The organism is Chitinophagales bacterium (assembly GCA_019638515.1).
Lineage (GTDB): Bacteria > Bacteroidota > Bacteroidia > Chitinophagales > LD1 > UBA7692.
Map to the genome: position 1 here is coordinate 1 of JAHBTS010000003.1, position 57671 is coordinate 57671.

The 57671-nt window shown below is 41.0% G+C and carries 42 protein-coding genes (1 of these 42 running past the window's edge); 18 read left to right on the forward strand and 24 right to left on the reverse strand.

Features of this window, described 5'->3' with window-relative positions; all coding sequences use genetic code 11:
- The 3 genes from KF872_06710 to purL all read right to left on the reverse strand — a co-directional run.
- Positions 1–7384, reverse strand: a 7384-nt coding sequence (locus KF872_06710) for a putative Ig domain-containing protein (GenBank protein MBX2903231.1), incomplete at its 3' end; no start/stop codon positions are given.
- A 14-nt stretch (positions 7385–7398) separates the two neighbouring features.
- Positions 7399–8544, reverse strand: a complete 1146-nt coding sequence (locus KF872_06715; GenBank protein MBX2903232.1) for a hypothetical protein — start codon at positions 8542–8544, stop codon at positions 7399–7401.
- A gap of 516 nt (positions 8545–9060) precedes the next feature.
- Positions 9061–11292, reverse strand: a complete 2232-nt coding sequence (gene purL / locus KF872_06720) for a phosphoribosylformylglycinamidine synthase subunit PurL (protein MBX2903233.1) — start codon at positions 11290–11292, stop codon at positions 9061–9063.
- Between the two features lie 238 nt (positions 11293–11530).
- On the opposite strand from purL, the gene KF872_06725 reads away from it, so the two are divergent.
- On the forward strand, positions 11531–13417 hold the full coding sequence (locus KF872_06725) for an ABC-F family ATP-binding cassette domain-containing protein (GenBank protein ID MBX2903234.1): 1887 nt from the start codon (positions 11531–11533) through the stop codon (positions 13415–13417).
- Here the strand turns inward: KF872_06725 and KF872_06730 are convergent.
- Genes KF872_06730 through KF872_06745 form a run of 4 tightly spaced genes read right to left on the reverse strand, consistent with a single transcriptional unit; the run spans position 13414 to position 17360 of the window.
- Positions 13414–14331: a hypothetical protein gene (locus tag KF872_06730; GenBank protein ID MBX2903235.1), complete on the reverse strand. Its 918-nt coding sequence runs from the start codon at positions 14329–14331 to the stop codon at positions 13414–13416. The two genes, KF872_06725 and KF872_06730, sit on opposite strands and share 4 nt — an antisense overlap.
- Complete coding sequence (locus KF872_06735) at positions 14328–15263, reverse strand: hypothetical protein (protein ID MBX2903236.1); 936 nt, start codon at positions 15261–15263, stop codon at positions 14328–14330. Before KF872_06735 ends, KF872_06730 begins: the two co-directional genes overlap by 4 nt.
- A gap of 4 nt (positions 15264–15267) precedes the next feature.
- On the reverse strand, positions 15268–17013 hold the full coding sequence (locus tag KF872_06740; protein MBX2903237.1) for a family 16 glycosylhydrolase: 1746 nt from the start codon (positions 17011–17013) through the stop codon (positions 15268–15270).
- Entirely contained in the window at positions 17013–17360 is a 348-nt protein-coding gene (locus KF872_06745) for a DUF4296 domain-containing protein (protein ID MBX2903238.1), read from the reverse strand. The genes KF872_06740 and KF872_06745 overlap by 1 nt, the downstream gene beginning before the upstream one ends.
- A gap of 13 nt (positions 17361–17373) precedes the next feature.
- Here KF872_06745 and KF872_06750 point away from each other — a divergent pair, with 13 nt between their 5' ends.
- A complete protein-coding gene (locus KF872_06750; GenBank protein MBX2903239.1) occupies positions 17374–18045 on the forward strand; it encodes a YggS family pyridoxal phosphate-dependent enzyme in 672 nt (223 codons plus the stop codon).
- Here KF872_06750 and KF872_06755 read toward each other — a convergent pair.
- Positions 18036–18980, reverse strand: a complete 945-nt coding sequence (locus KF872_06755; GenBank protein MBX2903240.1) for a hydrogen peroxide-inducible genes activator — start codon at positions 18978–18980, stop codon at positions 18036–18038. The genes KF872_06750 and KF872_06755 overlap by 10 nt on opposite strands.
- A gap of 86 nt (positions 18981–19066) precedes the next feature.
- Between KF872_06755 and KF872_06760 the strand changes: the two genes are divergently transcribed.
- Positions 19067–20146: a c-type cytochrome gene (locus tag KF872_06760; protein ID MBX2903241.1), complete on the forward strand. Its 1080-nt coding sequence runs from the start codon at positions 19067–19069 to the stop codon at positions 20144–20146.
- Positions 20147–20200: 54 nt separating this feature from the next.
- On the opposite strand, the gene KF872_06765 is transcribed toward KF872_06760, so the two are convergent.
- Complete coding sequence (locus KF872_06765; protein ID MBX2903242.1) at positions 20201–20608, reverse strand: 6-carboxytetrahydropterin synthase; 408 nt, start codon at positions 20606–20608, stop codon at positions 20201–20203.
- Positions 20609–20782: 174 nt separating this feature from the next.
- Between KF872_06765 and KF872_06770 the strand changes: the two genes are divergently transcribed.
- The 4 genes from KF872_06770 (at position 20783) to serA (ending at position 28167) form a co-directional block, all read left to right on the forward strand.
- Positions 20783–22582, forward strand: coding sequence for a CHASE3 domain-containing protein (locus KF872_06770; protein MBX2903243.1), 1800 nt, complete (start codon positions 20783–20785; stop codon positions 22580–22582).
- A 57-nt stretch (positions 22583–22639) separates the two neighbouring features.
- Positions 22640–25096, forward strand: a complete 2457-nt coding sequence (locus KF872_06775; protein ID MBX2903244.1) for a heavy metal translocating P-type ATPase metal-binding domain-containing protein — start codon at positions 22640–22642, stop codon at positions 25094–25096.
- Positions 25097–25489: 393 nt separating this feature from the next.
- Complete coding sequence (locus KF872_06780) at positions 25490–26893, forward strand: FAD-binding protein (protein MBX2903245.1); 1404 nt, start codon at positions 25490–25492, stop codon at positions 26891–26893.
- Between the two features lie 41 nt (positions 26894–26934).
- Positions 26935–28167, forward strand: coding sequence for a phosphoglycerate dehydrogenase (gene serA, locus KF872_06785; protein MBX2903246.1), 1233 nt, complete (start codon positions 26935–26937; stop codon positions 28165–28167).
- A gap of 2 nt (positions 28168–28169) precedes the next feature.
- Here serA and KF872_06790 read toward each other — a convergent pair whose 3' ends face one another.
- The 4 genes from KF872_06790 to KF872_06805 all read right to left on the reverse strand — a co-directional run bounded on the left by KF872_06790 (position 28170) and on the right by KF872_06805 (position 33674).
- Entirely contained in the window at positions 28170–29201 is a 1032-nt protein-coding gene (locus tag KF872_06790) for a PorP/SprF family type IX secretion system membrane protein (GenBank protein ID MBX2903247.1), read from the reverse strand.
- Between the two features lie 73 nt (positions 29202–29274).
- Entirely contained in the window at positions 29275–30576 is a 1302-nt protein-coding gene (locus KF872_06795) for a gliding motility-associated C-terminal domain-containing protein (protein ID MBX2903248.1), read from the reverse strand.
- A 193-nt stretch (positions 30577–30769) separates the two neighbouring features.
- Positions 30770–32701, reverse strand: coding sequence for a phytanoyl-CoA dioxygenase family protein (locus tag KF872_06800; protein MBX2903249.1), 1932 nt, complete (start codon positions 32699–32701; stop codon positions 30770–30772).
- A 52-nt stretch (positions 32702–32753) separates the two neighbouring features.
- Complete coding sequence (locus KF872_06805) at positions 32754–33674, reverse strand: phytanoyl-CoA dioxygenase family protein (GenBank protein ID MBX2903250.1); 921 nt, start codon at positions 33672–33674, stop codon at positions 32754–32756.
- A 156-nt stretch (positions 33675–33830) separates the two neighbouring features.
- Between KF872_06805 and KF872_06810 the strand changes: the two genes are divergently transcribed.
- The 4 genes from KF872_06810 (at position 33831) to KF872_06825 (ending at position 39458) form a co-directional block, all read left to right on the forward strand.
- A complete protein-coding gene (locus KF872_06810) occupies positions 33831–35153 on the forward strand; it encodes a glycosyltransferase (GenBank protein ID MBX2903251.1) in 1323 nt (440 codons plus the stop codon).
- Between the two features lie 164 nt (positions 35154–35317).
- Positions 35318–37171, forward strand: a complete 1854-nt coding sequence (asnB, locus tag KF872_06815) for an asparagine synthase (glutamine-hydrolyzing) (protein ID MBX2903252.1) — start codon at positions 35318–35320, stop codon at positions 37169–37171.
- The gene (locus KF872_06820) at positions 37158–38399 is read left to right on the forward strand and encodes a glycosyltransferase (GenBank protein ID MBX2903253.1); all 1242 of its coding nucleotides are present in this window, start codon (positions 37158–37160) and stop codon (positions 38397–38399) included. Before asnB ends, KF872_06820 begins: the two co-directional genes overlap by 14 nt.
- A gap of 39 nt (positions 38400–38438) precedes the next feature.
- Positions 38439–39458: an SPASM domain-containing protein gene (locus KF872_06825; protein ID MBX2903254.1), complete on the forward strand. Its 1020-nt coding sequence runs from the start codon at positions 38439–38441 to the stop codon at positions 39456–39458.
- Between the two features lie 6 nt (positions 39459–39464).
- Here KF872_06825 and KF872_06830 read toward each other — a convergent pair whose 3' ends face one another.
- Positions 39465–40559 carry a VWA domain-containing protein gene (locus KF872_06830; protein MBX2903255.1) on the reverse strand — a complete coding sequence of 365 codons (1095 nt, stop codon included), beginning with the start codon at positions 40557–40559 and terminating at the stop codon, positions 39465–39467.
- Between the two features lie 156 nt (positions 40560–40715).
- Between KF872_06830 and KF872_06835 the strand changes: the two genes are divergently transcribed.
- Positions 40716–41837, forward strand: a complete 1122-nt coding sequence (locus tag KF872_06835) for a DUF3078 domain-containing protein (GenBank protein ID MBX2903256.1) — start codon at positions 40716–40718, stop codon at positions 41835–41837.
- Between the two features lie 9 nt (positions 41838–41846).
- Positions 41847–42299: a GatB/YqeY domain-containing protein gene (locus tag KF872_06840; protein ID MBX2903257.1), complete on the forward strand. Its 453-nt coding sequence runs from the start codon at positions 41847–41849 to the stop codon at positions 42297–42299.
- 56 nt (positions 42300–42355) lie between these two features.
- Here KF872_06840 and smpB read toward each other — a convergent pair whose 3' ends face one another.
- The 4 genes from smpB to KF872_06860 are packed head-to-tail and all read right to left on the reverse strand — an operon-like array spanning position 42356 to position 45302.
- Complete coding sequence (smpB, locus tag KF872_06845; GenBank protein ID MBX2903258.1) at positions 42356–42814, reverse strand: SsrA-binding protein SmpB; 459 nt, start codon at positions 42812–42814, stop codon at positions 42356–42358.
- On the reverse strand, positions 42811–43212 hold the full coding sequence (locus KF872_06850; GenBank protein MBX2903259.1) for a hypothetical protein: 402 nt from the start codon (positions 43210–43212) through the stop codon (positions 42811–42813). Before KF872_06850 ends, smpB begins: the two co-directional genes overlap by 4 nt.
- 33 nt (positions 43213–43245) lie before the next feature.
- Complete coding sequence (gene recR / locus KF872_06855) at positions 43246–43866, reverse strand: recombination mediator RecR (GenBank protein MBX2903260.1); 621 nt, start codon at positions 43864–43866, stop codon at positions 43246–43248.
- Between the two features lie 41 nt (positions 43867–43907).
- Positions 43908–45302 (reverse strand): hypothetical protein, encoded by a 1395-nt coding sequence (locus KF872_06860; GenBank protein ID MBX2903261.1) that lies wholly within the window; start codon positions 45300–45302, stop codon positions 43908–43910.
- A gap of 50 nt (positions 45303–45352) precedes the next feature.
- Here KF872_06860 and KF872_06865 point away from each other — a divergent pair, with 50 nt between their 5' ends.
- Positions 45353–46849 carry a glycosyltransferase family 39 protein gene (locus tag KF872_06865; GenBank protein ID MBX2903262.1) on the forward strand — a complete coding sequence of 499 codons (1497 nt, stop codon included), beginning with the start codon at positions 45353–45355 and terminating at the stop codon, positions 46847–46849.
- Here the strand turns inward: KF872_06865 and KF872_06870 are convergent.
- Complete coding sequence (locus tag KF872_06870; GenBank protein MBX2903263.1) at positions 46846–47790, reverse strand: glycosyltransferase family 2 protein; 945 nt, start codon at positions 47788–47790, stop codon at positions 46846–46848. The genes KF872_06865 and KF872_06870 overlap by 4 nt on opposite strands.
- Positions 47791–47848: 58 nt before the next feature.
- The gene (locus KF872_06875) at positions 47849–48319 is read right to left on the reverse strand and encodes a nucleoside deaminase (protein ID MBX2903264.1); all 471 of its coding nucleotides are present in this window, start codon (positions 48317–48319) and stop codon (positions 47849–47851) included.
- A 121-nt stretch (positions 48320–48440) separates the two neighbouring features.
- On the opposite strand from KF872_06875, the gene galT reads away from it, so the two are divergent.
- On the forward strand, positions 48441–49409 hold the full coding sequence (gene galT / locus KF872_06880) for a galactose-1-phosphate uridylyltransferase (GenBank protein ID MBX2903265.1): 969 nt from the start codon (positions 48441–48443) through the stop codon (positions 49407–49409).
- Between the two features lie 16 nt (positions 49410–49425).
- Here the strand turns inward: galT and KF872_06885 are convergent, their stop codons facing one another.
- Both KF872_06885 and KF872_06890 read right to left on the reverse strand, forming a co-directional pair.
- Positions 49426–50640 carry a phosphoglycerate kinase gene (locus KF872_06885; protein MBX2903266.1) on the reverse strand — a complete coding sequence of 405 codons (1215 nt, stop codon included), beginning with the start codon at positions 50638–50640 and terminating at the stop codon, positions 49426–49428.
- Between the two features lie 85 nt (positions 50641–50725).
- Positions 50726–51868 (reverse strand): sulfotransferase, encoded by a 1143-nt coding sequence (locus KF872_06890; protein ID MBX2903267.1) that lies wholly within the window; start codon positions 51866–51868, stop codon positions 50726–50728.
- Between the two features lie 129 nt (positions 51869–51997).
- On the opposite strand from KF872_06890, the gene KF872_06895 reads away from it, so the two are divergent.
- The 3 genes from KF872_06895 (at position 51998) to mnmE (ending at position 56739) form a co-directional block, all read left to right on the forward strand.
- The gene (locus KF872_06895) at positions 51998–54580 is read left to right on the forward strand and encodes an AAA family ATPase (GenBank protein MBX2903268.1); all 2583 of its coding nucleotides are present in this window, start codon (positions 51998–52000) and stop codon (positions 54578–54580) included.
- Between the two features lie 143 nt (positions 54581–54723).
- Positions 54724–55359: a carboxypeptidase-like regulatory domain-containing protein gene (locus tag KF872_06900; protein ID MBX2903269.1), complete on the forward strand. Its 636-nt coding sequence runs from the start codon at positions 54724–54726 to the stop codon at positions 55357–55359.
- A gap of 6 nt (positions 55360–55365) precedes the next feature.
- Entirely contained in the window at positions 55366–56739 is a 1374-nt protein-coding gene (gene mnmE, locus KF872_06905) for a tRNA uridine-5-carboxymethylaminomethyl(34) synthesis GTPase MnmE (GenBank protein ID MBX2903270.1), read from the forward strand.
- Here mnmE and KF872_06910 read toward each other — a convergent pair whose 3' ends face one another.
- Together KF872_06910 and menB are read right to left on the reverse strand one after the other, a co-directional pair.
- Positions 56740–57249, reverse strand: coding sequence for a phosphoribosyltransferase (locus KF872_06910; GenBank protein MBX2903271.1), 510 nt, complete (start codon positions 57247–57249; stop codon positions 56740–56742).
- A 10-nt stretch (positions 57250–57259) separates the two neighbouring features.
- Positions 57260–57671 carry the 3' portion of a 1,4-dihydroxy-2-naphthoyl-CoA synthase gene (menB, locus tag KF872_06915; protein ID MBX2903272.1) on the reverse strand. The gene runs 407 nt beyond the window's last position, so 412 of the gene's 819 nt are visible here — the last part of the coding sequence; its start codon lies beyond the right edge, outside the window; it ends in the stop codon at positions 57260–57262.

Consider the following 57671-nt stretch of genomic DNA (forward strand, 5'->3'; position numbering starts at 1 on the left):
AATCAAATCCATTTTGCTGAATCGCCAGTGGGTTGGTTAGGTTGCCTACATTAAACACCTTAAAGTATCCACTCGTAAAGTCGTTGTTCATATAGTCGCCATCTTCGTTGGAACCTGAATACTTGGTTAAGTATAAAGCATTCATACTGGTGATATCATCATCTTCGGTGCAATGGTTGCCGTTTACATTATTTGCAGCTGCTGTAGCAACTAAATCGTCAAAGTCTGCCTGGCTAAAGTATAAGCGTAGCGATACATCGGTTGGATTGGCATTACCATCGTGGAATTTTGTACTTGGATCCGGATAAGAGCCAGATTTCACTACAAAGTGCCTGCGCATAGCTGCAAGTAACGTACCGGAGCATGAAGTTCCTAAATTTGGAACTTGTGGTGCTACTGCTTCTCTATAAGACTCTACAGTAACCATTCCCAAATCCACACCATTATCTTTTACAGAAGCTATTACTTCGCTTGCCGAACCTTGCTTTCTAAAGTGTACCCACTCGTTGAAACCTTTCAAAATACATTGGCTTTGGGCATTACCAGGTGTAAGTACATTTGGAAGTGTGGTTGGCAAACCTGTATTCTTACCAAGAGTAGATGTAGCTTTACAACCGTTGGCATCGGTAACTTCAAATGTATGGATTCCTGCACCCATCGGTGTTCTGTATATTTTCAATACTTCGCCTCCAGATGTATATACTACGGCAGACCCTCCACTTATATCGTTCACCGTATAAGTTGGCATTCCACCAGATGCACTGGTGTAAATATAATCCCACTCCCCTCCGCCTACTGTTCCTGCACAATCTTCCATAGTGCTGGTAAGCGATGGAGTTGGCAATATAGTAAGCTCAACTTCATCAGATGCTGCCGCACAGCCCGAACCACTTCTGTTATACGTAACTTTAAATTTATACAACTTATCTAAAGTATTATCAGGGTTGGTTAACGGTGCTGTATGCAACGAATCGTTTACAGCTCCGCTTATATTGCTATAGGTTGATGTGCCGTAATCGAATATGGCCCATTGGTAAGTAATTGTTCCACTGCCGCCTCCGGTTGTGCTTGTATTCAACACAAACACATCGTTGTTACAACCTACCGAGTCGCTTCCTTCAGGAAGTATTGTAATAGCTGGTGCTGAATTTATAGTAACCGCTACGCTTGATGAAGTTACACCTGCACCGCAAGATGCACTCACTACCACATCATAACTGCCACCATCCGTTGCAAGAGGGGCGGTAAGCACTAAAGTGGCAGTTCCCTGACCCGAAACAACACTATTGTTAGAAACCGGAACTCCATTTTTTCTCCATACAAAAGTTAAACCGGAGCCTGTAGCCGAAACAGAGATTGTTTGCGAACCTGTTCCTTCACAAGTAGCAGCCGGAGCTGTTGGCTGTGTATCAATAGTAGCCGCTACACAACAAGAAGTTGTAGAAGCAGTAAGTTGAAGCGGTGCAGAGTAGCAAGAGCCGCTATATGACCATACATACAAAGTGTAGGTATTGCCGCAAGTAAGCCCCGTTTGTGTAAAGGTGGTACTTACTCCATTATCGATAGCAGTGGCATAATTATTAGTAGTATTATACTTATAGCCGCTTACACCCGATACTGCAGACCAATTCCACACAATTTGATTTTGACCTGGTGTATGCGTTCCGGCTGTGGGTGCTGCAGGATTAGCATTTACGGTAATAGTACCAGTTGCCGTGTTCGTTCCACCCGTGCAACCGCCCGTCATCGTTACCGTGTAGTTAAATGTACCGCTTACAGTTGGAGTACCACTAATGGTTACGGTATTAGCCAACCAACTGCCCGTTACACCTGTCGGCAATCCGCTAAACGTAGCTCCCGTTGCTCCCGTAGTGGCTAAACTAATACTTGTGATTGGTGTATTGATACATGTAGTCCGGTTTTCACCTGCCGCTATTGTGTTGTATGGGTTCACCGTTATGGTGCCAGTGGCCGTGTTCGTGCCTCCAGTGCAGCCACCCGTCATCGTTACCGTGTAGTTAAACGTACCGCTTGCCGTAGGTGTACCGCTTATGGTGGCAACATTAGCTGACCAACTGCCCGTTACACCTGCCGGCAATCCGCTAAACGTAGCTCCCGTTGCTCCCATAGTGGCTAAACTAATACTTGTGATTGCCGTATTGATACAAGTAGTTCTGTTTACACCTGCTGCTATTGTGTTGTATGGGTCTACGGTAATAGTTCCCGTTGCCGTATTTGTTCCGCCCGTGCAGCCACCCGTCATCGTTACCGTGTAGTTAAATGTACCGCTTACGGTAGGAGTACCACTAATGGTTACGGTATTAGCTGACCAACTGCCCGTTACACCTGCCGGTAATCCGCTGAATGTTGCTCCCGTTGCTCCCGTAGTAGCTAAACTAATATTTGTGATTGGTGTATTGATACATGTAGTCCGGTTTACACCTGCTGCTATTGTGTTGTATGGGTTTACGGTAATAGTTCCCGTTGCCGATACACTGCCGCAACCACCCGTTAATGGTATATTGTAATTAAACACTCCGCTTGCTGTTGGTGTGCCGCTAATAGTAATCGTATTACTGCTAAACGAAGCCGTTACACCCGCAGGCAAGCCTGTTGCAGTGCCCGTTCCCGTTGCACCTGTTGTGGTATGCGTAATAGCAGTAATGGCAGTATTTACACATGTTGTTGGTGATGAAGAGGCTGCGCCAACTGTATTATTAGGAGAAATTGTTATACTCATAGTTCTTGCAGTACCGCTACCGCAGGTGCCATTGGCTTTTACACTCAAAGTTCCACTGGTTGCTGAAGCTGAAAAATCTATGGTAACAGAATTTCCTGTTCCGTTTATTGTAGCGCCTGTTCCACTATACGACCATGTATAAGAACTAGCGCCACTTACTGCGGGAACTGTATAAACCACACCGTTCTGCCCACGGCACACAGATGCCGAAGACACTGTAAAATTACCCGGCTGCTGTGGTACATCATTTACAGTTATAGTAATGCTTTTGCAAGCAGACGTGCCATTGCAACCTTTGGTAAATACATAATAAGTATAAGTGCCTGCTGTATTATAGGTAATGGTTCGGCTGGCTGCTTGGCAAGCTGCATCATCAAAAATATGTGCCAATAATGGATATGGAATCCCTTCTTTACAGGTAAGAAACAAAAATGGAGTTGTCCAGTTATAGCTGCTGCCTTCCGACAAAACACCATTCACAGTTAAAGTAGTAGTAGTTCCCACACAAAACGTAGTACCTGCAGAAGACGTAATGCTATTCACCACATCACCTGCGCTAGTGGTAAACGACCACACTGGCATATTAGATGCAATAGCAGTTCCAAAACCATTTCTCGGTACTATCTTCCAATAATAGGTTGTACTTGCCGATAAGGTTGGTTTAAAATAAGAACTGTTTTGGTTGGTAGAAACCCGAACCGAAGCATCGGCATTTGTTACCAATGTTAGATTGGTGCTTACATACACATCATAACCCGTAGGGCTTCCATCTACTGCATTCCACGAAAGAACCGTATTAGTACATTGCCCTGTGGCACCATTGGCAGGCGCATTGTAGGCAATACATTGCGGTACTGCCGAAGCCGCCACCGGAACATTTCTGGTAAACAAAATCTTTGTATTGGTTTGCGGAATGGTTGTTAAGTTATTCTTTACACCACTGCTAAACGTTGCCGTATTAGCCGTTTGCTGTGTAAACAATTTAGTTACATCTAAAGTTCCCGATAGAGAAGCAGAGTTCATTCCGGAAGTGTATCTATTACTGTTTTCGTCTGAACCATTCGTCATGGTTCCATATTGAAATTCTATGTTTCCGTTGGCTTCGTAAAGTTTTACTTGGAAATTGTAGTTGCCATAATAACAAGGTGAACCACAATTAGAAGAAACCGGCCTCGATAAACCTCTCCATTGAACAGTCAATACTCTATTAGGTGCTGTGCCACTCACCAAATAATGCACCGATGAATTAAGACTGTACCCATTGGTAATTAAATTATCGTAGAAAGGCGCAATAGTTTGCAAAGTACCAAACGAACCCGCTTTTGTAAATGTGTTGTAGTTGTCGCCAGAATAAGCATCGCCACTTCCACACGATGGTAATGGATTTCCTGTAGCATCAGATGAGGTATTGAACGTAATAAAACCATTGGTAGAAATACGAAACTGCGTATGGTTATTTCCATCGTAAGGGAAAGAAAATCCTATATTGATATTGTTACTCAGGTTATTATCCGAAGTGCCGTTGCGCCAATTGGTAACAGCCGTGCCACTACCTGCAATGTCGGCATACGCAACACCTGTATTTCTGCTCGCTGTATAGGCATCTAACCCTTTTTTATTAGCTGCAATAGCTATACGATTGTTGCTTTCGCACAGCGAAACACTGTTATACTTTGCTACATAATAATTTGTAGTGGTAGTAATTGACGGGCTAAATGGATTGGCGGTACTTACTACAGTTCCACCTGTTGCCGCATTATACCAACGGAAACTCTCATTAGCACCCAATGAACCTCCATTTAAAGAAACTGTACCATTGCTGCAATTATAGGTAGCCGTAGGCGTTGGGTCGGTAGGCACCGGAATGGCAGCATTTACCACCACACTTGCCGAAGCCGCAGAAGTGCAACCATAAGAGTTAGTTACTACAAACGTATAGGAGCCACCTGTTAGCCCGCTCAGCGTGCCCGAAGTGCCCGATCCGGATAAAGAACCGCTTGGTGTTCCTGTAACTGTCCAAGAGCCGCTGGCAGGTAAGTTGTTTAATTGCACACTACCCGTACCTACCAAGCAAGTTGGTTGCGTAACAGTGCCAATGGTTGGCGCTGAAGGAATTGGATTTACCGTAGCCGTTACCTGTGTGCGTGGGCTACTGGTACAAGTGCCAACCGTAGCCGCTACCCAATAGTTGGTAGTGCTTGTAATGCTCGGTGTAGTATAGCTTGCTCCGCTATGCAGAGAAGTGCCACCCGAAGCAGCTGCATACCAATTTATAGTTCCCGAACTGGCAGTTGCCGATAGTGCCACTGTGCCCGTTCCGCAACGCGAACCGGGTGTAACTGCTGTAATAGAAGGTGTTGCCACCACAGTAATATTTACCGTTGCCGTAGTAGAACCACAACCATTGGTTGCTGTAACCGTATAGGCTGTTGCTGCCTTAGCCGCAGTAGGCGTGCCGCTAATGGTGCCATTAGAAGTATTGAGCGACAAGCCCGCAGGCAATGCCGGACTAATACCAAATGTAGAAGCCGTGCCCGTAAATGTGGCTGTATTATTAGTTATTGCCACTCCTGTACAATAGGAAGCAGTAGGCACTGCATAGCTGAGCGCAGTTGGTTTTTGATTAACCGTTATAGAAAGCGCCTTTGTAGTGCTGCCGCAAGCATTATTTACGGTAACGGTATAGTTAGCTGTTGCCGTAGCCGTTGTGGGTGTACCGCTGATAGTTCCGTTAGAAGTATTAAGCAACAAGCCCGCAGGCAATGCCGGGCTAACCGAATAAGAAGTAGCCGGTGCCCCGGTAAACGAAGGCGTATTAGCAGCTATTGCCGTTCCGGTGCAATACACAGGAGCATTATTAGTATAAGTAAGATTAGAAGGCGCTGCCAACGTGGTAAACGAAACTTGATTGCCATAAACCGTACCGCTGGAGGTGGTTACATAGGTGCGCACATAATACAGCGTGCCGTTGGCAAGCCCGCTAAGGCTCGAAGTAAAAGCACCCGTAGTGCCCGAAGCCGTTACCTTGCTGTTGGCAATAGTAGGGTTGGCAGTAGTGGCATACACCACTCCGCGTTCCGAAATAGTGCAAGGATCAGTAGCTGCCGCAGTAACGTTGCCGCCTGTGCTTGCCGTAGTGCAGCCTATACCGCTTGCCGCAGTAGTAGTAGCAGTGGGTTGGTTGCAGCAATCGGTTCTTATATTCCAAATGGTGTACACTGTAGATTGTGCACACCCGCCCGAAGTGGTACTGGTAGCTCTTATTTTTACCGAGCCTGTGGCTCCCGAAGTGTTGATGGCAGCGCCCGGTGTATAAGCCGTATAAGTTGCCCCATCGTTGATGCTCACCTCGTACGTATTGGAACTTCCGCTACCGTTGTTAAAAGTTACTTTCCCTGTATTTTGACCCGGGCAGATGCCTAAAACAGTTACGTTAACCAACATATTATCACTCACATTGCAGGGCGATCCGGTAGTAGTCATGGTTAAGGTTGCAGTTCCCGTCCACAATGGATCGTTCGGTATCCAAGTAGGATTGGTTACTGTATTAGAAGGCGAGAACGAACCCGCTACCGAGCTGCTCCAACTCACTCCTATAGCATTCGTATAACTGCCGCTGAGCGATGCCGCTACTCCTCTGCCTACCGTTACATCACTACCCGCATTGGCGGTGGGTGGATTAACTATGGCTATACTTACCGAAGCAGAAGTGCTGCCACAAGCATTAGTAACAGTAACTGTATAATTAGTTGCCGCCTGCGCATTGCTTGGCGTACCTGTAATACTTCCATTGCTTGTATTGAAACTTAAACCCGTGGGCAATGCCGGGCTTATACTATAGCTCGTTGCCGATGAACCGCTAAACGAAGGATTATTGGCTGTAATAGCTTGCCCTTTGCAATAAGTGGCAGGGCTTGCACTATAGGTAAGATTGGTTGGAGCGGTGCAAGGAATGGTATATGTTACTCGTAAAACAGGCCTTCGTGTTATATCCGTTGTCCCATTTCCTGCACCATCAGCACCATAAATATAAAAGCCAAAATTACCACTACCTCTCGAAAATCCTAAATTAACTGCCTGTGTTTTATTTGAGTTTAAGAATGTAACTCCGGTAGCATTAATACCTCTAACCTTTGCACCGGCAGGGTCTAAATTTCCATTACTAGATTCGTGCGCTGATGTCTGTCCGATTGCATTCCAAACTGCCGTTGCAGTCATAGAACCAGGATCTCCCGTAAAGAATTTTAAATAATTTTTATCGGCAGAACCACTACTTGTTTGTACATAGAAATGTACCTCCGCAGCAGTAATGGTAGCATTAGATGGGACATAACTTTGAATGTTAAAGCGCGCCCATCCTCGAAATGCTTGGCTTACCCCATGTCTTAAATATCCATAGTTTTTTGTCGTAATATTCTCTATACGTCCGGAATTAGGATTAACTGCTCCCGTACATGGAATATCTACAGTTACTTGTGCCGATGCAAACGTTGACATTAGCACAAACAACAATAAGGCACTTTTCAGTTTATTAAAAGGATAAGCCTGTAAGTGAATAGCCTCCAAAGCCATACGCTTTCCTTTAAGTGAAATAAGGTTCATATTTTCGTTTAAAAACGGTAAAAAAGTATTGGTAGTTCTCATTGCTTCTCTATCGTTTAAGGGTTAGTAATGGTATTGATACTCGGTGGTGTAGGAAGAGGCGTGATGCTTACCACGGCACTGCCGTTCATATCTGCACCGCAATAAGTGCCATTGGCAACTGATTTTACGGTATAAGTGCCTGCCACAGTTTGGTTGCCAAACGAGATAGCACTGCCCGTGCCTGCCACCGCAGCACCCACTGCCGAGCCATCTCTATAAAGCTGGTAGCTAATGCCGGATTGCGAGCCGCTTAGCCCAACAGCCGTGCCGCTGCCGCCACTACAATAACTGCCGCCACCGGTAACGCTATAAACCGTTGGAGCTGTGCAACAAGCACCTTGTGTGTAAGTAACAACAACTGCACCATTGGCACCATTAGCTCCTGCTCTGCTACCGGAAACATATACTGTGGAACCACCACCTCCACCACCATAAGCATTACCGGGGTTTCCATTACTTCCCCCATTTGATGTAGTAGAAACTCCGGTTCCACCACTACCGCCACCGGTTGCACCTCCGCTTCCGGCAGTTACTATACCACCGTTACCTCCTGCAGCCGTAGTTCCGGCTCCTCCGCCACCACCTCCGCTTTGGTCTGTGAAACTAGTATTAGGATTACTATTACCCCCATTACCACCTTTAAATCCTTGATTTGCCGGTATATTATTGGCTATGGCACCACCAGCTCCGCCAGCTCCGGCAGAAGAAGAACTTGAAGCCATTTGCCCTCCCAAACCCCCTGCGGCTTTAATAAAATTGATAGAATTATAGGTAACAGCACTATAACCACCCGTGTTACCTGTGTTAGCCGATACACCTGTACCTCCCGCCCCTACAACAATAGATAACTGCCCTCCGGGAGTAACCGTATAATTCGATACTGTAACACAAGCACCACCACCACCACCACCACCATTCCTATCTGTACTTCTTGCACCCCCACCGGCTCCACCGGCACCATAGCAAGTAACCGTAACAGATGTTACTCCACAAGGTATTGTCCAATTACAAGAACCCGGAGTAGTAAATGCTACTGTATATGGGTTAGAACCTGTGGTAGCCGGGCTACACTGTGCCCAAGCAGATACAGGAAGAAGCAGTAATAAAGAAAAACTAGTTATTAAAAAATATACCTTTAGGATGAAGTATTTTTTTAGCATATAATAAAGATATTTTAAACTGTTTGATAATAATTCCAACTGAAAGAGAAGTATATGGATACACTTCTTTTATCTTAATTAACCATACCAATGCCTTAAATTCTTAAATGAATTGACACTTTTAAAATAGCAATGGAAAAACTAGGTAACAGAGGAGAAAAAAAGGTACTAATTGGAGTTGATTTACTTACGATTAATGAATAATTTCAATGTTTAAGTTTAGAAGTGTTATAGCTTTACTTTTCGTTTTAACATAAGTAATCCGTCTTATTCTTGGTGCAAAGTTAAATTTATTCATTACAATGTAAATGGGATGAAATACTATAATTACGTTTTTTTAAGTTAAAAACAACCGAAACAGCAATATAAACTCACAACAAATGAAAGTCAATACCCTCTTTGTATTTTATTTTCACTGTTTGATGCGGAAAAAAATGCTCTCGAAAGTACTATTAAAGGAAATAACAGCACTATAACCCTTTGCGGGATGGCGTTCATAAATACATAAAGCAAGAACTATCCTGCTAATGTTTCTTCTAATGCACTGTTGTATTGGTTTTTAAACTGAGCTGCAGTTCCCCAATTTTCGCCATTGATTACAATGCTAGCATTGGTTACTATTCCTAAAAACTCATGTGACTGATTGCCTACTAAACTTAAAAACGCAGCTTTCTTTTCTGCCGATACGCTTACTACTACGCGGCTTTGGCTTTCGCCAAATAACCACGCATCATTCCTGATGGTGGTGGCATTTTTTACGTCCACACCCAAACCGTTTACCATTGCAGATTCTAGCAATGCAATAAACAAGCCCCCTTCGCTTACATCATGGGCAGATTCAATTGCTTCTTCGGCAATAAGTTTCTTAAGCAACTGCTGTAACTGCAACTCTTCGTTTATATCGAAATAAGGAGTTGAAGAGCTTTCGATGCCATGATATTTAACCAAGTATTCTGAGCTGGAAATATCGCTGCGCGAAGTTCCTAAGAGATAAATTTCACTACCGGAGTTTTTAAAGTTTAAGGTCATGGCATTTTGCCAGTGGCTCAGCAGCCCAATCATACCAATAGTTGGTGTTGGAAATACCGCACCACCTTCGGTACTTTGGTTGTAGAAACTTACATTACCACCTGTAACAGGAGTGCCCAGCGCTTCGCAGGCTATGCCCATTCCTTTAAGTGCATTTACAAACTGCCAATACACATGCGGATTATATGGATTTCCAAAATTAAGACAGTTGGTAATGGCACTCGGGTCGCCACCACTGCATACAATATTTCTAGCAGCTTCGGCTACGGCAATTTGCCCGCCAACTAAAGGATTTGCCCACACATAGCGCGCATTGCAATCAACAGTAACTGCTAGTGCTTTATCGCTATTTGGCTGCACGCGCACTACTGCTGCATCGCTCGGGCGATTCGAAGATGTGTTGGCTACACCTACCATGCTATCGTACTGTGTGTACACCCATTTTTTGCTGGCAATATTGAGCGAACTTACCAGCATATTGGCTACTTGTTTTAAATTTTCGGGAACTACTACTGCATCTATGTTAAACTTCAAGTTTTCGGCAAAATAAGGAGGTTCCGAAAATTCTCTTTCATATACCGGAGCTCCGCCACCAAGCACTAAACTTTCGGCAGGAACTTTGGCTACTAAAGTTTCACCCATATAGTATTCTAAAACTCCGGTTCCGGTTACTTCGCCAATAATGGCACAATGCAAATCCCACTTTTCAAACACCGCCTCTACTGCTGCTTCCATACCTTTCTTCACCACAATAAGCATACGCTCTTGCGACTCGCTCAGCAATATTTCCCATGGTTTCATACTTGCTTGGCGGGTAGGTACTTTCTCTAACTGAATGCGCATACCTGCATTTCCTTTGGCACTCATTTCGGAGGTAGAGCAGGTAATTCCTGCTGCACCCATATCTTGCATGCCCACTACGGCTCCGGTTTTTATTACTTCAAGCGAAGCCTCTAGCAATAGCTTTTCCTGAAATGGGTCGCCTACCTGCACCGCAGGCAAATCGTTTACACTATCTGCCGTAATATCTTTTGAGGCAAATGCTGCACCATGAATACCGTCTTTTCCGGTGGAGCTGCCTACAATATACACCAAATTTCCCTCGCCTTCGGCAATGGCCGAAACGGTTTCGTTTGTTTTTACTATTCCCACACTCATGGCATTTACCAAAGGATTGGTTTGGTACACCGAATCAAAATATACTTCGCCCGCTACGGTAGGCACACCAAAGCAGTTGCCGTAATCGCCAATTCCTTTCACTACACCTTTTAAAAGATACTTAGTACGTTCATTTTTTAAATCGCCAAAACGCAAAGAATTGAGTGCACAAATGGGGCGCGCGCCCATTGTAAAAATATCGCGATGAATACCGCCCACTCCGGTTGCAGCTCCTTGGTATGGCTCCAGTGCGCTGGGGTGGTTATGGCTTTCTATTTTAAATGCACATGCCAGTCCATCGCCCACATCTACCAATCCTGCATTTTCTTCTCCGGCTTCTACCAGCAAGTGTTTTCCTTTGCGCGGCAACTTCTTTAAGTATATAATAGAATTTTTGTAAGAACAGTGCTCGCTCCACATTACAGAATAGATACTCAACTCCGTAAAATTGGGCGTACGGCCAAGAATTTCCCTAATTTTCTCAAATTCCTCTGGGCGAAGACCGAGTTGCTGTGCTTGTTCTAATGTTGCTGCTTGTAATGATGAAGTTAAGTCAGTCATGTTTGCTGATAGTTATAGTGCCTTGGCACCGGTAAAAAATTGGTGGCGCGAAACTATCATTCGCCAACCGCTTTTTAAAAAATAGTTTTCCAAATGAGTGAAAAACCTTCACAAACCAATAAAAACAAGCCATACGGTACAGTTGTGACTGCATGATTTTATCTTTTAAAACGCTCTTAGAGAATATAGAAGCCAATACACACCGCCCTTAGTTTCTAAAAATCCTTTTCTTCGCACCATGCATTACTTAAGTGCTGAAAAGCTCAGCAAGGTTTTTGCCGAAAAACCAATTTTCACAGATCTCACATTCCATATTTCTAAAGGCGATAAAATTTGTTTGGTAGCAGCCAACGGTAGCGGTAAAACTACATTGCTAAAAATTTTAGCAGGAAAAGAAGTACCCGAAAGCGGTAAAGTTTGGATTCATAAAGATGTAAGGTTGAGTTTCTTAGACCAAGATCCTGAGTTGGAAGAAAACAAAACCGTGTTGGAAAATATCTTTAGCCACAACCATCCGGTAGTGCAAGCAGTAAAAGAATACGAGCTACTTGCCGAAGCTGCTACCGACAGCGATGCGCTCCAACACGCTATGGGCAAAATGGACGAACTGAATGCATGGAATTTTGAAAGTTTGGTTCATCAGGTATTGAATAAATTAAACATACACCGATTAGAGCAACCCGTTGCCAAACTAAGCGGAGGACAGCGCAAACGCTTAGCCTTGGCAAAAGTACTCATAGACCTTTCCTTTTTTGAGCAGCACACACTGTTGGTATTAGACGAGCCAACCAACCACCTCGATTTTGAAATGATAGACTGGCTCAGTCATTTTCTTTCGGCAGAAAACAACACCCTGCTGCTGGTATCGCACGACCGCTACTTTTTAGATGAAGTATGTAACGAAGTATGGGAACTGGAAAACGGCAACCTCTACTTTCACCAAGGCGATTACGCTTACTACTTAGTAAAAAAAGTAGAGCGTGAAATTGCCGAAAATGCCAGTATTGAAAAGGCGCAAAACCGCTTTAGAAAAGAATTGGAATGGATGCGCAGGCAACCCAAAGCACGCACTACAAAATCGAAAAGCCGTATTGATGCTTTTTATGAAGTAGAAGAAAAAGCACACTCGGGCAAAAAACATGAACAGCTGCAATTACAAGTAAAAATGACTAGGCTTGGCGGCAAAATTTTAGAGTTTAAAAAGGTGTATAAAGCCTTTGGCGAGCGCATTATACTCAAAGGATTCGATTACACATTTAAACGTGGAGAACGCATTGGTATTATTGGAAAAAACGGTACCGGGAAAACCACTTTCCTAAATATGATTATGAATATGGAAAGTGCCGATTCGGGAAAAATAAACCAAGGCGAAACCGTTGTATTTGGCTACTTTTCGCAAACCGGTATCCAATTAAAAGAAGACCAACGTGTAATAGAATTTGTAAAAAATATTGCCGAACACTTTCCACTTGCCGATGGCACTAAAGTAATGGCAGGTCAATTTTTACAACGCTTTTTATTTACACCCGAACAGCAGTTTTCGTTCATAAGTAAACTAAGCGGAGGTGAGCGCAAGCGCCTACAATTGCTGAGTGTGTTATACCAAAACCCCAATTTTTTAATACTGGATGAACCTACCAACGATTTAGATTTGGTTACCCTTCAAGTATTAGAAGAGTTTATACAAAGCTACGAAGGCTGCCTGCTATTGGTTTCGCACGATCGCTACTTTATGGATAAATTGGTAGATCACCTTTTTGTGTTTGAAGGCAATGGTGAAATTACCGATTTTCCGGGTAACTACACACAATACAGGAATGAAGTGCTGGCTTCTAAGAGCACTAAAAGCGAGCCTAAAGCAATTGCGGAGCCAACAACCACTCAAGCAAAGCCTGAACAACACACTACTAAGCGCAAGCTATCTTTTAAAGAAAAAAATGAGTTTGAGAAATTAGAAAAAGAACTACCTGCTCTCGAAAACCGCAAAGCAACTCTAAACGAACAAATTGCTGCCGGCAACTTACCTTACGAAAACCTACAACCGCTTTTAGACGAATTGGCTACCATTACCATAGAATTAGAAAATAAAGAACTGCGCTGGCTAGAGCTAAGCGAAATAGCTTAAAGCGCCTCTACTTTTGCAGCAACACTGTTTATTTTTTCATCATAAATTGCTACACCATGGTTATGGAAAAGAGCCGTAGCATAGTGTAATTCTTTTGCAGCTTCTTCTTTTTGTTTGCTTACTGCCAACGCTTCAGCAAGGTGCAGGTGAGCCAATGCAATGTATCGCCAACTAGAACCTTTTTCTATACGCGCAATAGAGTTTCTAATAAGCTTTAACCCATACTCACTATTACCCATTTCCACTTCAGAGTAGCCCAAATTCATTTGAGCTACCAATATCATTCCGTCATCCTTCTCAGCTTTTCCAATTTCCATTATACGCTTATTTATTGCCATACGCTCGTGTACTTGCGATTCTTCCAGCAGCGAGCACAGTCTATTTAAACATAGCACAATACCGCGGTTATCGTTTATGCTTTCGTACCACCAAAGCGCCTTTGCATTATATTCCTTTAACTCCAAATTAGTTTCGCCATTACGGGCATACTGGGCACGATTATGCCAAAGCGATGCTATCATTTTAATATCCTCAATGCTGCCCGCTTCTGCTGCGGGAGCTACTGCAGCAATAGCTGCATTAAAATGTCGTTCAGATTCGGCAAATTTTTTATTCATATCATAACTTACAGAAAGTTGCCTATGTATGCTTGCCAATTCCGGCACTCGGCTATGCGATTCTAGTATTGCCAGCATGGCTTCTCCTGTTTCTTCATGCAGTTCAAAATGTACTAACTTTTGTAATGCAAACAAGAATACATCGGCACTCTTTGCCGCTTCTGCAATATCGCCTTCTTCGATAGCGCTATAAAACTTCGCCAACGGATCTTCTAACAGTACAAAAAAATTGATGCCGCTTGCTTTCTTACAGGCATCTATGCATGCATCAAGTTGTTGATGGGGTGTGGTACTCATAACTGTGAATCAATTTTTTCTAGTTGCTCCAAAATATTATGTCGCAGTAATTTTATGCTTTCTGAATACACCGTAATTCCTGCCTTTGTAAATATCTCTTCAGAAAAATTACACTTCTCAAGGGCTTCCGTATTTCTTCCTGTACGATGATATGCTTCTGCTAAATTCAAATTAGCAAGTGCAGCATACCTGCCGCTGGTAGATTTTTCTATCTCCCTAACTCCATTTTCCATTAGCTTAAATCCATACGCATGGTTACCATTTTCTATTTCGGCATATCCCCAATTAACATGTGCCAACTCACCCATAATCCAATCGCCTGTTTCGTTGGCAATAGTTACTATTCGCTGGTATATTCTAATGCGCTCCTCTATTTTATTGCTTTCTGTAAGCGTGCCAATTTGGTTAAGGCAAAGCATAATGCCCCGTTTGTAATCTATTTGCTCATACAGCAACATAGCTTTAGCTGCATACGCCTTTATCTCTGCCTTGCTTTCGCCATTGCGCACTTGCTGGCATCTATTATACCACAGCCCTGCCAATATATTGATGGCAACAGTATCGCCACTTTCTGCAAAGGGTTCTATTACTCGTACGCCTGCATGAAAATGCTCTTCAGATGCTGCAAAATTATTTTCCATATCGTAAGAAACCGCCAACTGCATGTGAATACTGGCAATGTGCTTGGGCTTACCAATGGAGTAAAGCAAATTCAAAAAGGCATTTCCAAGATTCTTATGTAGCTCATACGCATCTATTTTTTTAATGGTATGAAGGAGTGCATTGGCATTGGATGCTGCCTTCTCGATATCATTCGCTCGAATATTTTCTTTAAACACACGAAAAGGTTCTTCTACCAAAATATGATAGTTGATGCCCAATTGCGCTTGACTTTGGCTAATTAAAGTTTCGAGTTCCAAGAAGTTGGTCATGGAGTTATTCTATTTTTATGTAGTCTATTATGGTTTCTTTATCGCTTTCTAAAAATGGAATATACGATTGAGTATAGATGGTGCCATCTTGGTAAATAGGGCTTCCTATCCAAAGAAACATGTGCTTATTGGGAATAGCGCAATACTCGGGTGTAAAGCAGGCTGTTTCTTTACCGTCAATAAACATACGCACCTTCTGCGGCTCCCATATTACTTCAAAAGTATGGAAGCGCTTAAACCAATCCGGAGATAAATCTTCTCCTAAAATATTGGCTGATTTTTGAGGAAAGCGGTCTATGGAATACTTACCATTCCATCGTTCTTCGCCCGGCTTTAGTAGCACATCTTTATGGCGCATGTAATCAATAATGGCATAGTTTATATTGCACATTCTATCCCACGCCTGCCACTCGCGGGTAGAACTCCACACTTCAAAATCTATTTCATACAGTTGCGTATTCCAAACCGGATCGCGCAAATAATTGTAAGGATTGGTTGTATCAATGGGGTCGGCATTCTGCTGGTACAACCATATATTGTGAATAATGCCATTAGGGCAACCTCCTCTTCCTATCATAGGAGCCAACTTGGCACGAATAGTTACATGCCCATACTTAAATGTTTGCCCCATTTTTATTTCGCCCCAAGTTTTTTGCTTTTTAGCTTCGGTGGAACCGGGAATTAAAAGCCGAATGCCGTTTTTGCTGATGCTCACATTTTCTTTCCGCTGACCGAAAGATGCTCTTACAAGCGGAGTTTTAGCAATTTTACCGGTATAGAAATCATCGTGATTCCAATCTTCGGTAATAATATCCTTAAACCATCCGGTGCAAGTATCGCACAGTCTCTTCTCGCTGCTATCGAAAGGAATATAAAGCCGCCCAAGCGTTGTATCATTAGTGCCATCGAAACGCTCTTCTAAGAATGTAAACTTAAAATGTTTAGGCCCTACATAAGCTGTATTATCTAAATAATTTCGGTCGTTATTTTTCCTAATAGCAGCAAAAGGATTGGTGTGTTTCCAATCGGTTTGTTGCTGCATGATACTTGCAACAGTATCGGTTTGCACTACTAATGCAAATTCATAATTGCCTGGGCGTGCCGGTGTTTGCGAATCATCATCTGTTTCGTTCTTGGGGTCTAAACCTATACTGTAAGGAATAAAAGCCGTACGCTTTTCCCCTGCTGCCAATGTGATTGGCACTACTTGAGATGCACCATAAAAATTGTCTAAAATTTCGGCAGTATCGCTAGTAGTATTTACATTATACCAATAAGTTGTATTCTGGTAAAACACGCGTAAATAAAAGGTTTGAGCATGTTTTAACTTGTTGGCAATGTCCACCTTAGCAAATAATTTATTGGCACTCAAGCACGGATTAGGGAAGGCTACTTCGGCATACTTGTATATAGTATCTGCGTAGCGATATACACAACTGGGGCTATAAACATGCGTGTAATGCAAATTAAAATCAGGATGATGTCCTAATGGTTTAAATGAAACTTCGGCACCGCAATGGGCTTGTATAGTTGCTTTGTTTTGCAATTGAAGCTCCGGGAAAGAACTTTCTAACTGCTGCACACGATAATAGCTATAAGGCAACTTGCGCAACAAAAGCACCGAATCAAAATATGTGCGATTGGCAAGTACTTCTTTGTAATAATTCTTCTCTTTACAAAGCAATACTACTACTGCCGCCAATGCAGCTAACGAAACTAAAACAGGAAATAGAGGGTTGGATTTTTTCATTACTTTTCGGCTTGTATTGCAGCTTGCTGCTTACTTATTTCAACAATCATATTCTTGTAAATGCTATCCAAAATAGCTGCATGTTGTAAGTAGTAATTGAAACTTTCAAAAAACTGCTGCTCAGAAATTCCATGCTTTGCAAACACGCCTTTATAGAGTGCTTTTGTTCTGCTTTCGGTAGAGTTATCGGCTTCGCCTTCTCTATTGGCTAAGCCATCGGCATAATGAATATCTTGCAACACCAATTGCATTTTATCTGCCTCAATTAAATTGCTTGGAGCACTTTGCCGATTAGAGTTGCAAGCACACAGCAATCCGATACATAAAAACAATAAATACTTTTGCATGGTAAATTGAAGTATGAACATAACTGCTTTTGAAGAAATAAAATATGAATTAAATCAACACAAAGCAAGATTAGTAGCTGTTTCTAAGACACAATCTATTGAAAAGATAGCTGCACTGTACCATGCCGGACAACGCATTTTTGGCGAAAACAAAGTACAGGAAATGTGTGATAAACAATCTGTGCTCCCAAACAATATAGAATGGCATTTAATAGGTCATTTGCAACGCAACAAAGTAAAGTATATTGCTCCTTTTGTGAGTATGATACATTCCGTAGATAGTATGAAACTATTACAGGAAATAAACAAACAAGCGCTTAACAATAATAGAATTATTGCTTGTTTACTTCAATTTCATATTGCACAAGAAGAAACAAAATTTGGATTAAACGAAGCAGAAGCAAGCCAACTGCTACAATCTCCTACATTCTTAGAAATGAAAAATATTGCCATTTGCGGTGTAATGGGTATGGCAACCAATACAAACAACAAAGCGCTTATTAAACAAGAGTTTATGCAACTGCAATCTATTTTCGATAGCCTGAAAATACAGCACTTTAAAAATGATTCACGTTTTAAAGAAATTTCGATGGGCATGAGCAGCGACTATAAAATTGCACTGCAATGCGGCAGCACCTTGGTGCGTATAGGTAGCAAACTATTTGGCGAAAGAAACTATGAATAAGCAGGAATAACGGCAATGCCTCCATCTTTAAAATTTTGGCTTATGATACCCTGCACATATTGCTGAACATGCGTAGCGATAAGCATATTTAAGCGCTCCTTTGCATTTCCTCTTTTGTATAGCAAACTCACTTGCCGCACCGGCTTTGGCTGTTTAAATTTACGCAAGCCCAACTTGCGGGTGCTATCTAAACCAAGGCAAAATAATTCCGGTAAAATTGTAATTCCATTATTGGCTTCTACTAATTGCAGCAAGGTTTCCATACTGCCTGTTTTAATCTTAAAATTACTATGCTTGGGAGTGCTTCTTTTAAGATTGCAAATGTGCTCGAACTGCGAACTTAAGCAGTTGCCTTCTTCCAGCATCCACACTCTTTCGGTTTGAATATCGCTCGGCATTACATACTTTTTCATTTTGGTTTCTCTGGAAGAAACAAACACATGCAGCGGCTCTAAATACAGTGGCATTTCTACCATATCTTTTTGAAAGAGAGGCGTAGCAGCAATAGCAGCATTCACTTCGCCCGCCCTTAACTTCTCCAATAAGATTGGTGTTTGCAGCTCACTTACATACAATTTTAAATCGGGATACAAACCACCCAGAGTTGCCAAAGCAGGCATCAAAGCGGGTGCAATAGTTGGTATAACGGCAAGGTGATACTCTCCATAAATTTTAGTACTGGCACTAGCCGCAATATCTTGCAGCAATGCCACTTGCTGAACAATCTGCTGCGCCTGCAAAAGTACCTCGGCCCCAACCTCTGTAATGGCAACCGGAGTTATTGAACGGTCAAAAATTTGAACATTTAGCTCCTCCTCCAACTTTTGAATCATAGCGCTTAAAGTTGGTTGTGTTACAAAACAAGCTGCTGCTGCCTTTCCAAAATTTCGATACTGCTTTACCGCCAGTATATATTCTAACTGCTGAAAATTCATTATAGATAAAATCTATTACAATTATAGAAATTATTATTTCTATCTATAAAAAAACACTATAACTTTGCAGCACTAAACCAAAAAACATGAAACATTTACTTTACTTGTTATTAGCCATATTACTCTTACAATCTTGTAATAACAGCAACAAAACTCCACAAGAGCAAACAACCGATTCAACAACACTTTCTGCAGATGCGGAGCGCTTTTTACTACAAGATGCTCAGGAGGTATTTGAAGCACTTCCTGCACGAGCAGAAAGCCAAACTAATTTACTAACCGAAGAAAAAATATTGCTGGGCAAGGCACTGTATCACGATGCTCGCTTATCTAAAACAGGAAACAACAGTTGCAATTCTTGCCACAACTTAAACACCTTTGGCGTAGATAATAAAAGCACCTCTGCAGGCGATGCAGGCAAAAATGGCGATAGAAATTCACCCACCGTTTTAAATGCAGCTTTTCATAAAATACAATTTTGGGATGGAAGAGCAAACGATGTAGAACAGCAAGCAGGAATGCCCATCTTAAATCCGGTTGAAATGGCAATTCCATCTGAGGCATTCTTAGTTAAGCGATTAAAGGAAATTAAAGAATACCAAGAATTGTTTGGCAAGGCTTTTCCTAACGATAAAGATCCATTAACCTTCAAAAATATTCAGAATGCAATAGCTGCTTTTGAGCGCACATTGGTTACGCCTTCTGCATTCGATAACTACTTAAACGGACAAACCGATGCACTTACAGCACAGCAAAAAGCCGGCTTACGCGAGTTCTTAACTATTGGCTGCCAGCAATGCCATGCAGGCGCAACATTAGGAGGCACCATGCTGCAAAAATTCGGACTTTTCAGCAACTATTGGGAACATACAAAATCTGCCACACACGATAAAGGAAGATTCCAAGAAACAAAAAATGAAGGTGATGAATTTGTGTTCAAATCCTGTGGTTTACGCAACTGTGCCGAAACATATCCATACTTCCACGATGGTAGCGTAAGCGATTTAAAAGAAGCCGTGCGCATTATGGCAAAAACTCAGCTAAACAAAGACTTGAGTGAAGAACAAGTTGGTTCCATCACTGCATTTCTAAATTCATTAACCGGAAAGTTACCACAAGAAGCTACAGTAGTTCCCGATTGGGTACCACAGGTTAAAACAAACTAAAAAGTGGGTTTTGTTTTTGAAAGTAAGCAGTTTGAAAATTTCAAGCTGCTTTTTTTATGCAGGAAACTCAAAGTAATTGCGCTCAGTTTCCCAAAGACGGACTGCTAAATCGTACTTATCTTCTAAGCATGCACGAATAAGGTTGTATATCACCACTACAATATTTTCGCCTGTGGGATTTAGGTCTTTAAACTCTACAGTATCTAAGTTTAAGTTTTTATGATCGAAGCGCTCAATCACTTCTTTTTGAATAATACTATTTAGTATTTTCAAATCAATTAAGTATCCGGTTTCGGGATCTACCTCTCCCATTATCTTTACTTCCACCACATAATTGTGCCCATGCCAATTGGGGTTATTGCACAATCCAAATACCTCATTGTTTTTCTCGTGGCTCCATTCCTTTCTATATAACCTGTGTGCGGCATTAAAATGGGCTTTTCTGAATACGGCTACTCTCATACACTTTCGTTGGTGTAAATCTATTCCATTTTTTTATGCATACACTACTTTACACACACATACAACTTAATAAGTAATCTAAAAAAACAGCCTCCATTTCTTGCTGTTGTAATTAAAAAATTGCAGATTCACCACTCATTCTGTAATTACTCTTCAGCACCAATTATTTAATTCATGTTGAAGGGCATATCTACTTTTTTTTCAGATTTTTCTTTAAAACAACGGCTCTATTGGGGCTTCTTTGCGTTGCTAATGCTTGTTGGTTTAAGCATAGCTTTGGTTATTTTTAATTTCTCAAAATTCAACCAAGCCAACGATTGGCTTTCACAAACCAACTTACTAATTCAACATACAGAAGAAGTGCTAGATGAAATGCTGGACATGGAAGCCAATGCAACCGATTATGTACTTACCGGCAACGAAAAATATCTAACACATTACCAAAGAGCACACACTAGTTTCAATCATAATTTCAAACTTCTACTCCAACTTAACAATAAAAATTTCCCACCCAAAAACAGTTTTAAAAAATTAGAAATTGCTGCCAACAAGCAAATAGAATTAACCCAAAAACTTATTACCACCCGCCAAAATATTGGAGCTAAAGCTGCGATAATTGCTATGCAATCCGATACACCTAACATATATATGGATAACTTTAGAACTACTCTTTTGGCCTTTGAGCGCGAAGAAAAGGAACTACTAAAAATACGACAACAAAAACAAGAATCTTGGCAATTGAGTTCGCAAATTGCCTTTATTGCACTTATACTCTTAATGTTTGCTGTTTTGGTTATTTCATTTAAAAGCATTGCCAATAACTTAAAACAAAGAATTACTGCCGAAGAAAATTTGCAGGTAGAAAAGCAATTGCTACAAAATATAATTGACAATACATCAACCCTTGTTTTTATAAAAGATAAAACCGGGAAATACCTCTTAGCCAACAAGCAATTCACAGATGTATTCAATATCCCTGCGGCAGCAGTAACAGAAAAAAGTGATGCCGATTTATTTCCTTCCGACACTGCACTAAAACTTCGCGAAACCGATAGCAAAGTACTTACAACCGGCATACCTATGGAGCTTGAAGAAATAGTTCCCATACAAGGAAAAGCACATACTTACCTTTCAATAAAATTTCCATTGCGAGATAGAGATGGCAACATATACGCACTCTGCGGTATGAGCACAGATATTACCGAGCGCAAACAACACGAGTCGCAAATACTAAGTTTAAATACCCAACTCGAAACAAACAACCAGCGCCTGCACAATATCAATAAAGAATTAGAAGCCTTTACTTACACCGTTTCGCACGATTTACGTGCACCACTGCGGGCAATCAATGGTTTTGCCTCGCTGCTGCAACGCCAAAGCGAAGAGAAAAATTTTGATGCAGATACTATGCGTATTATGACTATGATGCGCGAAAATGCAGCCCAAATGGGGCAACTGATAGACGACCTTTTGGCATTCTCAAAACTAGGTCGCTACAAGCCCAACTTTCAACTCACAGATATGAAAGAGGTGGCAAATGCCGTAGCAGCACAACTTACTTACGAAAACAGCCCCTCAAAAATACTGCTCAACATTAAACATATAGAACCCGCCATTTGCGATTCAAGTTTAATTAAGCAAGTATGGATAAACCTTGTTTCTAATGCCATAAAATACTCTTCGCAAAAACCAAAACAGTTTATAGAAATAGGCAGTACCAATAACAATGGAGAAATAATTTACTATGTAAAAGACAATGGTGCCGGTTTCGATATGAAGTATTACAACAAACTATTTGGGATATTCCAACGCCTGCATTCCAGCATGGAGTTTGAAGGAACCGGAGTGGGCCTTGCCATTGTAAATAGAATTGTAAAGCGCCACAGTGGAAAAGTATGGGCAGAATCTACCCTTGGCGAAGGTGCCACATTCTACTTTTCGTTGCCTGCCCAACCACGCCTCTCCGATGTGTAAGCGGCATGACATTCATCATAGTTTTATACCGCAATAAAGTACAAATTTGTGCTTGTAATGAAACAGGTACAGCAGGGCGCATTAAAAGTTTGCTATCACTGTGGCGAAGACTGTAAAACCGAAATTCAATTCGATAAAAAATCGTTTTGTTGCGAAGGTTGCAAAACAGTTTACTCGCTGCTTAGTGAAAACAATTTGTGTACCTACTATAACTTAAATACCAATCCGGGCACTTCACTCAACAAAGAAATTAGCCCCCACAAATTTGCCTATCTCGAAGATGCACAAGTAATAACACAGCTGCTGAACTTCAACGATGGCAACCTTTCTACCGTAACCTTCTATATTCCGCAAATACATTGCAGCTCGTGCATTTACCTGCTCGAAAATCTTTACCGGATAAAAAAAGGAATACTGCGCTCGCATGTAAACTTTATGAAACGCGAAGCCAATATTACTTTCGACAACACTATTCTAAACCTCCGCCAAGTAGTAGAAGCATTGGTACAAATAGGCTATGAGCCACGCATCAATTTAAACGACCTCCAACGCAAAGAAAAAAAGCAACACCTGCGCAAATACTACTTAAAAATTGGTATTGCATTTTTTGCCTTCGGCAATATTATGCTCTTCACTTTTCCTGAATATTTAGGAATAGATGTAATAGCAGAAAGTGGTTTCAGAAAATTCTTCGGCTACCTAAACTTCTTATTGGCATTACCTGTTTTACTATTTAGTGCCAGCGAATTTTTTATTTCGGCATGGAGTGCTGCAAAAGAAAAAACACTCAACATGGATGTGCCCATTGTGTTGGGAATAATTGCCATGTTTATACGCAGCAGCTACGAAATTTTCACACACACCGGAGGCGGCTATTTCGATACACTTTCCAGCCTAGTACTCTTAATGCTTATTGGGCGATTGTTTCAAAATAAAACTTACGATACACTTTCGTTTGAACGCGATTACAAATCCTATTTCCCCGTTGCGGTTACAGTAATAAACAACCAAAAAGAAACCTCTATACCGCTCACAAAATTACGCATTGGCGACCGCCTGCTTATTAGAAACCACGAGCTTATTCCTGCCGATGCAAAACTGGTGAAGGGAAACGCCAATATAGATTACAGCTTTGTTACGGGCGAAGCAACCCCTATTGCAAAGCAACAAGGCGATTTAATTTTTGCAGGTGGTAAACACTTAGGCAGCGCCATAGAACTTGAAGTAATTAAAGATGTATCGCACAGCTACCTCACGCAACTTTGGAACGATAGCGCCTTTCATAAAAACGACCACAAAAATATTACTTCACTCGCTACAAAAATGAGTCTTTGGTTTACACCAATAGTAATACTCATAGCTATTGCCGCCACTGCCTTTTGGTGGACATCAGATACCGCCCGCGCCCTAAACGCATTCACTTCCGTACTCATTATTACCTGCCCATGTGCATTGGCACTTTCTTCGCCCTTTACATTAGGAAATGCATTGCGACTGCTTGGGAAAAATGGTATGTATTTAAAAAACACCCTCACCATAGAAAAACTTGCCAAAATAAGCAGCATTGTTTTCGATAAAACCGGTACGCTCACAAATACCAAAGATGCTAAAATTGAATTTGCAGACCTCAACAGCGGAGCAGAAAGTACGGCATCTGCAAACCCTCCGGCATTATCAGATTACGAACTGCAATTGGTAAAATCGCTGGTGTATCATTCTTCGCATCCACTGAGCAAAAAAGTATATGAACACCTAAAAGAAACTCCAATTTTCCCTACACAAGATTTTAAAGAAGAAGAAGGAAAAGGTATAGAAGGATGGGTAGATGAAAATTGTGTTAGAATTGGCTCAAAACGATACTTATGCAACAATAAAAATGCAGACAACAGCACCATTTCAGATTTCAGACACGCCTCAAAAGTATATGTGGGCATCAATGGAAAAGTGCTCGGCTACTTCTTGGTAAAAAACGAATATCGAAAAGGATTCAGCACCCTCATTCAACAGCTCCGCACCAAGTATGAACTATTTGTACTTAGTGGCGATAACGATGCCGAGAAAAACTTTTTGAAACAATATGTACCGGAAGAAAATCTAGTATTTCACCAACAGCCCAGCGACAAATTAAACTATATAAAGAAACTACAGCAACAACACCAAATGGTGATGATGCTTGGTGATGGTTTAAACGATGCAGGTGCATTAAAGCAAGCCGATGTTGGCTTAGTAATTGCCGATGATGTAAATAACTTTTCTCCTGCCTGCGATGGCATTATAGAAGCTGCACAATTTGAAAGATTGAATACACTCATGCAGTTTTCGAAAGATGCCGTTAGGGTAATAAAAATGAGTTTTGCCATTTCCATTCTGTACAACATTATTGGAGTGAGTTTTGCTGTACAGGGAACCATGAGCCCCATTGTGGCGGCTGTAATTATGCCTATTAGCTCCGTAACCATTATACTCTTCACCACTCTTGGTTCTGCCTACTTTGCCGGGCGAAAAGGATTTTAATACCGCTTATACTTTTGCCTTTACCCACACCGAAAAATGCAGCAACCTATCTAGTACCGGAAACCGATTAGCTTCAATTATCACAATACAGACCGACAATGTCAAAGTTTAGTCTATCAAACACCAGAAAGTGTTTACAGAAGACAAAAAGAAGAAGCAGAAACCTTATCTTCACAAAGTGAATCCGAAAACACAATTAACTTATGCCTTTAAAAAGTTCAGCAAATGGGGACACTACATTAGATAGTCCAATTTTTCAAAAAATCTATTTTTAGTAGAAATATCGGATTCCCAATTTTGCTTTAGAAGCCAACCCAACCGCTGTTTGCCACACGTTTAAAACTTTTCACCATTCCTTTCAACTCATAACTATTCCTCTTCTATCTTTGCCCTATGAATTTCAAGAAAATTGAAGCAGCAGATATTGCCTTCTTTGAGCAAACAATTGGAACTGCCAATGTATTTACAGATAACGCTTCCATACAAAAATATGCAGTGGACGAAACGGTAGATGCCGCTTTTGCGCCCGAAGTAGTTTTAAAACCAATAAGTGCCGAGGAAATTTCAAAAATATTAAGCTATTGCAACGCACAGCATATTCCTGTTTCGCCCCGTGCGGCAGGCACCGGATTAAGCGCCAATAGTTTGCCCATACACGGTGGTGTTACGCTTTCTATAGAAAGAATGAACCGCATTCTTGAAATAGACGAACGCAACTTGCAAGTAACCACAGAGCCGGGAGTTATTACCGAATTGCTTCAAAATACCTTAAAAGAAAAAGGACTGTTTTATCCGCCCGATCCTTCGAGCAGAGGCACCAGCTTTATTGGGGGCAATGTGGCTTGCAACAGTGGAGGCCCGCGTGCCGTAAAGTATGGTGTAGTAAAAGATTATGTTTTAAATTTAGAAGTAGTATTGCCTTCGGGTAAAATTATGTGGACAGGTGCCAATGTGCTTAAAAACTCCACCGGCTATAATTTTACGCAACTCTTTGTGGGCAGCGAAGGCACGCTTGGTATCATCACAAAAATTGTATTGAAACTTATACCGCATCCCAAAACAAATTTGGTAATGCTGGTACCATTTAAAAGTATGGAAAAAGCCAGCGAAGCCGTAAGCGCTATTTTCCGTGCCGGAATAGTGCCTTCTTGTTTAGAATTTATGGAGCGCGATGCCATTGAATGGGTTTGCAACTTTTTAGGCGATGTAACCATTGCCATTGACGATGAAACGCAAGCCCACCTGCTCATTGAAATGGATGGAAACGATATTGCCCAAATACAAAAAGAATGTGAGCAACTCTATGAAGTTGTGAATGAATTTGATTGTGGTGAAATTCTTTTTGCCGATAACGAAGCTCAAAAAGCAGACCTATGGCGCATGAGGCGCAATGCCGCTTATGCTATTAAAAAAACAGCCATAACCATAGAAGAAGATACCGTAGTGCCACGTGCCGACCTTCCTATTTTACTAAAAAGCATCAAGCAAATTGGTGCAAAATACGGCTTTAAAAGCGTGTGCTACGGACATGCTGGCGATGGCAATGTGCATGTGCGTATAGTAAAAGGCAGCTTAAGCGATGAAGCATGGAAAACCGAAATACAAGGAAAAGCCGTGCGCGAAATTTTTGAAAAAGTACACCAACTAAAAGGAACCATTAGCGGAGAACACGGCATAGGCTGGATTCAACGCCAATACATGGATATAAAATTTGATGCTGCACACCTCGATTTAATGCGTGGAGTAAAAGCTGTTTTTGACCCTAATGGCATTTTAAACCCTTCAAAGATTTTTTAATTACTCATTGTAACTTTGCACTTGCTTTATCAAAACAACCTATGAGCAAAAATACCAGCTATCCAAAAGACAAAATAAAAATTCTGCTACTCGAAAACATTAGCGATGCAGCAGTAGAAGAAATTAGAAATGCCGGATACGAAAACATAAAAAAAATATCGGCAGCATTAACAGAAACCGAACTTGCAAAAGAGCTTAAAGATGTACACCTGCTTGGCATACGCTCCAAAACACAGCTTACCGAAAAGGTAATACAGAAAGCCAATAAGCTATTGGCAGTGGGGTGCTACTGCATTGGCATAAACCAAGTAAACATAAACGCTGCCACGCAAAATGGAGTAGCTGTTTTTAATTCGCCATACTCCAACACTCGCTCGGTAGCTGAGTTGGTACTGGGTGCAAGCATTATGCTTATTCGAAAAATTATTGATAAAAATAAAGCCGCACACGAAGGCACCTGGCTTAAAGACGCCAAAGGAAGTTTTGAATTGCGCGGCAAAACACTTGGCATTATTGGCTATGGCAATATAGGATCGCAAGTAAGCGTATTGGCAGAGGCACTAGGCATGGATGTTATATTTTATGATGTAGAAAGCAAGTTGCCCTTAGGCAATGCACAAAGTGCACGAACCATTAAAGAGCTATTGGCAAAATCGCATATTATTTCACTCCATGTACCCAGCGATACCACCACACGAAATTTAATAAATGCCACTACTCTTTCGCAAATGAAAAAAGGTAGTATTCTAATTAACTACAGCCGTGGCGATGTGGTAGATATTCCGGCACTAAAAAATGCCTTAGTGAACGGCCATTTAAGTGGTGCAGCAATAGATGTATTTCCCGATGAACCCGAAAAAAATGGAGCCAATTTTCACTCAGAACTCTGTGGACTTTCAAACGTAATTTTAACACCTCACATTGGTGGCAGCACCGAAGAAGCGCAGTACAATATAGGCTTAGATGTAACTTCTAAATTACTCAACTTTTTGGAGCGCGGCATTACTACTGGTTCGCATTCAATTCCACCATTAAACCTAACTCCGCAAGCAAACACACACCGTATTTTGCATATACACCGAAATGTGCCGGGCGTGCTGGGGCAAATAAACTCCAGGCTTTCTACCCACAACATAAACATACTTGGGCAGTACCTAAAAACAAACGACAATATTGGTTATGTGGTATTAGATGTAGATACCAAACTTTCTAAAGATGCCTTGGCATTGCTGAAAGAAATAAACGAAACCATTAAAGTGCGTTTGGTATATTAACCCTAAAACATGGGGCAAAAAATTATGCTCTTATTGTTCTTCTTTTTGCCAATATAAATAGCCGTAATTTCCAGTGCGCCCAAGCCCGGTTTTACCTTCCTAAAGCTCGAAACCGTAAAGTCGTAACTCACGCCCAACTTAAAGCCTTTGTAATCGAAAGAGCCGTATAATGCCACCGCATCTGCCTGAGCAGCCCTACTAAAAAAATCGTTTACACGCACCATACTTCCTAAAGAAACAGTTGCCACCGGAGTTACATCATAAGCTACCGAAAGCCCCGGCAGCAGTTCGTTTGCGCTAGTTTGCATCATATACATTACACTCGGCAATACATGTATTAAGCGCCCAAGCGTAACATCTACTCCGGTATGAATATTCCAACGCAAAAACCAAGGGCTTTTGGAATGCTGCAAAAAATTCTCCTGTGGTTGAACTACATTAAACACACTTCCTCCCGCATACATACTTACTCGCTGATTAAACTTTCCTAACCACAACACACCCGAGTTTAGGTTAAACAAATGCACACTAAACGATGAAAAACTTTCGCCATTGCTAAGTGAGGGCTCGAATGTAGCTCCAATAAACTGGGTAGAAAATGTAAGATTAGAAGCATTTAAACGCTTATTGGTATAACCCAACTGAACACCAAGCGCTAACTGATGACGGTTTCGCTTGCCCAGTGCCTTAATATATGAAAACGAACCACAACCGGTAAAACTGCTTAAAGCCTTACCTCCGGCTTGGTCGCTAATAAATAAACCGCCAATGCCCACGGCATCGTTGTTTACCTCTATCGGCATATCGAAAAAAACAGATGGTGTTGAATACGTAGAGTGTAAAAAAGAAGTATTTCCGGCACCAAACCACTGATTGCGGTATGCAGCTCCCACACGATAACCGCCTCTGGTAAAACCCGTAAGTGCAGGATTTAAAGTGAGTGGAGAATTGAAAAACTGCGTGTAGTGTATGTCTTGTGCCACAAGCATACTACTCCATAAAAGCACACCACAAACAGCCAGTATTCTAGTCATGTAACCCACCGTTAAAAAAGAATGCTCCTCAAATTTAATGTTTGAGGAGCATTCTTAAAAAGTAAATTATGCTTTAGTAAAGTACGGTGAAAGGGCGAACTTCATTCTTAATTTCGCCATTCAGTAATTTAATTTTGGCATACAACATATATGTACCTGTTGGTTGGAGTTTTCCAGAGAAAGTGCCATCCCAAGTATCAGAATTTTCTTTCTCTTTATCAAAAACCAACTCGCCCCAACGGTTGTATATTTTCATGCTTTCCACCGTTGCTACACTTTTATCTACCACACCAAAACGATCGTTTTTGTTATCTCCGTTAGGTGTAAATACCGAAGGGAATTCGTATTCTTTAATATTCTTTTTAGTAATTAAAGCATGAACTTCATTATCGGAACTTGCCCATCCTGTTTTAGTTACAAAATCAAAAGGCGCTGTTTGTCCGGTTCCATCGGCAATTAAATCTTCCCATTGTGGCAAACCTTTCCAACGGCCAATGCTATTAAATGAACCATCTACCGATTGCTTATACAATATGCTTAAATCTGCATTAAGTGCATTGCCTAAAGATTGCTTTACTAAATGATAGAATTGGTTATTTACCACATCTACATTGGCTGCTTTTACGGCAACATCAAAACCATCGTTGGTTGGATCATTATGCACAAAACGAGCATCATATACTGCTTGAGTGCTATTGGTGGGTTTTAAAACCAATGGGCGCACGGTAGCTACACCGGAGGTGCTTGAACCTAACGGAAAATAGTAATCGCTTGTACTCAAAGTAGCTCTGGTTAAGCGTCCTGCGCCTGTGCTACTTACAAATGAATTAGCATCGTATGCAATGGCGCTGGCATTGGCAGAAGTAATATTCAATTTTTGCTCTCCGGTAGCAAACTCTACTCCATTTTTAAGGGTAAATAGATTGGTAACGTTAGCATCTACCGTATCTAAATTTTTTACTGAGCCTGCGGTTTCCTGTGCTTCTAAATTGTAAAACGATGTAATTACAGTACCTTTTACAAACTGCGTGTTTCCCAGTAACTTCACAGTGCTTTCATCGGCAGTGAAGAGTTTATTGTTTTCCCAATTACCATAGAGATTAAAAACTCCGGTATCTTTTCCTGCCGGTTGGTTTACAAAACTACCTCCGGTGAGTTCTGCGCCATTTACCAAATCGCCTTTTACGGTAAGCCTGCCCGCATTGGATAGCAATCCGGAAGTGCCACTGTTTTCGAGGTCGAAACCCACATAAACATCTACATTATCAGTAATGCCAACTGTTGCGCCATTATTAAAAAACACATTGGCTTGCGAAAAAATGTTGCACGAAAAGGCAAGTGCACCAAAAGTCGAAAGTGTTGTCTTCAGATTCATTTAAATAAAAATTGGAGCGTGAATATAACAGTATATAGCCATTTGTTGAAAAAAAACGAAACTTTTTCTGAAATGCAGATGCAGCTTACGTTTCAGCAGATGCCATTTATGCACACGTATATTGTATGCTTACAATAGAGTACACACACTCTTGCTGCGTACTACGTATGCGTTTTTCAACCTAAATGGTGTATTAAGCCCCAACCAGCCGCTTTTTTATTTCGCGGGCAATATTGAGCGGTGTGTATTTTTCAAAAAAGGTTCTGTTATCTACCCACTCATTAGTTGTGGTAGGTTCGTGTACTTGCACTTGTGGTGTATGCACTACCGGAGGTTCTTCTTGCACCGTTTTTTCCTCTGTGTTGCTGCTACCGCTGTATCCAAAAAGCTTGGCCAACTTTTCTGTCATTGGAATATTGTATTCATTGCCTGCCGCTTTTACTACTTCAATCATTTCATCGGTAGTATATTTGGTAAACTCGTAAGGCACTTCTACCGGTTCGCCATAGCCTTCAATTACTTTTCCGGCATCGTACATTTTAGAGAGGGTAGCGTTTTCGTATTTCAGAAAGAAATCTTCATTCACATTATAGCGCAGCATGGTATTTAGCTTGCCATCGGGTTTCATGTAATAGTGTACCAAATTGGCTCCTGCTTGTGTAACACCCACTCCGGCCGCAAGCCGCACGCCATTGGAAGTATTCGGTGGCGATGCGTGGAAAGTGCGGTTATCAAACATCAATACTTCTCCGGCTTTTACATTTATTGTTTTTAAATACGGAAAAATGCTAAACATGTGCTCTGCCAACGGCACCGGGCATTGTGGCGATGGCGATGGTCTATGATTTTGCATTAATTTATGGCTTCCGCGAATAACGCCCATGCCGCCATTGTCTATATCGGTATCTACCAATGCGATCCAACAGGTAATGGAAGAATAACCTTCTTCTTCTTTATCTACAAAACTCCAATCTTGGTGAGCCGGAACTACTCCTTTAGGATTTATTTCTTTTACTACATAACTGGCAACAAAAGGCTTAAAATCTTTTAGATGCTCAGCTAAGCGCGGCACGGCAATGCCCCATATTTTTTCGCGTATGGCACGGCACATTTCTTTATCGCTATTATCCATGCTTACATGAAAGCCAAAACCTTTTTCATCTTTAATTGGCAACGATTCATAAAAATTTTTGAGCGTAGCCACTTCCTCTTCATTCAGCAATGGAAAAGTGGCATAGCCTTCGCGCTCAAAAAACTCTTGCTGTGCTTCGCTCTTAAAAATTGGAATCATCTTATACATGCTTTCTGCTTTATGTTGTTTGAAATGCTGCTTGGCGCTGCGGTATTCTTCTGCCGTTACGAAATGCTGTGTGTAGTCGCTCGTTTGCTTTAATTCGCCCATGGTGGGGCGTTTTCCAATTTGTGTATTGTACTGCTGAAAAAAATCTTCGCTTACAAAATATTGCTCCAGTTTGCCAGCTTCGTTTTTGTGATAAAACATGAGCTGTGCGTCTTTGTCTATCAATCCATAAGTAACAGCAATGCGCGATTCGCTGCTCATATTGGCGGGTGAAGCGTGCAGCAATGCCTGCGAAAAAATAAAGGCTTCTCCGGCTTTCATGCGCAGCAGTTTTAAATCTTGCCGCATTTCGGCTTGCACGTTTTTAAACGGATCTTCTAAAGTTGGCGAACGCAGTGCTTTCGAGAAGCGATGGCTGCCATCAATTACCTGTATGGCACCATTGTTTTCATCTACATCTTGTAGCGGAATCCAAATAGTTACACTATCAAAAGTTGGCTCTTCTACTACGGTCCAGTCTTGGTGAATGGGCATTTCGCTTTGTGCCCCGGGCTGCTTGTTTAAAAAGCAACTGCCTAATTTTTTAATGGCGTTGAAGTGCGCTTCTACTTTACTGCCCAACACACTTTCTATTTTCTCGTTTACACTCTTTTTGTGAGCCTCGTTTGTATTAAAACTGCTGCTGTAAAACCCATCGGGAAGTTGCGGATGTTTCTCAAAGAAAAAAGAGCGCAAGTCATGAACTTGCTCTTCGTTCAAAAACGGCACTACTACATAACCATTGAGGTTAAACTGCTGTTGTAAAGTTGAATCCTTAAAAAGCATTGTTTTTTGTTTTCAGTATAAGCAACGATGCAGGCGTTGCGCAATCTTCAAGCTATGCAAACACCTCTTTCAACTTATCTAAAAGACCTTTCTTTTCTTTTACTTCATCGAAGCGCGGAGCGTTCATTCTTTGTATAAACTCTGCTTCGGTAATAAACTGGTGTTTGTATGGAATAGTTTTTACACGTTTTACGTTTCCGGGGTTTTTCCACGGGTTAAACTGCATATAAAAATCTACGTCCACTTCCAGCACTTCTACTTCTTCCATACTTTTTGCCGGATTCATGTGGTAATGAATAGAGGGCATTTCGGCCGGAATACATATCAATTGAATGGCAAGGCGCAAATCGCCAGTTTTGTTTATAGCAGAATAGTGTACAATGCTATCATCCAAGATTACACAATCGCCAGCTTTTGTTTCGAGCGGCACCAAGTGCTTTTCAATAATTTCATTCTTAATATTATCTAACTCCCACGGAATCATTGGGCCGCGAATTTCGCCAAAACGTTTATGGCTGCCGGGTACTACTTGCAAGGTTCCATTTGCTACGGTAGAATCTACCAACGGACACCAAATAGAAACCGTAAAGCATTTTCTTTCATCGGCAAACGCCCAGTTTTCGTGTAGTGGCACTTCTCCGGTGGTGGATTGCTTACGAATATAGTTGGCAATTATAGGGCGATAATCTGCCAATAAGCGATTCATGTGTGGTTTAAAGTATTCTGTAATAATTTTAAATACCTCCTGCTTGTATTCCGGATTTTTATCAATAAAAGTAAAATCGTATGTTACCAATCGGCTGTCTTTTACTCCTGTTTCTTCGGTAGTAATTTGCCCGCCACTATTGGGAAGTGTATCGAAAAATTTCTGCTTAAGCTCTGCAACTTCTTCGGGTGAAATAAACGGCACTCGAACATAGCCGTTCTTTACAAACTCCTCATTCAGCTTATCATCGTTTAATACTTTTCGCATAAAAAAAATTAAGTACAGCCAAATGTAACATTATTGAAATGTTTTAAGCAATGATTTTAGTCATGTTTGTGTAATTACTCATTCTTGAACTTGGGTAAACAAATTGTGTACAAGTAAAATGTATTCTATCGAAAACTGCTATTTTCGCAGCCCTGCATGAAGAAGCTCCTTATCCTTGCCTACGATTTTCCTCCTTATGTTTCGGTGGGTGGCTTACGACCGCACGCATGGTACAAATACCTTCGTGAATTTGGTATAGAACCTATTGTGGTTACTCGCCAATGGAGCAACAAACACGGCAATGCGCTCGATTATATTTCACCAAGCGAAAGCAGCCACACCATTGAAGAAAACAATATGTATGGCACTATTATTCGCGCCCCATTTAAACCCTCTTTAAGCAATCGCCTTTTGCTACAATATGGTAGCGACAAGTTCAAATTTATTCGAAAAGCACTTACTGCATTCGATGAAATTCGCCAGTTTATCACCATTTCCGGACCCAAAAAAACACTCTATACGGCTGCAAGAAATTACCTGCAACAACATAAAGTAGATGCCATTATTGCCACCGGAGAACCGTTTGTACTTTTTTACTTTGCACAAAAACTAAGTGCAGAATTTAATACCCCGTGGATTGCCGATTACAGAGATACTTGGTCGCAAGATGAAAACAGAAGCCGCAATACGCTTTTATACCAATGGAATAACCGGATAGAGAAGAGACTTCTTGCAACTACCCAGCACATTGTTACCGTATCGCCATTTCTACAATTGCAGATACAAAAAAATGCACCAACGCAGCAGTTTCATATCATCACCAATGGCTACGATCCCGATGTTATGAACGAGTTAGCACAGCGGCTTCCTAATAAAGAGCAACTCAGCATTGCATTTGTGGGTACCATTTACAAGTGGCATCCGTGGCAAAGTTTCATTACCCGATTTTCAAAAGTTGTAGAAGCATCGTCAGAAACTATGGCACTCCGGTTTTACGGAACCAATCTCACTGCTGAAATTCAAACATTCTTAGCCTCTTTTCCGCCAAAGACACAGGCTGCCATCACATTTTCGCCTAAACTTTCCAATAAAGAATTGCTGCAAGAATTAACCGGCAATCACGTAATGCTACTGTTTAATTATTACAGTTTTATGGGCACTAAAATTTACGACTATCTGGGAATAAAAAGAAGAATTATTCTATGCTACGAAAACGATAAAAACGCCCTTGCATTAAAAGAAAAATTTTATCCCGTTCAAGAAAACGAATCGCTCAGCAAAACTTTACAAGCCGATTTGCTGCGCGAAACACAAGCCGGCATTGCAGTAAAAGATGAAGACCATTTAGAAACCGTTTTAAAAGACTTACTGGCAGAGTTCACAGCAACCCGAAACATTGAATGCAACTCTATAAACACCGATAATTATTCACGAAAAATTCAAGTAAAAAAACTTGCTGAAATAATATCGGCAATCTAGCATTCCACTATAGCGCAACCATTACAACCTTTGAACACTATACAATTTCACCCAAAGCATATTGCTGAAAATTTTTAGAATTAACCTCTTAAAACAAGCGCTTGTAAGGATTTTGGAAACTGAATACATACAACACCAATAGAACTTTTGAATACAACTTAACCATGTGCGGAATTGCAGGTTTCTTTTCGGTAAATAAAAACATAAGCGAGCAAGAATTGCACGCTATGACCAATGCCATGCCACATCGCGGCCCCGATGCAGCAGGATTTTATGTAAACGAAATCCAAACAGTGGGCTTAGGACATCGCAGGCTCAGCATTATAGATTTAAGCACTGCCGCCAACCAACCCATGTTTTCGCATTGCGGCAGGTATGCTATGGTTTTTAACGGTGAAGTTTTTAACTACCTCGATATTAAACAACAACTGCAATTGCAATGTAAAACCAACTCCGATAGCGAAGTAGTTTTAGAAGCATTTGCCCGCGAAGGAGTACAAGCTGTGCAACGCTTCAACGGCATGTTTGCCATTGCTATTTACGACATTCAAGAACATACACTTTACCTTTTCCGCGATAGGCTTGGCATAAAACCTTTGAACTATTTCTATTGCGAAAAAACATTGGTATTTGCCTCCGAAATAAAAGGATTGCTGCCCTCTAGTTTTGTAAAAAAGCACACGACCATTCACCAAGCAGCCATCTACAATTTTTTGCACCTCGGCTACATACCTGAACCACACAGCATTTACACCAATATTTTTAAACTGCCGGCCGGCAGCTATGCCGTTGTAAAAAATGAAACCTTCAATATTTATGCTTACTGGAAACCCGAAGAACAAATTACAGAAAGCACCATTGCAGATTTCACGCAAGCCAAAACACAACTAAACGAGCTCCTGCTATCGTCAGTAAAATACCGTATGATAAGCGATGTACCTTTTGGCACTTTTTTGAGCGGAGGTATAGATTCCAGCTTAGTAACGGCACTAGCTCAGCAAAACAGCAGCACACCGGTAAAAACTTTTTCTATTGGCTTTAAAGAAGCATCGCACAACGAATCGCAATATGCCCAACAAGTTGCACGACATCTTGGCACTTTGCATACCGAATTTATTGTGAGCGAAAAAGATGCACTCGAACTAACCGATAAAATTTTTACCGCCTACGATGAACCTTATGCCGACTCTTCTGCATTGCCCACCATGCTTGTAAGCAAGCTTGCCAGGCAACATGTTACCATGGTTTTAACCGGAGATGGAGGCGATGAGTTATTTCACGGATATGGTGCTTACACTTGGGCAAAACGCCTGCAACACCCATTGGTAAAACTACTCCGCAAACCATTGGCTACAGCGCTTTCGTGGAGCAACCACACGCACAAGCGCGGAGCAAAAGTGGTGAACTATCCCAATGAACAACATTTAAAAAGTCATATCTTTTCGCAAGAGCAATATTTCTTTAGTCAAGAAGAGTTGAACCAAATGCTGCTGCCATCGGTAACACAACAATTACTGCTGCAAGAAGATGTGCCCACCAAGCGCCTGCTATCGGCAGTTGAAGCACAATCGCTCTTCGACATTCGCTATTATTTAAAAGACGATTTATTAGTGAAAGTAGATAGAGCAACCATGCAGTTTTCGCTCGAAGCACGCACACCATTTTTAGATTACAGGGTGGTAGAATTTGCCTTAAACGTACACGAAAACTTAAAGACACAACAAGGCGTTGCCAAACACCTACTTAAAGAAGTTTTATACGAATATGTACCACGCCAAATTTTCGACCGACCCAAATGGGGCTTTGCCATTCCACTTGCAAAATGGATGAAAGGTGAACTGCAATACATACTTACCGACTGGCTGAGCGAAGAAAATGTAACAACCCTTCAACTTGTGCAAAACACGTATGTACACAACCTAAAAAAACGTTTTATGGCAGGCGAAATCTATTTATATAATCGCCTCTTTGCCTTAGCACTATTGCATAAATGGATGAAAGATAATGCAACAAAATAAACGCCATATTCTATACCTATCGTACGATGGCATTACCGACCCACTCGGCCAAAGCCAAGTATTAGCGTACTTAGAAGGACTAAGCAAACTCAATTACCGATTTACACTCGTTAGTTTTGAAAAACCAGAGCGCTTCCTGAAAGGCAAATCTCTTATAGAAACACGTTGCCAAAAGAGCAGCATACGATGGATTCCGCTTACTTATACCAAGCAACCTCCGGTATTTTCTACCCTATACGATATATGGCAGTTGAAAAAAACTGTACTCCGCATTTTAAAGCAAGATCCATTTGAAATAGTACATTGCCGTAGCTACATTACCGCTTTAGTTGGGCTAGAGCTAAAACAAAAACACCGCATAAAGTTTGTATTCGACATGCGCGGCTTTTATGCCGATGAACGAGTAGATGGCAAAATATGGAACTTAAGTAATCCTTTATACAACACCATTTACAAGTATTTTAAAAAGAAAGAATTGCAGTTTTTCAATACTGCCGATTATGTGATAAGCCTTACCCATGCAGGAAAAAACATTATTCATTCATGGAAAACTATAGCTCAGCAACCTATTCCCATTCAAGTAATTCCATGCTGTGCCGATTTGCAGGTTTTTAACGGTAGTAATGTAAACACCGATGCGCAGCAAGCATTGCGTCAATCGCTTCACCTTACCGAAAACGATTTTGTGCTCAGCTACCTCGGCAGCATTGGCACTTGGTATATGCCCGATGAAATGCTCGATTGCTTTAAAATTTTAAAGGAAGAAAGAACCGATGCAAAATTTCTTTTCATTACTAATGAGCCTCCAAGTTTTATTATAGAAAAAGCAAAGGCAAAGAATATTGCCGAAAGCGATTTGCGCATTGTTGCTTCACCTCATCATTTAGTGCCCTTACACCTTTCGCTCTCCAATGCCGGCATTTTCTTTATTAAACCTGTGTTTTCAAAACAGGCATCCTCGCCCACCAAACAAGGCGAACTTATGGGTATGAACCTTTGGCATATTTGCAACAGCGGAGTGGGTGATGTAGATACCATAGTTGAACAAGCCAATTGCGGAGTAGTGGTAAAAGATTTTACTACCAAAGCATACCAAACAGCCATAAAAGAACTACTCCAAAAAACCACACAAACCAATCTACACATCCGCCAACAAGCATTTCAGTTTTATTCGCTCGAACGCGGAGTACAGTTGTATGCCGAAGTGTATCAACACTTAACCAAATAAATTCATTATGTTTTCGGAATATTGGCACAGCAATTATTCATGTTATATACACAAGATGTAGTAAACTTCTTATCGAAATTATCTGTAAAAAAAGTGCTGAATGCCTTCGGCATTTTTGCATCGTATTACATCAGCCATTTAACACGCAAACCCATTTTGTGGGGAAAACCCATTACCATTTCTATTGAACCAACCACCAACTGCAATCTAGGTTGCCCCGAATGCCCAAGCGGATTAAAAGCCTTTACGCGCCCCACCGGAAACATAGAAGCTACCAACTATAAAAAACTATTGGATGAAATAAACAGCACCACAGTTTACTGCTATTTCTACTTTCAAGGCGAGCCGTTTATGCACCCCAAATTTTTAGAATTGGTACAGTATGCCACCCAGCGGAATCTATATACCGTAACATCTACCAATGCCCATTTTTTAACCAAAAGAAAAGCGTTGGAAACCGTACAAAGCGGCTTAAACAGAATTATTATTTCCATAGACGGCACCACACAAGAAGTGTACGAAAAATATAGAATAGCAGGCGATTTGAATAAAGTTATTCAAGGAACAAAAAATTTGGTTGAAGCAAAAAGAGAACTAAAATCCAATACACCACACATCATTATTCAATTTTTGGTAGTGCGCCACAACGAGCACCAAATAGAAGATGTAAAACAACTGGGAAAAGAACTGGGCGTAGATGAAGTAAAATTTAAAACAGCACAAATTTACGATTACGAGAACGGTAACCCGCTTATTCCCAAAAATGAACAATATGCCCGCTATAAGAAAACAGAATCCGGCAAATACCTTATTAAAAACAAGCTGGAAAACCGCTGTTGGAAATTATGGCACAGTGCCGAAATTACTTGGGATGGGAAGGTAGTGCCTTGCTGCTTCGATAAAGATGCCAAGTACGAAATGGGCAACGTTTTTACCGATTCGTTTTCCACTATTTGGAACAATAAAAGCTACACATCTTTCCGCAGTCGCCTGCTGCAAGGCAGAAAAGAAATAGATATTTGTACCAACTGCAGCGAAGGGCTGAAAGTATGGGAATAGCTTACTTTAGAGTACTTTACATTTTTTTCCTTGTTCAAAATCCTCAAACAGATAAGTGCCCAAACCTTGTACCGAAGTATAGAATGCCTTACCTCTATTTACTTTAGTAAACTCTTCTACAAAATTGCGCAAGGCCTCGTCATCGGCAAGCATAAATGTTGTAATAGGAATTTTTAGCTTCTGTGCGCGGGCGGCAAGCAACAAACAACGGCTTACAATTTTCTTATCTAATCCAAAACTATTCCTGTAATACTGTCCATTTTCCTTAATGCAACTTGGTTTGCCGTCTGTAATCATAAAAATTTGCTTATTGGTATTCTTGCGCCTTTGCAATAAATCTATTGCAAGCTCCAATCCTGCCACCGTGTTGGTATGGTACGCTCCGGCTTGCAGGCTCAGCAAATCTTTCAATTCAATTTGCTGAGCATCATCTCCAAACACAAGTATATCTAAGGTGTCTTTCGGATATTTCCTTTTCAACAATTCCGCCATAGCCATAGCCACATGCTTGGCAGGTGTTATACGGTCTTCGCCATATAAAATCATGCTGTGCGAAATATCTATCATCAACACCACAGAGGTTTGTGTTTTGTAGTTTTTCTCTACAACTTCTATATCGCACTCATTCAGCTTAAAATTATCTATGCCTCCATGTTTCTGCGCATTGCGGAATGTATCGAGCATAGAAATTTGCTCTAAGGCATCGCCATAAAAAAACGGGCGCAATTCACTCATAGCTTCATCGCCATTGCCGCCCGAAAAAACATAATGATTGCCTTCCCTGCTTCGCCTTAATGTGCCAAAAATAAGCTCCAGAGCCTGCTGCCTGATGTATTGCTCCAGTTTTGCAGTAACGCTGTGTTTGTTTCCGCCCAAGTTATCCTTTTGTAGATAGCCTGCGGCAGTTAAGTCCTCCACAAATTGAGTGGCACAGTAACTACCTTGTGTTAGTTGCTGCTCGTTATTTATATCGCCCAACCAATCGGCAGCTTCCTGCACATTGCCCGATGTATAAGTAATGAGTTGTGCAAAAGTATCCAGCAGTTTACTAAACTTTGTACCACCTGTTGGATGCTCCTTTTTGAATCTAAAACCTATCATTATCTAAACATACAACTGCTTATTTACAAGTTGCTGCCACAGGTAAGAATTGGGCAATTTTAGAATGATAGACAAATTGTACACAAAATGTGAAGCATTCATTTTTAAAAACCGACCGTTAATGCGAAATTTGCAGCCATACTAAATAATTATTGCATGAAAAAACTCCTTACGCTCTTAGCTGTATGTATATCGTTAGCAGCCATAAGCCGAACAAAAGCACCTTACATTTTAGATGAAAAGGGAAACAAAATACTTATTAGCAAAGATAGCTCTTGGCGCTTTGCAGGCTACATCGGTTTAAGCGGTTCGCAAGCCGCTTACTATCAGTGGGTTCCTGGCAACCAGTTTGCCCTAAGCATCAACTTTAATGCTTTTGCTTATGCCAACTACAAAAAAGGAAAATGGAGTTGGAACAATAACTTAGATGCCAAATACGGTATAGTAGCTTTAGGCCGCTACAAAAGCGTACCCGATAGAAAATATCCATTTAAAAAGAGTGATGACCTCTTACAAATAAACTCCCTTGCTGGCTATAACGTGGCCAAAGGTTTGGATATAAGTTTATTGCTAAACTTTAAAACACAGTTTGGCAGCGGCTACACCTATAAGTTAGATTCTGCCGGAAAAGAATACAGCAAAACAATGACCTCTAAATTTTGCGCACCTGCGTTCATGAAAATTGGTCCCGGTATTACCTACAAACCGGTAGATTATTTCACCTTATTCTTTTCTCCGGTTACAGCAGATTTCACCTTTGTAGATAGAAGCGAAACCAGAATAAGCAATGTGCCTGTTGAAGACCGCATACAAAGAGTAGATGAAACCACTTTTGGTTTAGAAAAAGGTCAATCAGTTTTAGTAAGTGCCGGAGCTTACTTAAAAGCTAACTTCCAAAAAGACATTGTAAAAAACATCAACTACAAAACTCAATTAGAGGTGTATTACGATTACACCTACCCCAACACTATTAAAGAAGACAGTGGCGTAAGTTTGTATAAAGAAAGAATTATAGATAATGCAGCCCTAAGAAAAGAAGCACGCCAACAAGTAGATGTAGATTGGCAAAACGATGTAATCTTTAAAGTAAACAAGTTCATTAGTGCCACACTTTTTTGGAGAATAAAATACCGCTGGAGAGAATTGGTACCGGTAGATGATAACAAAGATGGATTTCAAGATAATGTTACCAAACCCGATGGCACATCGGTTCCAAAAACTCGTAGAGGTGTGCAAATCGCAGAGGTACTAGGCATTGGATTTTCGTATAAATTTTAAGATAGCATTATGATGTTAGAAGAAACAATAAACAACGATTTAAAAGCTGCCATGCTTGCCAAAGACGAAGCAGCCGTGCGCAGTTTGCGCGCCATAAAAGCAGCCATTATTGTAGCAAAAACAGAGAAAGGAGCAGGTGGCGTTTTAGCTGCCGATAAAGAACTGGGCTTACTGCAAAAGTTAGTAAAGCAGCGTAAAGAAAGTATCGAAATTTTTGAAAAAGAAAACCGCGCAGACCTTGCTCAAAAAGAAAAAGAAGAAGTAGCAGTTATAGAAAAATATCTTCCGGCAATGATGAGTGAAGAAGAAGTGCGCGCAGGCGTGCAAAAAATTATTGCCGAAACCGGAGCTACCTCGCAAAAAGAAATGGGAAAAGTAATGGGTGCAGCTTCCAAAGCTTTTGCCGGAAAAGCAGACAACAAACTAGTTGCCGAAATTATTAAATCGCTTTTAGCAAGTTAAAAGCCTACATCTCAAAAAAACAGAAGCCACAAGTAAACTCTTGTGGCTTTTGTTTTTTATCGTAGTTGCTTCTTTATGCGATCTAAAGTGCGTTTAGCATCCCTGTCTTTAATTGTATTACGCTTATCAAAAGATTTCTTTCCTCTTCCTAGTGCCACTCTTACCTTAAAGAAACCCCGCTCGCTCATAAATAATTCTACCGGCACTACGGTAAGTCCTTTCTCTCTTATCTTGGCATCTATCTTTTTTAGTTCTCTGTGTGTGAGCAGTAACTTGCGCAATCGGGTAGGTTCATGGTTATTCAAGTTGCCGTGCGAGTATTCGGGAATGTGTAAATTTTTAAGCCAAAGTTCGCCACTTTTCATCATGCAATAGGCATCATTAAAACTTCCTCCGCCATTTCTTAAACTCTTGGTTTCGGTGCCTGTAAGCATAATGCCCGCATCAAATTCATCTAATAATTCAAAGCTAAAACGTGCATCGCGGTTCAATATTTTTATGTCACTTTTTTTCATACACCGAGTTTCATCAATTCAAAATATCTATTCAATTTTTCTTTAGAAATCACTTTTTGTCCGGTGCTGCCCTTTGCCACCAAACGGCTGCCTACACACACCTTTATGGCACAAATAATTTCATTGCCCTTTAATGCTTCTAAGGTAGCGGTAAAAAGTACTTCTTCGCCTTCAAAAGCAGGTGCAATGTGCTCTATGTGTACAAATGTACCTATACCCTCTTCGTGCGCTTCCTTCATTTCCAACACAAATAAACGACCACACCATTCTGCATCGCGCGTAATAGAAAAAGTTGAATACACCGAGTGTACCACTTCCCCATTAAACGCTGCAAAATCTTCGGGCTTTACACAGTGCGTGTAAGTCTTTTGATCGCCAACATTAAACAGATGCTTCACGTTGCAAAGATAGCAATGAAGCCAAAAGTGCCTTTAGCTTTTTATTAAATAGCTTTCGTAAGGTGTTCTGGTGGCAATGGAGCGCGCCAATGTTAGCTCATCGGTATATTCTAATTCGCCTCCAAACGATACTCCCCGTGCAATAGAAGTTATTTTCACGCTAAACGGCTGCAACTTTTTAGATACATAAAAAATAGTGGTATCGCCATCCATCGTGGGGCTGAGTGCCATAATAATTTCATTCACCGAATTGCTTTCTACCCTGCGTACCAGCGATTCTATGTGTAGTGCTTCGGGGCCTACGCCATCTATGGGAGAAATTAACCCGCCCAAAACATGATAGCAACCTCTGTAAACGCCTGTATTTTCTATAGCAATTACTTCGCGAATAGTTTCTACAACACACACCGTAGATTGGTCGCGCATGGCACTGGAGCAAATGGCACAATACTCGCTATCGCTTACATTATGGCATGTTTTGCAAAATTTTGTAGCATGGCGCATAGTGCTTATGGCGCTGCTGAATTGCTCTACCTTTTCGGCATCTTGCTTTAATAAATGAAGTACTAAACGCAGAGCTGTTTTTTCGCCAATGCCGGGCAATCGTTTAAATTCTGCCACTGCATCGGCAATATATTTCGAAGGATAAAGCATATCTTCTTTCTATGAAATTGAGCAATACAAATATCAAATAATCAGTGCAACTCCAAAAACCGGGTTGGACCATCTTTAAACTTAAAATACACTGGGTTTATAGCCGTATATTCAATAGTTCCATATTCCGTTACAATACGATTTTGTTCTTGCAGCAAATGTTCTTTTGCCTTTGGATTATAGTCTATACCAATACAAACAACCTGCGAAGGAGCAGCAGCAGCGGTGTACAGCATACTCTCGTAAGCAGTAGAAAATGTATGGTGAATAACTTCCATGGGCGCATTGTAGGCTGATATAATAAACTTTTGCCCGCCCGCTTGCCGTGCAGCTTCTACGGCATGACTCCACCATATTTTGCGCTCCGTAAAATGGTGGTGTGCATTAAAAATAGTAATGCTGCGAAGCGAAACAATCAACAGCAATACAATCGTACGCACCACATTATTGCCCAAGAGTGGAAACAATTCATATGCAAAAGGAAGTGCCACGCCAATGCTCATTGGTACCCATAAATTTTCCACGTAAAACTTATCGGAAAATGGATTGGAAATACAAACCAACACATAGTACCCGGCTACATAACATAGGCACAGCGCCACTTTCAACCATTGCTTTTTTACCACCAACACTATGGCGGTTGCAATGCCCAAGAAAGAAAAAATCCAATAGTCCTTTACAAACCACGGCAGCGATTTAAGCACAATCGGAAGCGAAAAAAACTGCGGCAGCAATCGCAAACCATCCATGCCGCTGCCTATTTTTCCGGCTTCGTACCAATTCATACTCGCTTGAATAAACCTAAACACAACTGCCAACGCAAGTATTACGCCCCACGCCAGTGTTTGATACATTGGTATTTCCTTCTGCACAAAAAAATACAACAGCATAAAACCAAATGGCAAAAACACGAGTGGATGCGCCCAAATTGCAGTAACCATCAACAGTACTGCCAACAATATCCATACTACTTTTTGCGAAATAGATGCTGAATCTTTTTTTATGAGCGCCAAGAACAAAAAAATTAAACCCACTCCCTGCGGAAACTCGGATTCGCACCAATAAAATGCATCTGAAGCCAGCAAAATATTAAAGAGCAATAATGCCAAAGCCAACGCCTGCTCTTTTAACAACAAAAGCAATATAAATACTACAAAATGAAACATCGGAAACGAAACGGAGTGAATTTGCAACACTTGTGTAAGCGGTAATTGGGCTTTTACTGCCAGCAATGCAGGCGCTTGGTTTACCAATGCTACAAAACGATTGCCGGGATGGTAAAAAGCTGCATTTCGAATCATTTCAAACATGTAGAAAGAAAAATCTAAAAACAGTACCCGCTCCCACAAAAAATAAACCGATAAAAAAAGCAATACGCCAAAGCCCACAACTCCGGCTATAAATATGGGCGCATTCTTTACAGATAAAATTTTCATTCTTTGCAAGAATAAGCATTAAACAGCATCAATTAACGAAACAATAGGTTTTGAAATCAACACTCCTCTTTTCGCTCCTACTTACATCAATTCAAGTATATGTATTACTCTTCTTTTGGGGTTTAAACCATGAATTTTCGCAAGCGCCCCACTCGGTGCATACCTGGCGGCAATGCGATGGCGCTGCTTTTGGATTGCATTATTTTACTTATCAAAATGCACTGCTGCACCCGCAGATATACAACATGGAATTATCTAATGGCGAAGCAGTTTCTGAGTTTCCAATTGTGTATTGGCTAGCTGCAAAATTGTCGGGCAACTCTTTTGATGCCGCTAATATCCGTTGGCTTTACTTCTTATGCTCCATTATAGCACTATTTGCCGTAAATGCCACGGCATACACTATAACTCACTCCTTAGTGCTGAGTTTTTATATTTCATTTTTGCCTTTTCTTTCAACAGTATTCAGTTTTTACAGCAATAACTTTTTGCCCGATGTGCCTGCTGTGGCAGTAATGCTTACCGCACTCAGTTGTTTTTACTTTTATTATAAAACAAAAAAAGCCGTTTGGCTCGCATTATGCATAGTGTTTTTTTCGCTTGCAGGCTTGCTTAAACCAACTTCTTTAGTTCCGTATTTGGTACTGCTTTCCGCTATCTTTTTTGAAACGCTTTTAGGGCGAATTACCTTCACAAAAAAATTAACGGCATCGGTACTGCACACGGCATTACTTACCATACCGCTTATAGTTAGCGCCCTTTGGATACTTTTTGTAAAATACTACAACACGCGCTTTGGTTCTGCATATTTCAGAACTGTTCCTTTCCCTATTTGGGAATTAGATAAAGAGGATACTTACCACTTCTTTGGAGCACTTGCAAACCGCTGGTATGGCGAACATTTTTCGGTAGCAACCAGCAAAGTTTTATTGGCAATAATTCCACTTTCAATACTTATAGCATTTAAAAACAATCGGAGATTAGGCTGGGTTTTATTGCTTTTTGTAGCACTCCAAATACTGATTATGCTACTGTTTGCGGGGCAATATTACATCCACGATTATTATGCCATTGCCTTGTTTACAACGCCTGTAATTGCGTATACAGTATTGTTTTACTATCTGCAAAAAAACACACTTTGGCGCTTGTTGCTACCGCTCATATTTATACCCTACACTGTTTCCGAAATTGTTTATACCAAAGAAAAACTCAAAGCTCGTTTTGAAACACAATGGGAAGACAGATGGACTACAAAGCTTGTAAAATGTACACCACATTTAGCCAATCATGGATTGCACCCCAACGATAAAATTTTGGTTTTGGGCGACCCTTCTTCTTGCATAAGTTTATACACACTACAACGAAAAGGCTGGACAGAAATGAATTTTTTTAGAGTAAACAAACACGAAAGTATAGCCATGATGAGAACACATGGTTTAACTTGGGTAGTATTCTTTCCCGATGCAAAAAGTAAAAATGCAGACCTATTCCCTAATGGTTTTAAGAAGCAATTTTCGCTGGAAGGCTTCGAGTTTGCCCAACTTTAGCCCAACTGTTTTGTAGTATTGGTTTCGTCCACAATGTATATAGGACGCTGCTTCACATTGTTGCCAATCCGTATTAAATACTCACCAATAATACCAAGGCAAATTAACTGAATACCTCCCATAAACAAGATGGTCATCATTAAAGAAGCCCAGCCCTGAGGTGTTCCATTGTTTAAAATAAATTTAGAAACAAGGGTATATACCATCAGTAAAAGTGAAAACAACGTAGTACCAAAACCCAAGTATGTAGCCAGCTTTAGAGGGAAATCCGAAAAAGAAGTAATGCCGTCTAAAGCCAACTTAAGCAGCTTAGAAAATGAATAAGCCGGAGTACCGGAATGCCTTTCGGGGCGATCGTATGGAAATGGGAACTGCCTGAACCCAACCCATGCAATTTGTCCGCGCAAGAATTTTTCGCGTTCAGGCATAGCAGCAATTTGCTCTGCAACTTTACGCTTCATAATCCTAAAATCTCCGGTATCTAATGGAATCTTTGTATTAGAAATTTTATCTAGCAAGCGGTAAAATGTGCTATATGCAATCTTCTTAAATACACTCACTCCTTGCCTATTTCTACGAACGGCATACACCACATCGTATCCTTGCTGCAAGCGGCTAAACATCTCTAACAACAACTCCGGAGGGTCTTGCAAGTCGGCATCAATAAAAGCAATATGCGCTCCTAAGGTGTGCTCCATGCCGGCAAAAAATGCCGGTTGATGTCCAAAATTTCTACTAAACGAAACATACTTAAAGCGGCTATCTTTCGCTGCAAATTCCCGCATTAACTTCAATGAGTTGTCGCTGCTTCCATCGTTTACCATTACCACTTCGAAAGCAATATCTGTTTGCGAAAACATTTGGCTTAATCGCTCAAAAAGGTATGGCAAATTGCTCTCTTCGTTGTAAACGGGAACTACAATAGAAATATCCGGCTTCATAAAAATAGATAGAGTAAAAGAAATTTATTTAAACTGCAATACAAGTTTTCATAGGTGCTCAATATGGTTGCTTACCCTCTAATTGCACCCATTCTTCAAACACTTTGTGCGCTTCGGCCATATTTATTTTTTCTGCTAAAACAGTTCGCTCATCGGGCTGCTTTTCAAATTCTTGATAAATAAAAGCATCGCTAAATCCAATTGCGGCAGCATCGCTTTTGGTGTTGGCATAATATACTTTGCCAATACGCGCCCAGTAGATAGCACTCAGGCACATAGGGCAAGGTTCGCAACTGCAATATATTTCGCAATCTTCGAGCGAAAAAGTATTTAAAGTTTTGCAAGCATTGCGAATTGCAACCACTTCTGCATGAGCAGTAGGGTCGTTGGTAGAAGTTACTTCATTATAGCCTTCGCCCACAATTTTTCCATATTTCACAATTACAGCGCCAAAAGGACCACCCTTTTTATGTAGCATTCCATGCCTGCTTAAATCCACAGCCAGCTTCATCATTCCTTCCTTTTCCATTCTTCGTACCTTTGTATTGATTCACTACAAAAGTCCAATAATCGCAGATTTATTCTTAAAAAAGATTCGATTTTTTTTGCCGCCAATTTTTGCAGCATAAGTTTGTGGGCAAAACACGCACATGCCTGAACTTCGTTGGAATCCGCTCACCAATACTTGGACAATGGTTGCCACCAACCGACAAAACCGCCCGCACCTGCCAAAAGACTACAATCCTTTTGCTCCCGGACAAGGCAAGTTGCCCGCTGCTTACAATGTGCTGGCATACGACAACGATTTTCCCGTGCTAAGTACATTACCTCATAAAGTTTCAATAGAAAAAGATGCCTTCTTTTTACACAAAGAAGCCTATGGAAAATGTGAAGTACTTCTCTATACCGACAACCCAGAAAAAGAACTGTACCACCTAAGCGATGAGCATGTTCTTAAACTTATTGAGCTTTGGACGGAGCGATTTAAAACGCTCAGCTCCGATAAAAAAATCAAATACATTTTTGAATTTGAAAACAGGGGCGAAGAAGTGGGTGTAACCATTCAGCATCCACATGGGCAGCTATATGCTTACAGTTGGCTTCCAAAAAAAATTGAAGATGAACTCATTAACTGTAAAAAATATTTTAAGCAAAAAGGCACTAATCTTTTTGCCGACATGAATGCTGCAGAAAAGAAATATAAAAAGAGAGTTGTTGCAGAAAACAAATCGTTTTTATGCTACATCCCTTACTTTACCGATTACCCGTTTGGCGTGTTTATTGTAAGTAAGAACTTAAAGCAAAACTTTACTGAATTTACACTTACCGAAAAGAAAGACCTTGCCATACTTTTAAAGCAATTGGTTGCCGCTTTCGATAAAGTGTACGACAAAAAATTTCCGTACATGATGTGCATTCACCAAAGCCCTGTAAACACACCTAAGTTTAAAGATTGCAGCAACTATTATGCTTTCCACATAGAGTTTTATCCACCCCTGCGAGCAAAAGATAAAATTAAATGGTATGCCGGCAGCGAAATGGGAGCAGGTGCAGCCGCCAATCCCTTAGATGTAGATGATTGTGCTGCCTTGTTGCGCAGCAAATTGAGTAGCTTATAGTTACTTACAATTTCTATTACAGTAGAGCTTTTACGCCTGGCAATTCTTTACCTTCAAAATACTCCAGCAGGGCACCGCCTCCGGTAGAAACATAACTTACTTTATCGGCTAAACCGAACTGGTTTACGGCAGCAACACTATCGCCTCCGCCAACTAAACTAAATGCACCTTTAGCCGTGGCGGCAGCAACTGCCTGGGCAATAGCAACTGTTCCTTTTTGGAAAGCCTCCATTTCAAAAACCCCCATTGGGCCATTCCACAAAATAGTTTTTGAATTCAATATCACTTCGCTAAATGCAGCAACTGCCTTTTCGCTAATATCTAAACCCATCCAACCATTGCTAATGGCATTGCTGTTTTCGGTATTGGTTTGTGCATCGGCAGCAAACTTATCGGCAACTATAGAATCTATGGGCAATAAAATTTTCACCCCTTTTGCAGCAGCCATATCCAATAATTTTTGGGCGTGCTCCAATCTATCTTCTTCGCACAGCGAACTGCCTATATTACCTCCCAATGCTTTAAAGAAAGTATAAGCCATACCACCACCAATTAGAATATTATCGGCAATGTTTAAGAGGTTCTCTATTATCAATATTTTGTCGCTCACCTTAGCACCTCCAAGAATAGCGGTGAAAGGCTTCTCGGCATTCTTCACTACGCGCTCTGCATTGGCAACCTCGCTTGCCATAAGGTAGCCAAACACCTTGTTTTCTCTACTAAAATAATTAGCTACAATAGTGGTAGAAGCATGAGCACGGTGCGCACTTCCAAAGGCATCGTTTACATATACATCGCCATGCTTGGCAAGTTTTTCTGCAAATGCAACATCTCCCTTTTCTTCTTCCTTGTAAAAGCGCAAGTTTTCTAACAACAACACTTCACCAGCTTGTAGCGATGCCGATTGTGCAAATGCAGCTTCGCTTGCGCAATCTTCTGCAAACTTCACCTCTTGGTTTAATAATTCCGCCAATGTTCCTAAAGCGTGTTTCAGCGAATGCTTATAATAATCTACCGTACCATCTTCTTTCAACTTTTTTAATGGCCTGCCTAAGTGGCTCATAAGCACTACAGAACCGCCATCGGCAAGCACTTTTTTTATAGTTGGCAAAGCAGCTTTTATGCGTGTGGCATCGGTTACGGCAAAAGTTTTTTTATCGAGTGGCACATTAAAATCTACTCTTATTAAAGCGCGTTTGCCATTAAAGTTTATACTGTCTATAGTAAGCATTCTGTAAAATTTTGGCGGCAAAAATATCTTTCTTAATGAAATAGGAAACGATAGAATTATTTCCCAAAAAAGGAGTTGGCAACAGTTAAAAACCAAATTCGCTAATCACAGGCGCTAATCGTTCTCTCACTTCAACTTCTGTATAGCCATACTGCGCCAAAGAATAACTGTGTGCCGATTTATAGGATCGCCTTTTATTAGTTTCTGTATGCAATTTCGCCCGTAATTCATCTGAGAAAGTCCAGCCAAAATGGCTATAGATTTTCTCTACCTCTTCAACAGGATGTGCAAGCAAATCGCTGTATCTAAGCGCTACTATTCTCTTCGAAGCAAACTGCTGGCGCACCTGTGTGTAATGCATATAAAACTCCATACTCAACTCACACCATTCGCGGTATGTGGCATCGGTTTGCTTTAACCTCGGAGAGTGAAGCGGATACATTACCGAAAACATGCTGGCAGTAGAAGGTACGGCATCTATCGGATTGCGGGCAATAAAAATAAGCCGCGCATCGGGAAAACGCTCCAGCAAACTTTGTATTCTGCCACTGCTATTTACATTCTTTGCCAAGTATATTTTGTTGGAACCCGTGGCATACATAAAGCGCTTCAAACTGCTTTCATAAAAGTCCATAGCCTTTTTGCGCACAGCCACCTGCTCTTTATCCAAACAATGCGTGTTTTTTATTCTATGAAGAAAGGGAAACAACACAAAAATACCACTGCTCTGCATCATTTGTGCAAACAATGCTTCATCCTCTTCTGCCTGCCTGAAACCCATATTATGCACTCCATCCCAACCTTTAAACAAACGCCTTTCTACCACATGCAGCAACTTTTTAACTGGATTCCCAATTGCTGTATCTATGCTGCTAATTGTATTATATAATCGTATAAACGATACCGAACAAAACAATGTGTGAGCGAATTTCATATATGCAAAACGGTTGCCATCAGAGGCTATCAACCGATGTAAAAGCGTGGTTCCGCTGCGAGGATTTGCAATGATAAAAACAGGCTCCTTAATGGTAACCTTCCTATAGTTGCCATAAAAAACCTCATCTATTGCCCTAAAGAATAGATGCAGTAATAAATTAATAAGCCAAAGCACCAAAAAGAAAATGGTAAGCAGCCAAAGCCTGATATTTACCGATTGCAACGTAAGCCAAAGGCAATGCAGCAATACACTGCTGCGTATAAAATAAAAATGGGCCGAACCTACTACCACTTGTTTTGCTTTATAGACGCGAATAAAGACTAATACAGCTTTTATACTTGCTATAAATTGTGAAAGTTTCTACGCTACCGTACTTGACATTCCATAGCACAAGTGTTATTTTCACCATTACTGCACAAGATGAAAAACTACAAATTCAAATCCCTAAAAGTTTTCGCCTCCGATGAATGGTTAGCAAACCGCACACGCGAATACCGTACCGTTTTCGACCGTATGGAAACCTCTTACATAAGTGGCGAACTTTCCTTTTACAATAAACTATTTGATGAGCGCGAATGGGAATGCGTTGTTACCATGAAAGCATTCTTGCACCTTGCCGGAGAAAAGAAAGAACTCTGCAACCAAGAAGAAAAAAAGAGGGTACGCATAGATGAAAATATAGTAAGCATCCATAAAGGTTGGGGCAATACCAACTACGGCCTTTTTTGGACACATGGGGAATACAGCTGGGAAGCATACATAGATGGCGAACTCATTGGTTCACGCAAGTTTTATATAGAAGATGCCGGAAAAGTTACCACTATTGGCAACCCATTTTTTCAATTAGAATCTATTCGGTTCTACACAGGCGATTACAATGCCGTAAACGAAACCGAAAAACGCTACCTAAAAAAAATTAGTCGCAACGGCACCAGATACCTTTACACAGAGCTAAAAATTAAAAACAAACTAAATACCGATTGGAACTGCGAAGTATTCTTCAATTGGTACAATGCCTCCGGTATGCTAAAAGCGCACATTGAGCGCCACCGCAAAATAGAAGCAGGCAAGGAAGGCGAAATATTTACCTTCAACGAAGGCTGGGGAAATGATGTTCCCGGAACTTGGAAAGACGCACAATACCGCATAGAAATAATATTTATGGATACGGTAATTGCCGTAGTACCTCTCGAAACCGGATACGAAGATGAAGAAGGCGATATCCTCATCAACAGCCTGCCACAAGCCTATATTTCTCCCGCATCTTCCGAGCCTTTAGAGCCATCTACCTCGCTCGAAAGCCAAATAGGAAAATTAGATGAACTCGTAGGCCTAGATGAACTAAAAGAAGAAATTAAGAACCACGTTAAATACCTCAACTTCCTAAACTTAAGGCAAGAAAAAGGATTCAGCGAGGTAGAAAACATTTCGCTTCACAGCGTATTTACAGGCAATCCGGGTACCGGAAAAACTACCGTAGTAAAAATGCTTGGGCAAATTTACCGCAGCATGGGATTGCTCAGCAAAGGCCATGTAAAAGAAGTGGGTAGAAGCCAACTAATTGGCGAATACATTGGGCAAACAGCTCCCAAAGTAAAAGCAGTAATAGAAGAAGCCAAAGGCGGCATTCTATTTATAGACGAGGCTTATTCGCTTGCCCGCGAAGCCGATGATGCCAAAGATTTTGGCAGAGAAGCCATAGAAGTATTGGTAAAAGAAATGAGCGATGGCAACCAAGATATTGCCATTATGGTTGCAGGTTATCCGCGCGAAATGGAAAACTTCCTAGACTCCAATCCGGGTTTAAAATCGCGCTTCAATTACTTCTTTCATTTCGATGATTACATTCCCGAAGAACTATTGCAAATAGCCTTGCTTGCAGCGCAGCAGCGTTCTGTTTCTATTACCGAAGATTCACAAAAATTCTTATTCGATGCACTTACCGAAGCATTCCGCAACCGCGATAAAACCTTTGGCAATGCACGTTTTGCACATGCTGTAATAGAAGAGGCAAAAATGAATTTAGGCCTACGCTTAATGCAACGCAGCGATGTACGCGAACTTTCGCAAGAGCAACTTTCGCTCATAGAAATTGCCGACATCAAAAAAGTATTCGATACCAAACGCAAGAAAAAAGCCAACATTAAAGTAAACGAAAAACTCTTGCGCGATGCCATGAAAGAACTAAACGAACTCATAGGCATTAAAAACATTAAAGAAGAAATAAACGAACTCGTAAAACTTGTGCGCTTCTACGAAGAAGAAGGCAAAGATGTACTAAACAGATTTTCGCTACACAGCGTATTTATTGGCAACCCCGGCACCGGAAAAACTACCGTAGCCAGAATAGTAGCAAAAATTTACAAAGCACTCGGCCTGCTCGAAAGAGGCCACACCGTAGAAGTAGATAGACAAGGCTTAGTAGCCGGCTACTTAGGGCAAACAGCCTTAAAAACCGATGAAATAATTAAAGAAGCCAAAGGAGGCGTACTGTTTATTGATGAAGCCTATTCTCTTGGAGAAGCGAATGATTACGGACGCGAAGCCATAGAAACGCTACTCAAACGCATGGAAGACATGCGCGGAGAATTTGCCGTAATTGTTGCCGGATACACAGAACCAATGGAGCGCTTTATTCACTCCAATCCCGGACTTAAATCCCGCTTCGACAAAACTTACACCTTCAACGATTACGAAGTAAACGAACTGTTTGAAATAGCACTTTCCTTATTCAAAAAAGAAAACTTACAACTTCAAGAAAGTTCGCAAACTTATTTAAAACAATACCTCAGCAGTTTATTCCACAACCGCGAAAAACATTTTGGAAATGCCCGCGAAGTACGCAAACTCGTAGAGCGAGCCATCCAAAACCAACACCTGCGTTTAGCAGCACTCTCTAAAGAATATCGCACCAAAGAAGCACTTACCACACTCACCGAAAACGACCTCAAGGAACTAAATGAAGTAGCAACCAAAAAACGTGGTTTAGGCTTTAGGTATTAAAGTAGCATTTTCAAACCATTACCTTTATGTGTTAAATGTGCCAATACGGAAAAACATCTAGTAAAGTAAGTAGCTTATTGCCAGTGTTAAAAGAAGTTGGCACTTAATCAGTGTAATGAAAGAGCGTTTATATTCGTTTACCAATGCACAAACAATTGCTTCTCATCTTATGGTTGGCGTTAAGTTTTTCTGCCTTCAGCCAAAATGCGACAGAAGAAAAACTTATTCAATTCAGCGGTTTGGTAATGACCTCCGATAGCCTGCAAGCCGTACCTTTTACTACCGTTACCATAAAAAACAGAATGCGCGGTGTGAGCGCCAATGCAGAAGGCTTTTTCTCGTTTGCCGCCCACTTAGGCGATACTATCTTTTTTACCAGTGTGGGCTATAAACCTGCCGTGTATATTATTCCAACAAATTTGGATGTAGATAAATATTCGGTAATTCAGTTAATGACCAAAACAGAATACTACTTACGCCCAACCATTATTTACCCTTGGGGAAGCCGCGAAGCATTCCGGCAAGCATTCTTAGACCTTAGAGCACCAAGTGATTTAGAAGAGTTGGCACGCCAAAATACAGAGCGCGAAAAATTAGCCACCGCTGCAAAAGAACTGGAAATAAACGGCAACGAAGCCGCTAGAAGACAACTACAAACAAGGGCCGTAAACTATTCTTATATGGGGCAATTGCCACCGCAGAATATATTCAACCCATTGGCATGGGCAGAATTTATTAAAGCATGGAAACGTGGCGATTTTAAAAAGAAAGATAAGTAAGCTCGCATGATTTTTTCCGATACCATTGTTGCCCCCGCCACGGCTGCCGGCATTGGTGCACTGGCAGTTATTAGAGTTTCGGGAACAGATGCACTTACTATTACATCCGCTGTTTTTAAAGGCAAAGATTTAACCCTTGCGCCTTCGCACACCGTACACTATGGTTTCATTACTACCCAAGATAAAACGGAGCTTATAGATGAAGTAATGGTAGCCGTTTTTAAAGCCCCAAAAAGTTTCACCAGCGAAAACACTACCGAAATAAGTTGCCACGGTTCACCCTTGGTGGTAAATAAAATTGTGGAAGCACTCATTGCTGCCGGTGCCCGCTTAGCCAAACCCGGTGAGTTTAGTTTAAGAGCGTTCATAAATGGCAGAATAAACTTGGCACAGGCAGAAGCCGTAGCCGATATTATTGCCAGCGAAAACGATATGCAGCACAAGGTCGCTTTGCAGCAAATGCGCGGTGGCTTTGCCAACGAACTGCAAATATTGCGCCAGCAACTAATAGACTACACAGCCCTTATTGAATTAGAATTAGATTTTGGAGAAGAAGATGTGGAGTTTGCCAAACGCGAACAACTCATTGCCTTTATAGATAATTTTTCTGCACATATTACCGAACTTATTCACTCCTTCAAAGCAGGAAATGCAATTAAAGAAGGCATTCCCATTGCCATTATCGGAAAACCCAATGCCGGAAAATCTACCCTACTCAATGCTTTACTAAACGAAGAGCGCGCCATAGTGAGCGATATAGCCGGAACCACTCGCGATACCATAGAAGATGTAATGCACTATAAAGGCATTTCTTTTCGATTTATAGATACTGCCGGCATTCGCCAAACAAGCGATACCATAGAAAGTATTGGCGTTGAAAAAGCGCTGCAAAAAGCACGTAATGCCAGCATTGTAATTTATCTATTTGAAATTGCCACTACCACGGCAGCAGAGCTATTACAACAAATAGAAGCCCTAGAAATTAGTAATGCCACCATTATACCCGTTGCCAATAAAATAGATAAAGTAAACTGGAAAGCAACTGCGCCATTTACCTATATTCCCAACATAAAATTTATAGCGGCAGCCACTAAATTTAATATAGAAGATTTAAAAGAGAGTTTACACCAACATGCCGTTGGCAACACTCCATTGGCAAGCGGCAGTGCTGTAGTTACCAATATCCGCCATTACGAAGCACTCATAAAAGCAAATCGGGCACTACAAAAAGCACAAGATGGTTTAATGAATAAACTAAGCGGAGAATTGGTAGCATTCGACCTGCGCGAAGCATTGGAACATTTAGGCAGCATCACGGGAGAGGTAAGTAACGAAGACGTGCTCAGTTCCATCTTTAGCCGCTTCTGTATCGGAAAGTAATTACTCCAAATACGCTATACCTTTTTTACCATTAAACTCTACTACAATTTTTTCTTGCAGTGTAGTAGAAAGCGATAAGCCCACAAAGTCTGAGGCAACCGGAAAGCGCTTGTGTTGGCGCTCTACCAATACTGCTGTTTTTATTTTTTTAGGCTGCATAGCTGTAAATACGGCAAGTGCATAAAACAGGGTTCTGCCCGTATTGCCAACATCATCGGCAACTATGAGTGTTTTATTTTTAAGTTTCTCGCCTTGTGCAAAAGAAGTTTTTACGGCCTGCACATCCGGCTGTTCCTTATCTATTGCGAGTGAATGCAACACTACCGTTTGCCCTTGAATTTTTTCAATCTCCGACTTTAATAAACGCGCAAACTCATAGCCATTTGGTTCAATGCCTACCAACACTAGCTCTTTGTCCTCATAGCAATCTTCTACAATTTCGTAAGCCATGCGCCTTACTTTTTGCGCTATGGCTTCGCTATCCAATATCTGAGTTCTTTTTGCAGTCATTGCAGTTTATTTATGGAAACTTAGGAAACTTCTTCCAATCCGGTTTGCGCTTTTCTATGAAGGCATTTTTTCCTTCTTTGGCTTCTTCACTTAAATAGTACAGCAAGGTTGCATTCCCTGCTAATTCTTGCACACCTGCCTGTCCATCTAATTCTGCATTGAAAGAAGATTTGAGCATGCGAATAGAAAGCGGAGATTTTTCTTGAATTTTTTTACACCATTCTACGGTTACATCTTCCAACATTTCGAGCGGCACCACTTTGTTTACCAAGCCCATTTGCAATGCATCTTGAGCATTGTATTGGTCGCATAAAAACCATATTTCGCGGGCTTTTTTCTGCCCCACCACACGTGCCAAATAGCTGGCTCCAAAACCACCATCGAAACTGCCCACTTTAGGTCCTGTTTGTCCAAAAACTGCA

Coding starts and splice junctions, on each gene's coding strand:
- KF872_06715 (MBX2903232.1), bottom strand. CDS start 8,544: ATGCTAAAAAAATACTTCATCCTAAAGGTATATTTTTTAATAACTAGT.
- purL (MBX2903233.1), bottom strand. CDS start 11,292: ATGACTGACTTAACTTCATCATTACAAGCAGCAACATTAGAACAAGCA.
- KF872_06725 (MBX2903234.1), top strand. CDS start 11,531: ATGCATTACTTAAGTGCTGAAAAGCTCAGCAAGGTTTTTGCCGAAAAA.
- KF872_06730 (MBX2903235.1), bottom strand. CDS start 14,331: ATGAGTACCACACCCCATCAACAACTTGATGCATGCATAGATGCCTGT.
- KF872_06735 (MBX2903236.1), bottom strand. CDS start 15,263: ATGACCAACTTCTTGGAACTCGAAACTTTAATTAGCCAAAGTCAAGCG.
- KF872_06740 (MBX2903237.1), bottom strand. CDS start 17,013: ATGAAAAAATCCAACCCTCTATTTCCTGTTTTAGTTTCGTTAGCTGCA.
- KF872_06745 (MBX2903238.1), bottom strand. CDS start 17,360: ATGCAAAAGTATTTATTGTTTTTATGTATCGGATTGCTGTGTGCTTGC.
- KF872_06750 (MBX2903239.1), top strand. CDS start 17,374: ATGAACATAACTGCTTTTGAAGAAATAAAATATGAATTAAATCAACAC.
- KF872_06755 (MBX2903240.1), bottom strand. CDS start 18,980: ATGAATTTTCAGCAGTTAGAATATATACTGGCGGTAAAGCAGTATCGA.
- KF872_06760 (MBX2903241.1), top strand. CDS start 19,067: ATGAAACATTTACTTTACTTGTTATTAGCCATATTACTCTTACAATCT.
- KF872_06765 (MBX2903242.1), bottom strand. CDS start 20,608: ATGAGAGTAGCCGTATTCAGAAAAGCCCATTTTAATGCCGCACACAGG.
- KF872_06770 (MBX2903243.1), top strand. CDS start 20,783: ATGTTGAAGGGCATATCTACTTTTTTTTCAGATTTTTCTTTAAAACAA.
- KF872_06775 (MBX2903244.1), top strand. CDS start 22,640: ATGAAACAGGTACAGCAGGGCGCATTAAAAGTTTGCTATCACTGTGGC.
- KF872_06780 (MBX2903245.1), top strand. CDS start 25,490: ATGAATTTCAAGAAAATTGAAGCAGCAGATATTGCCTTCTTTGAGCAA.
- serA (MBX2903246.1), top strand. CDS start 26,935: ATGAGCAAAAATACCAGCTATCCAAAAGACAAAATAAAAATTCTGCTA.
- KF872_06790 (MBX2903247.1), bottom strand. CDS start 29,201: ATGACTAGAATACTGGCTGTTTGTGGTGTGCTTTTATGGAGTAGTATG.
- KF872_06795 (MBX2903248.1), bottom strand. CDS start 30,576: ATGAATCTGAAGACAACACTTTCGACTTTTGGTGCACTTGCCTTTTCG.
- KF872_06800 (MBX2903249.1), bottom strand. CDS start 32,701: ATGCTTTTTAAGGATTCAACTTTACAACAGCAGTTTAACCTCAATGGT.
- KF872_06805 (MBX2903250.1), bottom strand. CDS start 33,674: ATGCGAAAAGTATTAAACGATGATAAGCTGAATGAGGAGTTTGTAAAG.
- KF872_06810 (MBX2903251.1), top strand. CDS start 33,831: ATGAAGAAGCTCCTTATCCTTGCCTACGATTTTCCTCCTTATGTTTCG.
- asnB (MBX2903252.1), top strand. CDS start 35,318: ATGTGCGGAATTGCAGGTTTCTTTTCGGTAAATAAAAACATAAGCGAG.
- KF872_06820 (MBX2903253.1), top strand. CDS start 37,158: ATGCAACAAAATAAACGCCATATTCTATACCTATCGTACGATGGCATT.
- KF872_06825 (MBX2903254.1), top strand. CDS start 38,439: ATGTTATATACACAAGATGTAGTAAACTTCTTATCGAAATTATCTGTA.
- KF872_06830 (MBX2903255.1), bottom strand. CDS start 40,559: ATGATAGGTTTTAGATTCAAAAAGGAGCATCCAACAGGTGGTACAAAG.
- KF872_06835 (MBX2903256.1), top strand. CDS start 40,716: ATGAAAAAACTCCTTACGCTCTTAGCTGTATGTATATCGTTAGCAGCC.
- KF872_06840 (MBX2903257.1), top strand. CDS start 41,847: ATGATGTTAGAAGAAACAATAAACAACGATTTAAAAGCTGCCATGCTT.
- smpB (MBX2903258.1), bottom strand. CDS start 42,814: ATGAAAAAAAGTGACATAAAAATATTGAACCGCGATGCACGTTTTAGC.
- recR (MBX2903260.1), bottom strand. CDS start 43,866: ATGCTTTATCCTTCGAAATATATTGCCGATGCAGTGGCAGAATTTAAA.
- KF872_06860 (MBX2903261.1), bottom strand. CDS start 45,302: ATGAAAATTTTATCTGTAAAGAATGCGCCCATATTTATAGCCGGAGTT.
- KF872_06870 (MBX2903263.1), bottom strand. CDS start 47,790: ATGAAGCCGGATATTTCTATTGTAGTTCCCGTTTACAACGAAGAGAGC.
- KF872_06875 (MBX2903264.1), bottom strand. CDS start 48,319: ATGGAAAAGGAAGGAATGATGAAGCTGGCTGTGGATTTAAGCAGGCAT.
- galT (MBX2903265.1), top strand. CDS start 48,441: ATGCCTGAACTTCGTTGGAATCCGCTCACCAATACTTGGACAATGGTT.
- KF872_06885 (MBX2903266.1), bottom strand. CDS start 50,640: ATGCTTACTATAGACAGTATAAACTTTAATGGCAAACGCGCTTTAATA.
- KF872_06895 (MBX2903268.1), top strand. CDS start 51,998: ATGAAAAACTACAAATTCAAATCCCTAAAAGTTTTCGCCTCCGATGAA.
- KF872_06900 (MBX2903269.1), top strand. CDS start 54,724: ATGCACAAACAATTGCTTCTCATCTTATGGTTGGCGTTAAGTTTTTCT.
- mnmE (MBX2903270.1), top strand. CDS start 55,366: ATGATTTTTTCCGATACCATTGTTGCCCCCGCCACGGCTGCCGGCATT.
- KF872_06910 (MBX2903271.1), bottom strand. CDS start 57,249: ATGACTGCAAAAAGAACTCAGATATTGGATAGCGAAGCCATAGCGCAA.